Below are 57671 nucleotides of genomic sequence, written 5' to 3' on the forward strand. Positions count from 1 at the left end.
CTTAAGATGAGATATCCCATTCGAAAGAAGTAAACCCCCTTGAAGACGACGAGGTAGATAGGGCAGAGGTGGAAGTGTGGCAACACATGGAGCTGACTGTTACTAATCGGGTGAGGGCTTGACCAAGAATCGCAGGAAGAATGAATCTCAAGGAAATGTCAACATGTATGTAGTTTTGAAGGTGCAAAAACCTTTATTCCTCCTTAGCTCAGTCGGTAGAGCATGCGGCTGTTAACCGCAGTGTCGTTGGTTCGAGTCCAACAGGGGGAGTTTTGGCTCCATGGTCAAGCGGTTAAGACACCGCCCTTTCACGGCGGTAACAGGGGTTCAAATCCCCTTGGAGTCATTTAAATAATGGAAATGTGATTTTTGAGGCTTGATTCTGTTACAACATGCCGATGTGGCTCAATTGGCAGAGCAGCTGATTTGTAATCAGCAGGTTATCGGTTCGAGTCCGATCATCGGCTTTTTGGACCTTTAGCTCAGTTGGTTAGAGCAACCGGCTCATAACCGGTCGGTCCTGGGTTCGAGTCCCCGAAGGTCCATTTTTAAATTATTTTGGCCCAGTGGCTCAGTTGGTTAGAGCGTCGCCCTGTCACGGCGAAGGTCGAGAGTTCGAGTCTCTTCTGGGTCGTTAGCATTTGCTGACGAAGTAATTGCATAAGTAGTATGGAATCTTAGCTCAGCTGGGAGAGCATCTGCCTTACAAGCAGAGGGTCATAGGTTCGAGCCCTATAGGTTCCATATGCCGCAGTGGCGGAACTGGCAGACGCCCGGGACTTAAAATCCCGTGGGTAGTGATACCCGTACCGGTTCGATTCCGGTCTGCGGCATGATTTTAAGTGAGAGAAACGTTGATTTTACAGCGTTTCTCTTATTTTTTTGCTTATAGGTTTAAACGCACTTGAACACAATGTTTACAGTTGTATACCTTATTTGCGCCTCTTTCTTCTTGTAATTCAGAGAACAATTATTAAGCCGGAGAACTGATGCCTGATAGAACAGAGATAAGAATAAGCCGGATAAATGCTGAATGTTACAGCATTTATCCGGCCTTTGTCTTGTAAATTTCGCCACATTTAAATATAAAGCACTATACCTGTATTCTGTCTGCAACTTCATTTCCAAGAACGATCTTTCGGTTTGCAGAAGAAATTATAAGAGAATCGTGGAATTTGCGGAGAACACGAATCGTGCTGCCTTCATGAATATCCATATCGTGCATGGATTTCATAACTTCTGGCAGTCCGAACATCCATTTAATGGTGTAAGTGTATCCCTGAGTAGAATCTGATAATGAATGCATAAAAAAACCTCCCTGTATAAAGTAATATGGTAAATAATGTCAGATAATTTATTGCTGTTATTGAAGTAATTGTATATCTATGAGTATTAGTTCGTCAATTATAACATTATTTCATACAATACTTAAATAATCATTCATTTATTCAGATATTTTCAGGGACTTTTTTCCGCATATACATATAATTTATTCGATAAATTTCAGATTATCAAGTGCATAGCGGAGTGCCATGCACATTAATTCATTTCTTGAGCGTCCGCTTTTGGCAGACAAGTCATCATATTGTTCTTGCAGTTCACGTTCAAGGCGAATGGTCATGGTGATTGATCTGTCTTCTTTTTTATCTGTACATTTTGGCCGGACAATAAAGTCGTTTGGCATGATTATCCCTCCTGTATAAACATTTATTAGTGAATGGTTATCATAATTGATATTGCTTATTCTATAGCAATCCTCTGAAATAATGCATCTTAATCCAGCCCATCAGAGTGTGAAATCCTGCGTCAGATATCTTTGCCGTGCATCAGCACGCCTGCAGATATCTTCCTTGTCTTTCGCACTCTGCTGAACTGTCTTAAATGCATTATTTACGAGGATTGCTATAATTTTGATCTCCGTAATCACTGTTATGATATAAAGTATAGTTACACAGGATTGACATTGATATAACACAAATTTATAATACACATTAGTATTACTTTTCTCCGCTTTGAAATAGAAAGGTTATCCTGCGAGACTGTTGTAAGAATCAATTTGATGCGATAGTATGAGTGAGTTATGAATATGTGGGGAATACTTGTAACATTAGAGTGTGTCTGAAAAATCATTCCCGCAATCTGCACGCCCCACTTTGCGGGATATTTCACCCGAATTCAGTTGCCGTAGCCCGCTACGGCGCCCTCATCCGGGCAAAATATCCCACAAATTGTGACGCACATCTTGCAGAAAGCCTTTTTCAGACACGCTCTAGAATGCAGTAAATAAATATTTTCAGAGAGACTGGGTAAATATATGGAAAATGTGATTCGGAAATTGTATGGTATGTATATGGATAATGACAATAGAGAAAAAAATGAAATGTCAGTAATGCATGATGATTTATGTAAAGAGAAAAAAGAGAAGGCATACCAGTGCTATCAGAAATTGAGAGTTCAACTGACAGATGAGCTTGCTGAAGAACTGGATGAACTGATGAATAAACATATGGAAATATATCCACAAGAGCTGGAAGAAAGTTTTGCCATGGGATTTAAAACAGGGGCAAGGCTGATGTGCGAGATTTTCAGTGAAGAAACAGAATGATTGTAAAGCAGATATGGCAATTCTCCAGATAAAGTATGATTTTAGAGGATTGCCATAGGTTTGATAAGTGGGTCTGACATATAATTTTTGATAACATGATCAGGGTAATTTATGGTTGTTGAACGTTATCAGAAATTGTGAGGTTGTCAGACGTAATTTCATTCAGGAGATATTCTATAGTATGCATATGTTCGTTCATAACTTTTTCTGCAAGAGGTGAATCATTATTGGTTATTGCCTGAACAAGCCGAGTGTGCTGGGAATCAATCTCCGGTGCATCGTTATTTTTCTGCATAAGATAGGAACGTATTCCAACGATCATATTTTCAGTAATCTGTGCAGAGGCATTTAAGACACTCAGTATTAATGGATTGGCAGAAATCTGAGCAATTTTCAGATGTAGATCACGATCCAGATCACCGCGGATTTTTTCATCCTGAGTGCTGTCCAGTCTGGCAATGATAAGCTGGAGTTCAGCAGCATCCAGCGGTGTACAGTTTTGGGCGGCGAGAAAAGCAGCTTTGCTTTCCAGTGCGCCTCGAAGTTGCAATGCATCCTGAATTTTGCTGTTGTACATTTGAAATATGATAGACAGAGGTTCAGTAAGACAGCTGTGAAGATCAGTTGCAATATAATTGGCACCGCCATGTACGCTGACAGTAATCCCGAGCAGGGAAAGAGCCTTTAGGACTTCTCGTAATGCTGGTCTGGAGATTCCGAATTCTTCTGCCAGAATACGTTCAGCAGGAAGTGCATCGCCGGGTTGTAATTCTCCGTTTTGGATATTTTCGATAATTTGTTTCAGAACATCGTTGAATGTACTGGTTTTATCTATTTTTCTAAACATTTATTTTCCTCTTTCCTGGTACATCGTTTCGTAAATAACTATACCTATCGCGTAAGATGCGGATTCGAGTGTGCAGGTATAAAAACGCAGGCGTACGGGCTACGCTGAGGCTTTTATACCTGTGCAATCGGATTCGCAGACAAGTGAGTGGTATAGTTATTTCGAAAACGGTGTACTAACCTTTGTTGTGTTATGCAGCTCTATATCAGATAACTGTTCTGCAGAGATTTCTTTGATTATTAAATAGTTACATACATCTAATATTATAACGGATTGAAAGGGAGATGCAACTGATTCCTGCAAAATTTCTAAAAGTGTAAAATTTTTGTGTTGCTGAGAACGGAGTGAACAGTAACAAATTTTTGCAGTTTTTTTATAAATTTTATAATTATATTAGAAATTAGACAAATTTCTCTCACATTTATAGGTTATGATATTTACATCTTAAGGAAATGACGTACCTTAAGAGAAAATCTTTCCTTTCCCTAAAAAGTGTAAAATGAACGTGAATCACCGCTTAGCCGACAAGATCGACGGAGAAGCGGTGATTTTATTATGTCACTGAAGCAGGATTCTTTCTTATAAACCTCTGTAACGATTAAGACAGGCATAAATTTCCTGAATACGGGGAGTAGCGTAACCACAGGAAATTTTTTGATTCTCCGTAAAGAAGGACAGACCATGTAAAGAGAGATTTTTCCAGAGAAACTGCACAATCTCAGGCAGGGTACGTCTGCCGTCTGCCAGATGTTCAACTGCATATTTCAGCAGGAGACCTAAGGCAGCGGTCTGTTCTGCGTCAATAAGCTGTTCTGTATAGCGGAGATCAATCTCCTGTCTGCCGAGAGAGAAGCCATCTGTTCCGGAGATTCTGGTTTTCAGGCGCTCAGGTTTTGCGGCACCGGAATCGGAATGATTTCCACGACTGTTATGTATGAGGCGCTTAGAAGATTCGGCAGGTCTGCTCATAATGCGATGGCTGTGCGGAAGCTGAAAATTAGTAACTGAAACAGCAGGCAGAGGATATTGGCTGCATAATTTTTTGACAGAAGCTGTAATATCTTTTGGAACGTAATTGTCCATCTGGATAATTGTATCTGCAATATGAAAGAATGCCCCGGAACTTCCGGCAACAAGAATTGTAGAAATCTCTGCTTTTTTATAAAGATCCTCTGCACGCTCCAGAAACGGAGTGATCGGCTCTTTCTCACGCTGAATAACCTGCTGCATGAAAGCATCGCGAACCATGAAGTTAGTTGCGGAGGTGTCTTCGTCAAGAAGAAAAAGGTGGCTTCCGGCTTCCATGCTTTCTACGATACCGGCTGCCTGGGAAGTGCTTCCACTGGCATCCAGTGTAGAGAAACAGCGGGTATCTTTCTTGTTTGGAAGATCATTTATAAACATGGAAATATCCACATCCTTGATAAAACGGCCATCTTCTGAACGCAGTTTGACAGCAGTTGCATCTGTGATCACGTATTCACGTCCATCTCCGGGGATATGATTGTATACACCAAGTTCAAGTGCATTCAGAAGCGTGGATTTGCCATGATATCCACCGCCTACGATCAGAGTGATTCCCTTTGGAATCCCCATGCCTGTGATTTTTCCTTTATGGGGAAGATTTATGGAAATGCGCAGACTGTCCGGAGAAGTAAAGGGAACGGAAGCTTTCATAGGGCGGGAGGAAATACCGCTTTCTCTTGGGAGGATGGAGCCGTCGGCTATGAATGCGCAGAGATTTTTTGCGGGCAGCGTCTGACGGATAAATTCCTGATCCTCTGCAAGCTCTATATAATTCTGTAATTCCTTTGCATTAAGGCTGGAATAGAAAAAGGATTTTTGAATGCATACAGGCAGAAAATCAAAAAGGATTTTCTCCAGTTCAGTGGCATTGATCGTGCGGCCATTAGCAGGGAAGCCCACAAAAAAGCGGGCGGTTATGCCTTTTTCTGTTATTTCACAGGCTGTCCGGGAAAGAATCTCCTGACCACAATGACTGACAGTGAGCAGGCCGCTTTTGCCGGAGCCTTTTGCACGAAAGCTGTACTGACTGACCTGTTTTTCAAACTGACGTGTAAGATAGTCGCAAAGAGTAGTCCCGGTAAGTGTATCTTTATAATATTCGACGGGAAATCCGGCATCTCTGTGTGAAATCTGAATGCTGACATGAGAGGGAGAAGCAAAAGGATCTCCCTGCACATGGTCGATGGACAGAATATAATTTCCAAAATGATACAGACCTTTCAGCCCTTTATATGCCGGATAACTTTTTCGGTTTATGGAACGAAGCTGCTGACGCAGTTCCTCTGAATTTTTCATGACAGAACCTCCTGGTATTGCAGATATTTTTATAATAATCCTCGCAAATAATGAATTTGAGAGGAGAAACATTAACCTGCCATCAACTATAGCGGAAATGAATCATAATGTCCACTGACAAATAAATATTAATCATATGGAAAATTTTCAGAGGATGTTTTATAATGAAAAACAGGTAATTGTTCAATACCATTACATAATAGCGAACTGATGAATAGTTACCGTTATCAAAGCAATACTATGAATGACAGTCATAAAGAAAGGCGGAACAGTAAATGGAACGTAGAAATGCATGGCTTTCTTATACAGAAGCAGAAGAAAAAGAACTGGAGCAGGTTGCAAAAGCGTATCGCAATTTTCTTAATGTGGGAAAAACAGAGCGTGAATGTGTGACGCAGATCATCAGAGAAGCACGGGCAGCAGGTTATGAATCTCTGGAAGAGAAGACTGCGAAGGGTGAGAAACTGAAAGCAGGAGATAAAGTTTATACAGTCGGAATGAAGAAGATCATTGCACTGTTTCATATCGGACAGGATGATATTTCTGAGGGAATGAATATTCTGGGAGCACACATTGATTCTCCACGTCTTGATGTCAAACAGAATCCATTATATGAGGATACGGATCTTGCATATCTGGATACCCATTATTATGGCGGTGTTAAGAAATACCAGTGGGTGACTCTTCCCCTGGCAATCCATGGCGTAGTGGTAAAGAAAGACGGAAGTACAGCAGAAGTAAATATCGGTGAGGATGAGGATGATCCGATCGTATATATCACAGACCTTCTGATCCATCTTGCAGGAAAGCAGATGCAAAAAAAAGCGACAGAAGTGATCGAGGGAGAGAATCTGGACATCCTGATCGGCAGCAGACCACTGAAAGACATGGAAGATGATAAGAAGAAAGAGGCAGTAAAACAGAATGTATTGAATATCCTTAAAGAGAAGTATGATATGGAAGAGGAAGATTTTCTTTCTGCAGAGCTGGAGATCGTACCGGCAGGAAAAGCAAGAGAGTGTGGTCTGGACAGAAGTATGATCGCTGCTTATGGACAGGATGACAGAGTGTGCGCATATACTTCTCTGCTTGCAATGCTTGGGATGGACACCCCGAAACACACTTCCTGCTGTCTGTTTACTGATAAAGAAGAGATTGGAAGCGTAGGTGCAACCGGTATGCAGTCACGTTTCTTTGAGAACGCAGTGGCTGAACTTCTGGATGTAATGGGATGCTACAGTGATCTGAGATTGAGAAGAACTCTGAAGAATTCCAGTATGCTTTCCTCTGATGTAAGTGCTGGTTATGATCCGGCTTATGGGGAGGCATTTGAGAAAAAGAATGCAGCTTATCTTGGAAGAGGTATCGTATTAAATAAATTTACCGGAGCAAGAGGTAAATCCGGCTCGAATGATGCAAATGCAGAATACGTGGCAAGAGTCAGAAATATTTTTGACAGCCATGAAGTTGCGTTCCAGACAGCTGAACTTGGTAAAGTTGATGTAGGCGGAGGCGGAACAATCGCTTATATCGCAGCGCTTTATGGAATGGAAGTCATTGACAGCGGTGTGGCAGTGCTCAGTATGCATGCACCATGGGAAGTGACAAGTAAGGCAGATATTTACGAAGCTAAGAAAGCATATAAGGCATTTCTGCTGGAAGCATAAAAAGTCAGGCAGATGCGGAATAAAAATATGAAGAAATCGTGGAAGCTGTATCGTTTCTGATAACAGAGACTTGCAGATTCCGCAGATAAGGGCAGAGCTTTTGGAAAACTGAAGCGCTGCCCTTTTAACATATAAGTGAGGTTATGATTGTAAAAGGTATTTCTGATATCTTACGAAAGACAGGTTGCGATTCTGTAAGATCTGGATTGGAGCAGGATATTTAATAGACAGGAGGGAAAGATGGAGGAAGCGCTGATCAGAGTAAAAGATTTGTGTAAAATATATAATCCCGGCGAGAATGAAGTACGGGCGCTGGATCATATTAATCTGGAAATTAATAAGGGTGAGTTTGTTGCTATTATCGGACAGTCAGGTTCGGGAAAGTCTACATTTATGAATATGCTGGGTTGTCTGGATGTGCCTACATCCGGCGAATATTTTCTGAATGGAACTGATGTGTCCACAATGGAAGATAATGAACTCTCAGAAGTCAGAAACCGGGAGATCGGATTTATTTTTCAGGGATTTAATCTGATCTCAAATCTGACTGCAATTGAAAATGTGGAATTACCGCTGGTTTACAGAGGGGTAGACAGAAAAACGCGACATAAGCTGGCAGTAGAGTCACTGACCATGGTAGGGCTTGAGAAACGTATGGATCACAGACCAAATGAAATGTCAGGAGGACAGCAGCAGAGGGTGGCTATTGCAAGAGCAATCGCGGCCCAGCCACCGGTGATCCTGGCAGATGAACCTACAGGAAATCTGGATTCTGCATCCAGTAAGGAGATTCTTCAGATTCTTAAAAGTATGCACGAGCAGGGAAAAACGGTCATATTGATCACACATGATAATGGGATTGCTGCTCAGGCAAGGCGTGTAGTCAGAATTATGGATGGAAAGATAGAATCAGATTTTATCAATAAAAACTATGGGAAAGAAGAATATATAAAAAACCAGCTGGATGCATAAATCCGGTTACAGGGAGACAGATATTATGAAAAAAAAGAAAAGTAAAAAGAAAATTATTATTGGAGCAGCGGCTGTTCTCGTTGTTGCCGGCGGAGTTACAGTAGCAGGTCAGAGGAATTCCACAGAAAATCAGATCCCGCAGGTTCAGGTGGTAATTGCAGAGAAGGGTGATGTTGAGGAAATTGTAGATGCTACAGGAACAGTGGGAAGTGAAGAGGAGAAGACCTATTATTCTCCTGTAAATGCAGAGCTGAAAACGGTTTCTTTTGACCAAGGAGATGTGGTGAAAAAGGGAACAAAACTGATCGAGTTTAATACAGAGGATCTGGAGAAAGATAATCGGAAAGCAGAACTGAATCTGAAATCAACAAAGTACGATACAAAAGATACAAGAAATAAATCTGACAAAGCAGAGAAGAAGCAGAAGGATGCCAAAAAGAATGTTCAGGAGCTTGAGAAGAAAATAAAGGATAAAAAGGCTTATGTCTCGTCTCTGAAATCACAGATCTCAGCGGCTGCAGCAGCGGCACAGCGTGAAGCGGCAGCTCAGGCGTCCGCACAGGCAGCAGCCCAGGCTCAGGCACAGCAGCAGGAAGCTCAGGCAAAAGCCCAGGCAGAGGCAAAGAAACAGGAGGAAATCCAGAGTAAATATCAGGCCGCACTTTATACATACAAGACGGAGACTCTTCCGCAGTACCAGCAGCAGCTCTCAGATCTGAATGCACAGTATAATCAGGCACAAAGCGATTATAATCAGGCAGACACCACATATCAGATGGCATTTGCAACATGGCAGGCAGACCCTTCAGATGAGAATACACAGGCTCTGGATAATGCGGAGGCTGCAAGAACACAGGCACAGCTCGCAATGCAGCAGGCACAGCAGACTTATAATGATCTTAAGCAGCAGACACCGAAAATGCCGGTACTTTCTGATTTCACAGAAAGCAGTGCAGATTACTCATGGGGAATTTCAGACGGTTCAGATGCAGATGACAGCGATGGGGAAGATTCTTCCTCCTACGGATATGATTACAGTGGAAGTGATGGCGGGACAGTAACTGCGGATACTTCTGCTCTGGAAAGTGCACTTGAGACAGCAAGCGATGAACTTGCAGAGCTTCAGTCAGATCTGGCTTCTGAGAAAGCTATCGCAGAGGCAGATTCCACAAGCCTGACAAAAGAAGAAAAAGAGAAACTGAAAGTAACAGATAATCTTTCCGAACTGGACGCAAAATCAGTCGAGGAGCTGGTGAAGGAAGGAAAGAAAGGAATCACCGCGGAATTTAACGGAATCATATCCAAGGCAGATATTAAGCAGGGAGCAGCAGTTACTCAGGGGATGGAACTGTTTACTATTGAGAATACAGACAAGGCAAGTGTGGATGTGACTCTCTCTAAATATGATTACAATACAGTGAAAGAGGGGCAGTCTGTTGAGATTACCTTGGGGGATAATACTTATCAGGGTACTGTAACAAAAATGAGTCATATTGCGGTGCAGAATGAAAAAGGAACGCCGATCATTTCAGCGACAGTAAGCATTGATGATCCGGATGAAGATATTTTCCTGGGAGTAGATGCAAAGGTTAAGATTTATGCGGCTTCTGCGAAAAATGTGGTGACTCTTCCTGTGGAAGTGGTCAATATCGGAAAAGAAGGCTCCTTCTGCTATGTGATAGAAGATGGACTGGTGACAAAGAGAAATATTACCACAGGAATCAGTTCAGAGGATTATGTGGAAATTACGGATGGAATCAAAGAAGGCGAAGAAGTAATCGCAGACCTGGGTGATTACACAGAGGGAATGGAAGTACAGGCAGTTCCTGAGCAGACAGGAGAGGATGCCGATGAGTAATCTGTATGAATATATCAAGATGGCAGTCCATAACATTATGGCAAATAAGGGACGTTCTTTTCTGACTATGCTTGGCATTATCATTGGTATTGCTTCTGTAATTGCCATTGTATCTGTGGGTGAAGGAACCAAGAACCAGATGAACAGTGAAATTGATGATATCGGCGGCGGGCAGATTGCCATCAGTGTCAGCGATGAGGCACAGACAGATGAGGAGTGGATCACTGCGGATGATGTGGAAGCAATCCGGGCGGTAGACGGTATAGAAGGAGTAAATGTTTCGGATTCATTCAGTGGAGAAACTACCACAGGTAAGGGAAATTTTTCTCTTATGCTGACGGGTGAGGGACCGGATGCAAAGCTGTTAAATAATGCCACCATGAAGCATGGAGTATATTTCGGGGAAAATGAAGTTCAGGAAGCAAAAAATGTCTGTGTGCTTTCCGATGCAGATGCAAAAAGACTCTTTGGCACAGATGATGTGGTTGGAATGACTGTAGATGTCAATTGTTATGGACTGACCAAAAGTCTTCGTATCTGCGGGGTGACAACCCAGAAAGAAAATGGAACCTTTGTCAGTTATACTTATGAGGGAATGCCGGTGACTATTAATGTTCCCTATACTACAATGAATGAATTCACCGGTGTATCCGATTACTTTTTCTCAGTAACAATGCAGGCAGATAAGAGCTTAAACAGTCAGGATGTTGCTGACAAAGTGGTAAAACTGATGGAAAAAAGACATCAGTGTGCAGGAAAAGATTACTTTCAGGTACAGAGCTTTCAGGATATTATGAGCTCTATGAATCAGATGCTGGATATGGTGACTGCTTTTATCTCCTTTGTGGCGGGAATTTCCCTTCTGGTTGGCGGTATCGGCGTTATGAATATTATGCTGGTTTCCGTAACAGAACGTACCAGAGAGATTGGTATCCGTAAGTCACTGGGAGCGAAAACCTCTTCTATTATGATGCAGTTTCTGGCAGAGGCGGCAATTTTGACGGTGATTGGAGGGGTGATAGGAATTGTTCTGGGTGTGATTGGCGGATATGTGATCTGTTCAATCATAAGCAGCAGTATGGGAATGTCCATCACTCCGGGAATCAGCCTGAGTACAATTATGGCGGCGACTTTGTTTTCCTGTGCAGTAGGAGTATTCTTTGGAATTTATCCTGCGAAGAAAGCAGCAAAACTGAGCCCGATCGAGGCTTTGCGGCGGAATTAATGAAAACAGGACTGCGATGGTATTTTGGTGTACCTGTGTACTGATATCATTACAGAATAGTTGTAAATTGTTATAATTTTGCGAATCAAAAGAAAAAAATAAAAAATTCAAAAAAAGTGTTGACAAATGCTCCAGTATAGAGTACAATACTCATTGTTGTGAGGGACACGAGATAAGAACTTCACAAGGATGTGCGTTTAGCTCAGCTGGATAGAGCGTTTGGCTACGGACCAAAAGGCCGGGGGTTCGAATCCTCTAACGCACGCTAATAAAAAATAAGACAGTGTATATGCACTGTCTTATTTTTTATTCGAGTCCGGGTCGGACTCGAACGGGTTCGATCTACGCTTCGCTCCGGTCGTTGCTAAACGCGTGCCACTGGCACGCAGCAACCTCTAACGCACGTAGAACCGCTAGAAATCAAGGCTTCTAGCGGTTATTTTTTTGATTGGCCAGTCCTGAAATTACTTCCATGAGAAGCGTTGGAAAATGTTCTGAAAGGAATTTTATAAAGGTTAGGCATGGACGTGGAAAAGGGCTATACAATAAATAAATAAATGAAAAAGAAACGCTGGTTCCGGTAAATACCGGTTCCGGCGTTTCTTTTTATAATTTTCGGATCATTGCGCTTCCATGCAGATCGCATACAGGATCTGCAAACAGATGGTTTTTCAGACAGAATTCCCCGACCGCTTTTCGACATCCGGAAAACTGTGTACTGTACACATCGTGGATCAGGAGAACTCCTCCGGTGGCCAGGCGTTCATAGAACAGAGGAAGTGCGGCTGCAGTTGGAGCATAGAGATCTGCGTCCAGAGATACAAAACAAAAAGTTTCATCTGTGACATCGGAAAAGGTATCCGGAAACCATCCTTTGTGGATCACAGTACGTGTAGGATCAGGCATAACATGAAGAACAGAGTCAATATCAGTAGAAGAAAAATCACCTGTTTTGGCACGGGACAGATTACCGGAGGCTTCTATTGTGATATCCTTTTCTGAAAAGCCCTCAAAAGTATCAAAAAGATGGATTTTTCGGTCTGGAAAGGCTGCACTGATCAGGGAAGAAAATTCACCTCGAAAAACACCTAGTTCTGCAACATTTCCCGGAATATCCAATTGATAGATCTGCTCAGATAAAAGACGCATAACAGCAACCCGTGCGTCAAACATGCGAAGGACGGAGGGATCACGAAAAGGTCCGTGATAACCTAAGTTTTCCATCTGCTTTATCATAGAATTGCGCCGTTCTTCATCCAGAACTCCCAGGATGACCAGATCCGGGAGAAGTGCTGCTGCAGTATCCGGAGAACAGACTGGAATATTTCCAATATATGATCCGTGTTTATGGGGGTCATTATCAGCAAAGCACAGGAGCTGACAGGGACTGCTGAGAAGTCTTGCGGTCATTTGTCCAATTTGTCCGGCACCAAATATTACAGTTTTATATACTGATTTTGCCATCATTTTGATGTAGCCTTTCTGTCAGCGCGAACCTGGATCATCTGTCCTGTGATGGAGATGGCGATTTCAGCCGGTGTTTCTGCTTTGATCTCCAGTCCTATAGGTGAGATGATATGGTTTAAATCTTGTTCATTAATGTTGTATTCTTCAATCAGACGGTGAAATACAGCAGCTTTTTTTGCACGGCTTCCAATGACGCCTATATAACATGCAGGTGTAGCGAGAAGCTGTGCCTGTACAATGGTATCATAGGAATGTCCACGTGTCATGACGCAGCAATAATCAGCAGCTGTAATAGAAACATACTGGTCCAGATGGTTGAAATCACAAAGTATTGTTTCAACTGCTCCTGGGAAAAGAGCAGGATTTGTAAATTCCGGCCGGTCATCCAGGACAACACAGCGAAAATCAACGCTTGCAAGGATTGGGACAAGCTTTTGTGAGACATGTCCGCCGCCGAATACATAGACAGTTCCTGAGGTTCCAATCTGTTCAGAAAACAGATCATAATCTTCACTGTGATATCGGTGTGGCTTTGTAGACAAAGAAGATAATACAGAAGAAGGAACATTGGCAGTTCCGATGAGACCGCATGCAGGACTGTAGAGGCTCACACCGGAGGTGGTGAGAAGATCGCAGATCAGCCAGAAATCTTTTCGCTCTTCATAGAATTTTTCAGCAGTTTCCGTGATTTCCATAATAATCGGATCGTTATGATCAAGATACTGGAAAAAGGCCGTAACATCACCACCACAGATCATACCAATATTTTCAACATCTTTATGATTCAGCCGGAATTCATGCTCGCAGGATTCCTTTTTTTCAAGAATATCCAATGCCATACATTCAGCACGATATTCTACAGCTCCACCTCCGATGGTTCCGGAAATTCTGCCGTTTTTTCCGACCAGCATGCGGGAACCGGCACCTCTTGGTGTAGACCCTGAGGATGCTGTAACGGAAACAAGTACAAGATCGTTTCCCTCCAGGAATTGTTGTTTTATTGTCTGAAATAATGTTCTCATATAATAAAATACCTCCTAACTAAATTAAGTGATTTTTCTGCTCCAGTTGTGTACGTCTGCCCGCCTGAACTAAAGCGTGATATGGCAGAGTGATTGTATCATGTCCTGCAGTTTGCGGGCTTGTTCTAACTGCTGCTCATGAGCTTTGCGAGCTTCCGGACTTTTGCATTTACTCATGCTGTCGGCAAATCTTTTTTCTATGGTTACACGCTGTGTTTCCTGAATCAGTTTATCAGCCAGAAATACAATAGCTGCTTCATCCAGCGTGGCTTCCAACAGACCATGGTGCTGTGAAATGATCTGGCTGATCTCAGGATAACCTAACTGTAAGAAAAGTTCACCGCCTGTTTTCGCGTGATGCCTCTGAAGTCTGGCAATATCATGCAGAAGTGCACCGGAGCGAACAAGCTTCTGGTCAAAGATATAACCATTGGATTCCAGCATATTGCATAAACAACAGGCAAGTTCAGTAACAGCATCACTGTGAGCTTGTACATGACGGGGCAGAGAAACAGCATTGCGAAGCCTGAGACATAGTCCGTCATTTAATTCAGGATGAGGCAGTATATAACTGGGATCAGAGAAAGAAATATTATTTTTTTCATTCACTTCCAGATGATAGTAAGAGCCGCAGGGCAGACGAAACCGCTGCCTGCTGTACATATCAGAATGTAATGCATGTAAATAAGAAGAGATTACATCTGTATGAGTTACCACTGCAATATCACCTTCAGAAGCGCAAAGAATCTTATGAACTGCCTGCGAAAAGCGAAAACCAGATGCAGCAGGAGTTTCTGCTCCCGGGATCGGATGATCAGGGTTATTCCCACGCGCTTTATAAATGTCCGGCCATCTCTGGCGTATTTCATCAAAAGAAAGGCCATCCCATTCTCCCAGATTTCGTTCTGACAGATCAGAAACAATGATATGTGGAAGCTCAGGTGCCATATGGCCTGCTGTCTCAACTGCTCTTAACAAAGGACTGCAGTATACCCCTGATATTTTATCGGACAATTCTTCGTTAAGAAGGACTGCCTGCAGATGTCCAAGCATGGATAGAGAGAAATCTGTCTGTCCTACACAGTAAGAATGTTCATCCGGATACTGTGGTTTTCCATGCCGGACCAGATAAAGGTTACGCATTTAAAAACCCTCCGAAACATTCTTCAAATATTTTTTTTGAACAGGAACGTGTTTCTTCTGAAAAACGGGCATATCGTTTCAGAAATTCTTCGCCGTATGGTGTCAGTTCGCTATGGCTTCCCCTTGTACCGCCTTGGCTTCTGATGATCAGAGGTTCATGAAGCTGTGATTCCAGGGTATGGATCAGGTTCCAGCTGGTAGAATAGGAAATGTGCATGCGCTCACAGGCATCGCGGACAGATCCTGTTTCATGGATCAGTGTAAGCAGCGAATAGAGTTTTTCATCAAAAAAAACTTTTTCCCGGGCTAGCTGAATATGGATTTCAGAACGGATCAGACTCTGGTTGTGTATGCGGAGAAGTTCAGCATAATCCTCTGGTGTATCAGCATCATGAATAATACCGGGATCCTTTACATTAAGATAATACATGGGTTCCCCGCAGTTATCCACAGCACCTTTAAGTCCTGATTTTCCGTCATCACTTAGGATGGAATCAATCAGTGTGGAACGGATCAGAATGGGATGACCGGGATTGCCATTACAGACCGGAGTTACAAGGGGACGCCCCAGAGAGAGCATTTGAGTGACTGTCTGGGCTGTGAACAGCGGAACATCAACAGGTGTAAAGAGTACCGTATCCACTTTGTCTTTCAGATACTCAAGTCCGATTCGGACAGAATCAAACATATGAGTGTTTGCATAGTTCTCATTTCGAAGAAAGACTACATTATTGGAAGCCAGGTGGCATTCCAGAACATCTGCATGATATCCGGTTACCACTACTACTTTGGAGATTCCGGCCTGCCGGAAATTATTGATCACGCGCTGTGCGATGGAAATGGAGCCAAGCTGAAGCATGGGTTTAAAGTCTCCCATTCGTGATGATTTCCCCGCAGCCACGATGAGGGCGCCTGTCTGCATTTAGATACCTCCTTCTTTCAATGATATTATACAAATTTGATATTATTATAACATATAAAAGAATAAAAATAGTTAAAATTTTAAATAAAACAAAATAAAATTGTCTGCAATATATAAAATAGCCAACTATTAATTATTTGTAATTTGTATAATTGTGCAAAATTATGGTAGTATGGATATATAAAATAACATGGACAGGAGAACTTTTTTATGGATAAGATTTTTGAGATTACCGCAAAAGAAGTTACTGTACAGGTAAAAGATGAGCGTACAGGGGTTGTATATAGCCGGACGCTTCCCATCGATTATTATGAGAATGCAAATGTTTTAAAGCTCAGCGGTGAGAATCTGGACGGGAGCAGCTCTTCCATTGTTTTCTATTCCGCCAGAGGAATAGAGAGACTGAAAGATCTGACAGGCAGGGGAGCTGACCATGATTCGTGCGGAACACATAAGCCTGAAGATCAGTAAGATTGAAATGAATTTTTTTAAAAGGAGGAATGGGACATGATTAAAAAGACATTGAAGATTAATGGTGTTGAGAGAATACTTATTCTTGATAAGGATGAGACACTGGCGCAGGTGCTCCGTGATCACCTTCTTCTTACAGGATGTAAGATTGGCTGCGGTGAAGGTCACTGTGGAGCCTGTAATGTTATTATGAACGGAAAAGTCACAAGATCCTGTATCTACAAGATGAGCCGTGTTCCCGATCATGCAGAGATCACAACCATTGAAGGTGTGGGAACACTTTCTGATATGCATCCAATCCAGGTTGCATGGATGGCATATGGATGCGCACAGTGCGGTTTCTGTTCACCGGGATTTATTATTTCAGCAAAAGTGCTTCTGGACAATAATCCAAGTCCTACCCGTGAGGAGGTAAGAGACTGGTTTAACAAACAGCGTAATCTCTGCCGTTGTACAGGCTATAAGCCGCTGATCGATGCTACTATGGCTGCAGCAGCAGTTATGCGCGGCGAGATGACAAAGGAAGACCTTGTGTTCAAACAGACAGGTGATTCTATTGTTGGAACAAATTATATCCGTCCGTCAGCAGCACAGAAGGTAACAGGTACCTGGGATTTTGGTGCAGATGATGCATTAAAGATGCCATCAGGAACACTTCGCCTTGCTCTTACACAGGCAAAGGTTTCTCATGCAAATATTCTCAATATTGACACAGCAGAAGCAGAGAGTATGCCTGGTGTTGTTCGTGTTATCACAGCAAAAGATATTAAGGCAGCAGGCGGAACCAATAAGATCAATGGTCTTGTAATGCTTCCAAAACACAACAAGACAGACGGTTTCGAACGTCCTGTACTTTGCGATGAAAAAATCTTCCAGTTTGGTGATGCGATTGCCATCGTAGCTGCTGATACAGAAGAGCATGCAAGGGCAGCAGCAGAAGCAGTTAAAGTTGAGATCGAAGAGCTTCCTGCATATATGAATGCAATGGATGCCATCGCACCGGATGCGGCAGAGATTCATCCCGGTATTCCGAACGCATTCTTTGAGACAAACTGTATCAAGGGTCCTGATTTTGACTGGGACAGCATTCCGGATTCACAGCAGGTTGAGATCGAATCTTACTGTTCACGTCAGCCTCATCTTCATCTTGAGCCGGACTGCGGTTATGGTTACATTGACGAAGACGGTATGATAACTGTTCATTCCAAATCCATTGGTATCCATCTGCATATGCCTATGATCGCTGATGGTATCGGTGTGCCAATGGAGAACTTACGAATTGTTCAGAACCATGCAGGAGGAACCTTTGGTTACAAGTTCTCTCCTACAAATGAGGCTCTGATCGGCGCTGCTGTTAAGATCCTTGAACGTCCTGTGTCTCTGGTATTTAATCAGTTCCAGAATATTACTTATACAGGAAAGAGATCCCCTGCATTTATGAATATCAAGCTTGCAGCAGATGAACATGGTAAGCTTCTTGCACTCTGGGGCAATAACTATGTGGATCATGGTCCATACTCAGAATTCGGTGATCTGCTTACAATGAGACTTTCCCAGTTTACAGGTGCAGGCTATGGAATCAATTCTATCCGTAACAAATCTACAACAGTGTTTACAAACCATGCATGGGGTTCAGCATTCCGTGCTTACGGATCTCCTCAGTCTTATATGGGATCTGAGATTGCGATAGATGTTCTGGCTGCAAAGATGGGAATCGACCCCTTCGATATCCGTGAAATGAACTGTTACAAAGAATCAGAAGGCAGTACGATCCCTACAGGTTATCCGCCTGAAGTATACTGTGAAGAAGAACTGTTCAAGACAGCTCGTCCACTGTATGAAGCAGCTAAGAAACGTGTGGCTGAAAAGAATGCAGCTTCTGATGGCAAGATCAAATATGGTATCGGTGTATCTCTCGGTGTATATGGCTGTGGTCTTGATGGTGTTGATACATCAAACGCATTTGCAGAGCTGAATCCGGATGGAACAGTTACAATGTATGCTGCATGGGAAGATCACGGACAGGGCGCTGATATGGGGGTTCTTGTATCATCACATGAAACACTTCGTCAGGCAGGAATCAGACCGGAACAGATCAAACTTGTTATGAATGATACCAAGACATGTCCTAATGCAGGTCCTGCAGGTGGATCACGTTCACAGGTTATGTCAGGTAATGCATGTCGTCTGGCAGCAGAAAACCTTGTGGCAGCCATGAAGAAAGAAGACGGAACCTTCCGTACTTATGATGAGATGGTGGCTGAGGGTCTTGCAACAAAATATGAAGGTAACTGGGTGACAACCTTCTGTGCAGATCATCCGATCGATCAGGATACAGCACAGGGTGATCCGTTTGCAACCTACATGTATACGATCTTCCTTCCGGAAGTTGCTGTTAATACAGAAACAGGTAAAGTTAAAGTTGAAAAATTCACCTGTGTGGCTGACGTAGGTACCATCATGAACAGACTTCTTGTAGAAGGCAACTTCTACGGCGGCCTTGTACAGGGTATTGGTCTTGCTCTTACAGAAGATTTCGAGGATCTGAACCATGATACTTCTCTGAAGAACTGTGGCATTCCGTATCCAAATGATGCGCCGGATGATATTGAACTTCATTTCAATGAAACATATCGCCCAAGCGGTCCTTACGGTGCTGCCGGCTGTGGGGAGGCTCCGCTGGATGCTCCTCATCCTGCAATCCTGAATGCGATCTACAATGCTACAGGCGCACGTATCACACGTGTTCCTGCCCGTCCTGAAAAGGTTCTTGCAGCATTAAAGGAACTTGAGAAATAACTGTCAGTATAATTTTATCATGTGATATAATAAGGGGAGACGGGAGACTGTCTCCCCTTTGGAAATGAAAGGAGTATCGGGTTATGACATATATACAGGAAAGAGGTTCCACTCATGTTTATCACGTAAATCGAATGTCAAAGGAAGAGATGGATCATATGATCAGCCTCTGTGTTCATGAACAGCCGGCGTACTGTGTTGCAGCCTGTCCTTTCAAAGCAGATACAAAAGAAATGCTGTTTTATGCTGCAAAAGGAAACTTTAAGAAAGCTCTGGCTATCTATGAAAAGATCACACCATTTCCCATGATCCTCTGTAACGGATGTACTGCACCATGTGAGGAAAAATGCAGACTCTGTGAGCTGGGTGATGGCATATCCATACGTGAAGTAGAGCGTGCCATTGTACGATATGGGGAACCTGGAAAACGGAGCAGTGTATTTCGTATCAGAAAGAAAAAAAAGGCTGTGATCTTTGGCTCAGGATTGTTCCCGCTGTTTCTTGCAGGGGAACTGGAAAAGAAGATGTATCCTGCAACCATTTACTGTCAGGAGAAAGATTATGAAGCCTATATTGCAGCAGCAGCTCCGGAGCTTTTGGAATCAGATCGCAAAAATGAGGTAAAACGTCTCAGTTCCATGGACCTTTCCTTTGAATTCGGATGCAGTCTTGACCTTCCGTTTATCAGAGCGAAAATGAAGGAGGCAGATGTGGTCTGTGCTTCAGAGGAGGTGGCCAAAAAGCTGGCTCCAGAGGAAACAGCAGACGCAGAGATCATGCTGAGAGAACAGGCGGGAATTGTCAGCGGTCCGGTCCGGTCTGTGATGGATGCAGCTTTTGCTGCAAAGAGAGCTGCCCTGACTGTAGACCTCCTTGTACAGAATCTTTCGCCCCACAGCAACAGAGGCAGTGAAGGAGCAGTTACCACCAGGCTCTATACAAATATGGACGGGATGAAAGGCTCCAAAAAGATTCCCTGCAGCACAGATGGATATTCAAAAGAAGAAGCTGTTGAGGAAGCAAAGCGATGCATTCAGTGTCACTGTGATGAGTGTATGAAAAGCTGTGTCTATTTAAGGGAATATAAAAAGCATCCGGGTCTTCTTGCACGTGAGATTTATAATAATACCCAGATCATTATGGGAGATCACCAGATGAATAAACCGATGAATTCCTGTTCACTCTGCGGACAGTGTACTGTAACCTGTCCAAATGGGTTTGATATGAGCCAGGTCTGCAAATCTGCAAGAGAAAACATGGTATCTACAGACAAAATGCCTCTGGCACCTCATGAATTTGCACTGATGGATATGCTGTTCTCCAATTCGGAGGCTTTCTTATGCAGACCTCAGCCGGGATATGAAACCTGCAGATATGTATTTTTCCCAGGATGTCAGGCAGGAGCTATAGCGCCGGATGTTGTCACAGAGGCATATGAGGATCTGTGCAGGAGGACAGAGGGCGGTGTTGCTCTGATGCTGGGATGCTGTGGTGCTATCAGTGAATGGGCAGGACGCTATGAAATGACAGAAAAGGTAAATGAACAGCTGAAGCAGGAGCTTGCAAAACTGGGAGATCCTATGATTATAGCAGGCTGTCCAAGCTGTATGAAACAGTTAAAAGAGAGTCTTGGCGCCAAAGTCACAGGAATCTGGGAGATCTTAAAGGAAATCGGACTTCCCGGACAGGCAAAAGGACTGGAGATACCTGTTGCAATACATGATGCCTGCGGTGCCAGGGGAGATACACAGACACAGGATACAATAAGAGAGCTTCTTGCAGATATGGGGTGCACTGTTGTAAATACAGAATATTCCAGAGATCTGTCTCCCTGCTGCGGATACGGCGGACTGACTGCCTACGCTAATAAAGAGATGGCAGATAAAATGACAGAAAAGTGTCTGGAACGATCCGATTCCCCATATATAACGTACTGCATGGCATGCAGGGACCGATTTGTCAGGGAAGGCAGGGAATCCAGACATATCCTGGAACTTCTGTATGGTATAAATGCCGCCAATATGCCGGATATCAGTGAGAAACGCTACAACCGGCTTGAGCTAAAAGAGAAGCTTTTAAAAAATATATGGAATGAGGAACTGATGATGGAGAAAAAAGATTATACCGTTGCATATACAGAAGATGCCATCAGTATGATGGATGAACGTATGATCCTGAAAAGCGATGTGGAGCGTGTATTATCAGATTACAGAGAAAATCAGGAAGCGATCTTTGATGAAGAGACAAAAGAACTGGTGACAAGGAGCAGACTTGGAAATGTTACATTCTGGGTGAGATTTGTGGAAACAGAAGAAGGGTATCTGGTACGCAGAGCATACAGTCATAGAATGAATATTATGAAAAGGGTGGGACAGTAATGGCAGTAGAGAGAACATATTATACCATTGATCCTGAGGGAAAGCTGACCTGCATGAAATGCAAGGTTCCTCTTGTAAAGGGAAAAGCAAAATTTATGTATCTGGAGAACGGTTTTCCTGTTGAGATGCCGGTCTGTCCCAAATGTGGCTTTGTCTATGTTCCGGAAGAGCTGGCTCTTGGAAAGGTTTTGGCAGTGGAACGTGCACTGGAGGATAAATAGATGAACAGACATCCCGGCAGGGAAGAGCAGACAATTCATCTTCTGAAAAGCATAGAACTGAAAAAAGGAATGAAAGCTCTGGATCTGGGAGCAGGAGAGGGAGAGACCGTGCGGATCATGAAAGCATTTGGTCTGAATGTGCAGGGTGTGGATCTTGCTCCGCGAAGCAGTGAGGTGCAGCAGGGAGATTTTCTGACCCTTCAGTATGCAGCAGACAGTATGGATCTCTGTATCAGCCAGTGTGCATTTTTTGTCAGCAGAGATCAGAAAAAGGCAGTCTCTGAATGCTGGCGTGTACTGAAAAAGGGAGGATTTCTTTTGCTGTCAGATCTGGATCCGGGCAATCTTCTGGAAATTGTGAAAGAAACAGGGTTTACGATTCTCTGTCAGGAGGATCAGACTGCTCTCTGGAGAGAATATTATCTGGAAGCAATCTGGAATGATTCATTCTGCTGCGAGGATCATAAGCTTCTGCAGAAAGAATACAAAGGCAGAAAAATAGGCTATACCATGGTGGTTGGCAGAAAGGAGTAATGTATGGATCTTTACGAAAGAATAATGGAATTAGGTAGCATGGGATATCATTGTTCACAGATCATTATGATCATGACTCTGGAAACCATAGGAGAGGAAAATCCACAGCTTGTAAAGGCAATGGGAGGCCTTGGCGGAGGAATCGGTTACTGTGGAGATACCTGCGGATGTCTGACAGGAAGTGCCTGTGCCATCGGATATTTTCTCGGAAATCTGGCTCCTGAGGAGAAGGAAGATGCACAGATGAAACCGGCTGTACAGGAATTATATCAGTGGTTCCGCCAGAAGACAGAGGAAGAATTCGGAGCTTTTTACTGTAAGGATATCACTCATCTGGACTGGGGTGTGATCATGGAGAAATGTCCTGGACTTATTGCAGATACTTATACAAAAGTTATGGAAATTCTGACAGAGCGGGAGGTACTGAAGCTTTGATCACCATCGGCAAAACAAAGAGTGTCTGTCCGGAATGTATGAAGGTAGTTCCTGCCATAAAAGGTATCGGTGAAGACGGGATCTATCTGGTAAAGGAATGCAATGCTCATGGAAAATTTCAGACCCTGATCTGGGAAGGAAATGCAGCAGATTATCTTTCCTGGGGAAGAGAAAATCTCTCAGCAGAAACGCCTGTAAATCCGAAGGTTAAAGAAAAATCCTGTCCGGATAATTGCGGACTCTGTGAGGAACATGAAAGAAAAGGCTGCTGTATGATCCTGGAAGTTACAAAACGCTGTAATATGCATTGTCCTGTCTGCTTTGCTTCAGCAGGAGAAGACAGGGAAAAGGGAGATATTCCCATCTGTGAAATAGAAAAACAGTATGATTTTCTGATGGCTCACGGAGGTCCCTTTAATATACAGCTTTCAGGAGGAGAACCAACCATGAGGGACGATCTGCCTGAAATCATACATATGGGAAGAGAAAAAGGATTTACATTTTTTCAGTTAAATACCAATGGGATCCGGCTTGCCAGGGAGGAGGGGTATGCCGGAAAGCTGAAAAAAGCAGGACTGAATACAGTATTTCTTCAGTTTGACGGTGTGACAGATCAGGTTTATGAGACTTTACGTGGACAGGCTATGATGGAACTGAAGAAAAAGGCGGTCTTAAACTGCTCAGAAGCAGAGCTTGGTATTGCTCTTGTGCCGGTCATTGCGCCGGGAGTAAATGATATGCAGGTAGGGGATATCCTGAAATTTGGTCTGGATCATATGCCCTTTGTTCGTGGCGTACATTTTCAGCCTATCAGTTATTTTGGCAGATGTTCCCAGAAGCGCCCCCAAAATCCCATCACCATACCAAAGATGCTGAGGCTTATTGAAGAACAGACAGAGGGACTGATGAAAATTGAGGATTTTGCAGGCGGCGGCGCAGAGAATCCCTACTGCTCCTTTCATGCAAGTTATCTGAGAAAAGGAGAGCAGGAACTGAAGCTTCTTGAAAAAAAATCAGGAAAAGGATGCTGCTGTACTACCAGTGATGATTCCAGGCAGTATGTGGAAAATCAGTGGAGCTACAGTACAAAAACCTATGATGAGGGAGAAATGACACAGACAGATGCGCTAGATGAGTTTCTGATCCGGATACATAATGAAACCTTTGCAGTATCAGGTATGATCTTTCAGGATGCCTGGAATCTGGATCTTGACCGTCTGAAACGCTGTTATATCTGTGAAGTGGATCCTGATCACGGAATGGTACCGTTCTGTGCATATAATCTGACTAATCTGAAAGGAACATATTTATACAGAAAGTGAAACGATCCAATATAGATGCAATGATCTGTAGGCAGGAAAAAATTACAGATATTACAAGGGAAACAATAAACAAAATACAGCTGGATAAACTGAATGCTGTTCTGAAAAGAGAAAAAGAAAGGCAGGGATTTTATAGAGATCTGCCGGAAAGGCTGGAAAGCCTTGATGATCTGAAAACCCTTCCCTTTACAACGGAATCCGACCTTGCTCAGAAAGGGGGCAGGATGTTACTGTGCTCTCAGGGAGAAATACAGAGGATCATTTCAGAACAGACAAGCGGAACAACAGGTGCAGGTAAACGTGTATTTTATACAGAAGGAGATTGTGAACATACCATAGAACTTTTTATGGCCGGACTTGGTGAGTTTATTTATCCGGGAAGCAGGACTATGGTTGCCATGCCGTTTTCAGGTCCTTCTGGACTGGGAGAACTGATCGCAGACGCAATCAGACGTATAGGAGCACATCCCCTTTTAACCGGGAACAATAAAACCTATGGTGAGTTAAAAACAATTCTGGAAGAGGAGCGGCCGGATACTTATGTAGGTATGCCGACAGCACTGCTTTCCATGCTCAGAATGTGTGGAAAAGGCAGTATAAAGAGAGCACTGATATCAGGGGATGCCTGTCCGGAAACAGTAATGAAAGCAATAGAAAAAATTTTGGGAACACCACTCTGGCCTCATTATGGTTCCAGAGAGATGGGACTTGGGGGTGCGATTTGCTGTCAGGCTCATGAGGGCATGCACATGAGGGAGAATCATTGTATCACAGAGATCATAGATAAAGAGGGAAATGTTCTGCCTGACGGTCAATGGGGAGAACTGGTGATCACAACCATTGGGATGGAGGCACAGCCTCTGATCAGATACAGGACCGGCGATCATACACGTATCATCCCCGGAAAATGTATCTGCGGAAGTGAGGTAAGGCGTCTGGATTTTGTAAGGCGCATCGACCAGTCCAAAAGTATGAGAGAAATGGATGAATTACTGTTTCAGTTTCCGAAACTGGTAGATTACTGTGTAAGGAGTGTTGGAGGGAAAAAAGAAATCACAGCACTTTTTATATCAGATAACGGAGAAGAACTGATCAGAAATGTCTGCACAGAGAAGAATATTATTTCTTTGGACTGCAGAAAAGCAGAATGGAGCGATAGGGCATTGTATCCTGCGAAACGTATTATTTTATAGAGAAACTATTAGAAAACAGAACGAAACCCATTGACTATCAGTCGGATTTCGTTCTGTTTTTTATTTTATGAATAGTTATTTGTTCACAGGATAATACGGACAGTCCTCTCTGATACATTCTTTATTATCTTCAAAATATTTACATAGTACAGAAGACAGCGGAATCTTTACAGAGCTGAACTGCCTGTAAAACCTGATCGCTTCTTCAATAGCAATTCTGCTGGTGCGTTTACAGCAGCGCGGACCACCAACATCAGCCAGTTTGGATAAAATAACAGAGACAAGCTTCTGAGGAAAGGGCCATGCATCCTTATGGAGGGGACCGGATCCGGTCATAACAGACATAAAGATTCCGGCACCTGCTGCTGCACCACACACTCCCCAGTAACCGCAGGTACCACCGGGAACCTGCCTCGCTCTTTTACAGATTTCAGATAATGCGGTATCGTAATTCATACGCTCTCCATTATTGCGAAGTGCAGTCAGAAGAACACTGGGAACAATGGCATGATGTTCAGGTCCATGCATGTGGACAGAAGGAAGGTCCATGATCTCTTCCAGAAGCAGCAGGGGATCCTTCTCTGTGCTGCTTCTGAGGGCTATGATCACCGGTATATAAGTACCATAGCTGTGACAGGCATCACAGACAAAATGGCCATTTTCACAGACAGCATTTGTCAGCTGCTCTTTGTGGCAGATGCTGCAGGTTTTCACAGAACTTTCGACGCTATATGTGACCGGTGCTCCACAGATCAGGCAGCCTGAAAAATGTTCTGTCTCTCCACAACAGCAGGAATTATTTGTATTATCCATAAAAATCAGCATTTCTCAGCAATATCATAGATAAGCCGTTCTGTATCTTCCCATCCGAGGCAAGGATCTGTGATGGAACAGCCAGGAGTCATATGATCACTGATATCCTGGCGGCCTTCGAGAAGGTAACTTTCGATCATAACACCTTTAACCAGCTTTCTGAGGTCTGGATTATAGTTGCGGCTGTGAAGTACTTCTGAAACAATACGGATCTGTTCCTTGTATTGTTTGTTGGAGTTTGAGTGGTTGGCATCTATGATGATGGCAGGGTTCTTAAGATCTTTTTTTGCATACAGAGCAGACAGACTCATCAGATCTTCATAGTGGTAGTTAGGAATAGTCTGTCCGTACTGGTTTACACCACCTCTGAGAATAGTGTGTGCCAGATCATTTCCTGAAGTTTCCACATCATTTCCTCTGTAGATGAAGTGGTGTGGATGCTGTGCAGCAGTGACGGAATTCAGCATAACAGAGAGATCACCGCTGGTAGGATTCTTCATACCGACAGGAATATCCATGCCACTGGCAGTGAGACGATGCTGCTGGTTCTCCACAGAACGTGCACCTACAGCTTCATAGGAGAGAATATCATCCAGATAGCTGCGGTTTTCAGGATAAAGCATCTCATCTGCAGAAGAGAGTCCTGTCTCCTGCATAACTCTCATGTGCATCTTGCGGATAGCAATAATTCCGGCAAGAAGGTCAGGAGCCTTATCAGGATCTGGCTGATGAAGCATTCCTTTGTAACCGTCACCTGTGGTACGGGGCTTATTTGTATAGACTCGCGGGATGATCATCAGTTTGTCAGAGACTTTATCTGCCACTGTTTTCAGTTTGCGTACATATTCGCAGACTGTATCTTCGTTATCAGCGGAACAAGGTCCTACAAGGACGATAAATTTATCTGATTCACCGGTGAAGATACGGCGTATTTCTTCATCGCGCTGTTTTTTTACTTCTTTGAGTTCCTGGCTGAGAGGGTACTGAGATTTCAGAACCTCCGGTAAAGGGAGCTCGTGATTAATTTTCATAGACATGATTTATTTCCTCCATATAAGTACATGCAGATCTTTCATAATGCCGGAAGTCAGAAATATTTTGTACCTGACCGGACTGCCTGCATATTTTCCTTCACAAGTATAACATGGTGTTATCTAAAATTCCAGTACTTTAGCACTTTAAATCGACATATTTTGAGAAAATGTAATCAGACCGTTTTTTATGCCTGTTTCTTAGCTTCACAAAAATGCTTTCAGATGTTACAATCAAATAAAAGGTATTAGGAAAGAAATATCAAAAGAATACCAAAGAAAGCCGGGGTGAATGTTATGGAGATTAAGAGTATTCTGATAAAGGATACAACCAGAGAGGAAAGAAAACAGATTGTGGAAGAATCTTTTGGGAATATTTCTGCAAGCTGTGATGGCTGTATGGCGGGACTGGCAGAGATGTATCAGGAATATATTGATGGTACGAAGGAAATCCGCGACATTAACATGGAGTTTAATGCACACTACGTACGGGAAGATCTGGATGAGAAATCAAAGAGAAGCTGCCCGATGTAGATAAAACAACTATATGGGAAACTGGCAGATTGCGAATATGCAGGAAATAACAAGATAACAGGAGAAGGATATAAAAATGAGTACAAACAATATGGATAGATTTGAATTCAGATGTATCAGACCGGAGGAGACACAGCAGGCGATAGAGATCGAGCAGATCTGTTTCCCGCCAAATGAGGCATGTTCCCCGAAAAGTCTGACAGAGAGAATAAAAGCAACAGCAGAAACATTTCTGGTAGCTGAGGATAAGGAAACCGGAAAGCTGGCTGCATTTCTTAATGGAGTTCCTACAGATGAGGAGGCTTTCAGAGACGAATTCTTCACAGATATTTCCCTGAGTAATCCTGAAGGCAAAAATATCATGCTTCTGGGTCTGGATGTCCGTCCGGAATATCGTATGCAGGGACTGGGACGTGAACTGGTATCCCGATACTGCCAGAAGGAAGCACAAAAAGGACGAAAGAAACTTTTCCTCACCTGTCTGGATGAAAAAGTGAAGATGTATGAGAAATTCGGCTTTACAGATCTGGGTCAGGCAAACTCCACCTGGGGCGGAGAAGCCTGGCATGCCATGAGCATCGAGATTGGAAGATAATTAACGAGCAGAACAGACAGGAGAGTGTACAATGAGCCTATATGCAATCGGTGATTTTCATCTTTCGTTTACAGTCAATAAACCTATGGATGTATTTGATAAAAGATGGAAGAATCATGTGGTTAAGATCGAGAAATACTGGAAGAGAAAAGTAACAGAGAATGATACAGTAGTAATTACAGGAGATCATTCCTGGGGGAGAGATCTTGCAGAGTGTCAGGCGGATCTGGATTTTATTATGGCTCTGCCGGGCAGGAAGATCCTGCTTCGGGGAAATCACGATATGTTCTGGGATGCGAAGAAAACAGAAAATCTGAATGAGATGTTCAGAGGAAAGCTGGAATTTTTGCAGAATAATTTTTATACATATGAGGATTATGCACTGGTGGGAACCAAAGGCTACTGTTATGAAGGAAAAGACAGCTATGAGCATTTTCTGAAGATCCGAGAGCGGGAGTTGGGGCGGCTGCGTTGCTCTTTTGAAGCGGCGAAGGCAGCAGGATATGAGAAGTTTATCATGTTTCTTCATTATCCACCTACAAGTATTGGAGAGATGGAGAGTCCGTTTACCCTGATGGCACAGGAATTTGGCGCCGAGAAGGTGATCTATTCTCACTGTCATGGAGAGAAGCGGTATGATGACAGCTTTAAAGGCTATGTGGATGGAATAGAGTACAAGCTGGTGTCAGGAGATTATCTGAACTTTAAACCGGAGCCAGTATTACGCTAATGGTAATCTTTATATCGGTATTCGATTATAGGTGGGTAGTGGAGTGCGAATATCTGTTTAATATTAAGCATCAGTAGTATAGAAAAAATCCCTGGGAAGTATTATACTTTTCAGGGATGATTTTATGTGCTTTGAGAGAAAATATCTTCGGGGAGAAATGAGAAAATGAAGATTTACTACAGAGAGAAATCTGGCGGGATTGAAATTCTGCGGTGTTTTGGAATAGAGGGCAGAGTTGAGATTCCGGGAATGATAGATGGCAAATTGGTGATCAGTGCGGCACCGTATGCATTCTCCAGTCATATGGATGAGAAAGAAGAACTGAAAAATGCCAGCCTGTGGGAAGTGTCAGAGGGTCTTGGGTTTGGCAGAGAAGAGCATGTTCTGGCAGGAAATGACGTGGAGGAGATTGTTTTTCCTTACACTTTAAAAGAGATTGGACGATATATTTTTTATGGCTGCGGGAATCTGAAAAAGCTGGAGTTTTCTGACAGCCTGATGCAGATAGGCTGTGGTGCATTTACAGGCTGCCATGCATTGGAGAAGCTGACTGTTCATATGAGACAGGGAAAGAAGTCAGGCGTTAAGGAAATGCTGGGCGAGATGTGGCAGAGGATAGATGTAAACTTTCTTTATGAGTATGAAGAAGCCAGACTTGTATTTCCGGAGCATTATGATGAGGCGGTTGAGAACACTCCGGCGCGTATTTTGTATACGGAATATCATGGATCAGGCAGTAATTACAGGCAGTGTTTTTATGATAAGGAGCTGAATTATCAGGAATATGACAGGCTTTTTGAAATGGCGGTAGCCATGGATAAGCTGGAAGTTCTGGTTGATATGTCATTTGGCAGACTGGAGTTTCCTTATGAACTGACCGGGAAAGCCAGGGAGAATTACAGGGAATATATCCGTAAGAATCTGGGAGATATTGCAGAATATCTGGTAAAACAGGAGGATATGCACAGATTGGAAGTGATATCCTCGCAAAAACTCTGGACACTGGAAGGAATGGATTCTGCGTTAGATTGTGCATCTAAGAGAAAAGAAACGGAAGTATCCGCATTTTTGATGAATGAAAGAGCAAATCTGGTGGATAATACGGCAGGAAGTGAACGTATAGATGTGGATAAGCTGCAAAATAGTCAGGAAGCTGACAGGACAGAGCAGGGGAAAAATGAACAATCACAAACTACAGAAAAATCTTTGAATAGAAGAACTATACTAAGAAAAAAGAGGTTTGAACTGTGATAGATATAGAGGAAAATAATGATGCAGCCAGAGGATAAAATACAGGAAATAGCAGAAAGAGCAGAGCGTTTGCAGGAAATCGGCAGCAGTATTCTCAGGGCTGCGCGGGATGAATTATATCTGGGAATGCGGTTTTTGGATGTGGCGCTGAGCAGTTTTTCTTATCAGATGGATGGTCAGGTCCATGGATTTGGAACGGATGGAAGAGTGATGTATTTCCAGCCGCAGATGCTGGGAGGCTTATATAGAGAGAACAGGATTCTGGTGAACAGAGGGTATCTGCATATGGTATTCCACTGTATTTTCCGGCATTTTGCATGGAGCGGTACAGAAGGTAAGAAGAGGGCAGACGATGGAATCACAATCCAGGAACGTATGCGTGATCTGAGTTGTGACATTTCAGTGGAGCATATGATAGATGGGATGAACTATCGGAGTATCCGTTTCTCACGCAGTCTTTTGCGAAGGGAAACCTACCGTCTCCTTGAAAAAGAGGGAAAAACCCTCAACGCACAGAGAGTATATAAAATATTGTCAGAATGGAATCTGAACGAAAAGGATCTTACAAATCTGGAACAGGAATTTCGCACAGATGACCACAGATACTGGGAAAGTAAGAAACCGGATCAGAAACCGAATCCCATGCTCAGCCGCAAATGGGGGGAGATCAATGATGGAATCGAGACGGATCTGGAAACCTTTTCCCAGGAGGCAGGTGAGCGGGACGGAGATTTCCTGGAGCAGATAAAAACAGAGAACAGAAGCCGGTATGATTACAGAGAATTCCTGCGGAAATTTGCAGTTTTTCATGAAGAACTGGCAGTGGATGATGACAGTTTTGATTACAATTTCTACACCTATGGTCTGCGTCTCTATGGAAACATGCCGCTGATCGAACCACTGGAATCCAAAGATGTTAAGAAGATAGAGGAATTTGTGATCGTCATCGATACTTCCATGTCCTGTTCAGGAGAACTGGTGAGAAAGTTTCTGGAGGAAACCTACAGTGTACTTAGTGAGAGTGAGAGCTTTTTTACAAAAATAAATGTGCACATCATTCAGTGTGATGAGAAAGTCCACACAGATAAAAAGATTACTTCTCAGAAAGAAATGAAAGACTATATGGAACATCTGGAACTGTATGGAGATGGCGGAACAGATTTCAGGCCTGCATTTGAATGGGTGGATAAACTGTTGGAACAGCATGAATTTCATAACCTGAAAGGGATGATCTATTTTACAGACGGATTCGGAATTTACCCGAAGAAAATGCCGTCATATAAGACTGTGTTTGTGTTTATGCAGGATAATTACAGAGATGTGGATGTACCGGTATGGGCCATGAAACTGATTTTGGATGAGGATGATTTTGAGAAGCCAGACAGGTAATGAAGAGAGAAAATTATAATTGCGGGAGCTGCAAATCGCGGAGCAATTTGTGGATATCAAGGAAATGAGAAAACTGAGTAAAAGTAAGAAGTGTTCAGCAGGAAAGGATTTATATTATGGATATAAAGCGAGCAAAACAGGAGATAAAGGACTCAATAGAAGCATACCTTGCGAAGGATGAATTTGGAGAATATCTGATCCCGGCCATACGCCAGAGACCAATTCTCCTTATGGGGGCACCGGGTATTGGAAAGACGCAGATTATGGAACAGATCGCCAGGGAATGTAAGGTAGGTCTGGTATCTTATACTATCACACATCACACCCGTCAGAGTGCAGTAGGACTGCCGTTTATCAAAGAGAAAACCTTTGGTCAGGAGACTTTTTCTGTCACAGAATATACTATGAGTGAGATTATTGCCTCTGTCTATGAAAAGATGGAAAAAACAGGTCTCAGAGAAGGAATTCTTTTTATTGATGAGATTAACTGCGTATCAGAGACCTTGGCGCCTATGATGCTGCAGTTTCTTCAGGGAAAGACATTTGGCAATCAGAAAGTACCGGAAGGATGGGTGATCGTGACAGCAGGAAACCCGCCGGAATACAATAAATCTGTCCGCGAATTTGACGTAGTAACCCTTGACAGAATCAAGAGGATTGATGTGCAGCCGGATTTTGAAGTGTGGAAAGAATATGCCTATGAGCAGGGAATCCATCCGGCTGTTATCTCTTATCTGGAGCTTCGCAGAAAGAATTTCTACAGAATGGAGAACACAGTAGACGGACGGATTTTTGCCACTGCCAGAGGCTGGGAAGATCTTTCCAGGCTGATACAGGTATATGAAACACTGGATAAAGAAGTGGATAGAGAGGTGGTATATCAGTATATCCAGCATCCAATGATCGCAAAAGATTTTGCCGCATATCTGGCATTATACAATAAGTATAAGACAGACTATGCAGTGGAGGATCTGCTTCAGGGTAAATGGACACCCATCACTCTGGGTAAGATCCGCAATGCTTCACTGGATGAGCATCTGAGTATTGTTGGTCTGCTGAACGGAAAGCTCAGCCAGTTATTTGCAGACTGTTATTTTATGGATGCCTATGTGACAAAGCTCTATGGTTACATGACAGAATACAGAGATAACCTTCCGGAAATGACGCTGGAATCCATTTATAAAAAGGCAGAAAATGATTTTCAGACTGCAAAAAAATCTGAGCTTCTCACTAAAAATGAAGAAAAAGTATTTATCCGTACAGTGGATTTTCTTGAGAAATTATGGATAGAACTGAGGGGAGAAACTGGTTCTGAAGATAAAACAGAGAATAATAAAGCTGTTGAAATTTCAGAAAAAGATACCTATGAGCGGGCAAAAACAGCTTTTGCAACGGAGGCTGACAGTCTGGAAACTCAGACAGAATATATCTCTCAGACGCTTCAGAATGTTTTTGATTTTATGGAAGCAGCCTTTGGTGACAGCCAGGAAATGGTAGCATTTATTACGGAACTGAATGCAAACTTTTACAGTATCTGGTTTATCCGGGAAAATGGTTCTGACCAGTATTACCGTCACAACAAGGGACTACTGTTTGATGACAGACAGAAACTGATCTTGGGACAAATGGAGGAACTGGAGAACACGATGAAGCGGGGACTAAAAAATTAATTTTTATGCCAATTAGCATTGGATTTTCAGATAAATCGTGGTATGCTGATGAATAGAATTATGATTTGAGTGAAAAATATCAGGAATGCAGGCGCATTTGACTGTGCAGCAGTAGAACGATATGGAATCACTAGAAAAAACGAGGAGGAATATAAAATGGAATTAGAAGTATTAAGAAAAGATATGGTTGCAGCTATGAAAGCCAAAGATAAAGTAACAAAAGAAGCAGTCTCCTCTCTGATCTCTGCGGTAAAGAAGGTAGCGATTGATGAGGGATGCCGTGATGAGATTAAGAGTGATCTGGTGGACAGAGTTATTTTGAAGGAGTTGAAAACTGTAAAAGAACAGCTGGATACCTGTCCGGAAAGCCGTGAGGATCTGAAGGCTGAATATCAGGCAAGGTATGATGTGATTGCCAAATATGCGCCAAAACAGATGGATGCAGCAGAGGTAAAAGCATATCTGGAAGAAAAATTTGCAGATGTGATTGCGACGAAAAATAAGGGTCAGATCATGAAGGCTGTTATGGCTGATATGAAGGGAAAAGCAGACGGAAAGGTGATTAATCAGGTTGTGGCAGAGCTCTGCAAATAATGTGTTATCTTAACCGAATCAAGTAAGTCCCCTGCTTCAATTGCGAAAAGCAATAAGCAGTGGGTGGGACTATGTGAAGAATAGGATCATCCAGCAGATTTGGTATGCAGAAAGCTGGATAGTTATCAAAATAGCCGCAGTATGCTGGAATGTCCGGATACTGCGGTATTTTATTAGGAGGTGAATATATATATGGAGTTTCAGCATGAACTGATCATTCCTAATGAGGGATTTCCGTTTAAGGTTTTTCTTTTTGAAGGAGGAAATGGCAATTATGTGCGTGAGAAGCACTGGCATACGTCTGTAGAGATTTTTGCTGTGATGGAGGGGCGCCTGGATTTTTTTGTAAATAAGGATGAATATCCGCTGAAAGCTGGAGAGCAGATAATCATTAATTCCAATGAGACCCACTCTATCCATGCTGTGGAGAAAAATAAAACAGTAGTTCTGCAGATTCCTCTGAAACAGTTTGAGAATTATTTTACTGCCCAGAGATATATCCGTTTTCGGGGGCAGGAGGAGCTGGTGGATAAGAAACTGGCTTCTTTGCTTCGTAAATTATATCATGTGTATTCCGAGCGGAAAATTGGATATGAGTTCCGGACAATTTCTATTTTTTACGAGATTATGTATATCCTGGTGAAGGATTACCGTGTGACAGAGACCAGGGAGAAGGATATCCGACACAGCCGCCGTCTGGATGCATTGTCAAAAATCACCACATATATGCGTGAGCATTACAGGGAGGAACTGAAGCTTTCTGATGTGGCGGCTACTTTTGGATACTCGGATGCATATTTGTCGCGAATGTTCCAAAAATATGCAAAAATCAACTATAAAACTTATCTGCAGGATATCCGTATGGCATATGCGTACAGGGATTTGCTGAATACAGACCATACAATTAGTCAGATTGCACTAGATAATGGATTTTGCAGCAGCAGGGGTTTTTCCGGGGAATTTCAGAAAAGATATGGGGTACTTCCAAGTGAGATGCGAAAACAGATAAATGAAAAAGGTCAAAAAAACGCTATAGATTAGACAAGAAAACTGGCGAAAAGTACCCTTTATTCTGATATATTCTAAGCACAGTCAAGAAAACGTAATATCTACAGAATATAAGGAGGTTTTTGAAGTGAAAATTCAGAATGTAACAGATGCTTCCTTCCGTAAATATGGAAAGGTGCTTGAAGGGTATGACTTCAGTGCTCTTCTCAAAGAAATGAAACATACACCGGTTCCGGATGATGTGGTTTATGTACCATCTGTTGAGGAGCTGGAAGCTCTGGATGTAGCAAAAGCACTGCAGAATAAAGGATTTGGCGGAATCCCGATCGAAATTGGATACTGCAACGGACATAATAAGAAATTAAATGCAGTAGAATATCACCGCAGTTCAGAGATCAATGTAGCGGTAACAGATCTGGTGCTGCTTATCGGAAGTCAGCAGGATATCACAGATGATTTTACATATGATACTTCTAAGATCGAAGCATTCCTGGTACCTGCAGGAACAGGTATTGAAGTATATGCAACTACACTTCATTATGCGCCATGCAATGTACAGGATGGCGGTTTCCAGTGTGTAGTCGTACTTCCGGCAGGAACCAATACAGATCTTACATTTGAGACAGCTAAGACAGGCGAGGACAGCCTGCTGACAGCTAAGAACAAATGGCTCATTGCACATGAAGATGCGGCAATCGAGGGTGCAGTAAACGGACTTCGTGGAGAGAATATCACCATTGACTGAGTTGCTCGGAATCTGTGGCAGTAGAGTATCAGAATATAGTAAATGAATAACAAAATCATATAAATACATATCAAATATGGAGGAATTTATATTATGAACAATATACCAGTAGTAAAACTTGGATTAATCGCAGTAAGCCGTGACTGTTTTCCGATTCAGCTTTCTGAAAAGAGACGTGCAGCAATCAAGGAAACTTATAAAGGTGAACTTTATGAATGTCCTGTAACTGTTGAGAACGAGAAGGATATGGAGAAAGCTCTTGAAGATGTAAACAAAGCAGAGTGTAATGCGCTGGTTGTTTTCCTTGGAAACTTCGGACCTGAAACTCCTGAAACTCTGATCGCAGAGAGATTTGACGGACCTTGTATGTATGTAGCAGCAGCAGAAGGTGACGGTGATATGATCAACGGCAGAGGTGATGCTTACTGTGGTATGCTTAACTGCTCCTACAACTTAAAAATGCGTCATCTGAAAGCATATATTCCGGAATATCCTGTTGGAACAGCAGATGATATTGCAAAGATGATCGCTGATTTCGTACCGGTTGCACGTGCAGTCATCGGTGTCAGCAATCTTAAGATCATTACTTTCGGACCACGTCCACAGGACTTCTTCGCATGCAACGCACCTATTAAAGGCCTCTATGAGCTGGGTGTTGAGATTGAAGAGAACTCAGAGCTTGATCTTCTTGTTTCTTTCAAAGAGCATGAAAATGATCCTCGTATCCCGGAAGTTTGTGCAGATATGGCAAAAGAGATGGGCGAAGGCAAATATTATGCTGACCTTAATGTGAAAATGGCACAGTTTGAGCTTACACTTCTTGACTGGGCAGAGGCTCATAAGGGAGCAAGAAAATACGTTGCATTTGCTGACAAATGTTGGCCTGCATTCCCGTCACAGTTTGGATTTGAACCTTGCTATGTAAATAGCCGTCTGGTTTCCAGAGGAATTCCGGTATCCTGTGAGGTTGATATCTACGGAGCACTCAGCGAGTACATCGGACTTTGCATTTCCAATGATGCAGTTACACTGCTTGATATCAACAACTCTGTTCCACAGTATATCTATGATGAAGATATTAAAGGAAAATACGATTATAAGCTTACTGATACATTTATGGGATTCCATTGTGGAAATACTCCTGCATGCAAGATGTGTGATTCCAGAGCTGTTAAATATCAGCTGATCCAGCACAGACTTCTTGAGCCGGCAGGATCTGAACCAGACTTCACAAGAGGAACTCTTGAAGGTGATATCGCTGCATCTGACATTACATTCTATCGTTTACAGTGCAATTCCGAGGGCGAGCTGGTTTCTTATGTTGCAGAAGGTGAAGTACTGGATGTACCTACAAGATCATTCGGTGGTATCGGTATTTTCGCAATCAAAGAAATGGGAAGATTCTACCGTCACGTACTGATCGAGGGCAACTATCCGCATCATGGAGCAGTTATGTTTGGACATTACGGAAAAGCATTCTATGAGGTAGTGAAATTCCTTGGACTGGATGTTAAGAAGATTGGCTATAACCAGCCGGCAGGCGTAAGATACCCGACAGAAAATCCATGGGGTTAATGAGAAATCAGTAAAACGGATGATTAATGTTCATGTGAAGTGAATGAATCTGAATACAGAATAAATAAACTGACACTATATTAAAGGCATCCCGGGGCTTTGCTCTGGGATGTATTAGATTAGAAATAGAAAAGGAGAGCACTTATGTATTATATCGGTATTGATCTTGGTACTTCCGCTGTAAAACTTCTTCTTATGGAAGAATCAGGAAAAATCTGTAACATCGTATCCAGAGAATATCCTTTATTCTTCCCACATCCGGGCTGGTCTGAGCAGAAACCGGAAGACTGGTTTGCGCAGAGTATGGAAGGTATGAAAGAGCTGACAAAGGATATCGACAGAGCGCAGGTAGCAGGAATTGGTTTTGGCGGCCAGATGCATGGTCTGGTAACACTTGACAAGGATGATAATGTGATCCGTCCTGCAATCCTCTGGAATGACGGACGTACAGGCGAAGAGACAGAATATCTGAATACAGTGATCGGAAAAGACAAACTTTCACAGTATACAGCAAATATTGCTTTCGCAGGCTTCACAGCACCGAAGATCCTCTGGATGCAGAAAAATGAGCCTGAGAACTTTAAGAAGGTAGTAAAGATTATGCTTCCTAAGGATTATCTGGCATATCGTCTGTCCGGTTCTTTTTGTACAGATGTTTCTGATGCTTCCGGTATGCTTCTTCTTGATGTGAAGAACCGCTGCTGGTCAAAAGAAATGCTGGAGATCTGTGGAATCACAGAAGAGCAGCTTCCGAAACTGTATGAGAGTTGGGAAGTAGTAGGAACTCTGAAACCTGAGATTGCGAAAGAACTTGGATTCAGTGAGAATGTAAAAGTTGTTGCAGGTGCAGGTGACAATGCGGCAGCTGCTGTAGGAACAGGTACAGTTGGTGACGGTCAGTGTAATATTTCTCTTGGAACATCCGGAACTGTGTTTATTTCCAGTAAAAACTTTGGTGTGGACGAAAATAACGCACTTCATTCTTTCTGTCATGCAGATGGAAGCTATCATCTGATGGGATGCATGCTCAGCGCAGCTTCCTGTAACAAATGGTGGGCAGAGGAGATTCTTCAGACAAAGGATTTCGCAGCAGAGCAGGCTCCAATTCAGAAGCTGGGAGAGAATCATGTATTCTTCCTTCCATATTTGATGGGAGAACGTTCACCTCATAATAATCCTGATGCAAGAGGTGTATTCTTCGGAATGTCCATGGACAGCACAAGAGCAGACATGACACAGGCTGTTCTGGAAGGTGTTGCCTTTGGTCTTCGTGATTCCCTGGAAGTTGCAAGAAACCTTGGAATCAAGATTGAGAGAACCAAGATCTGCGGTGGTGGAGCTAAGAGCCCACTGTGGAAGAAGATCATTGCAAACGTTATGAACCTGAAGGTTGATGTTCTGGAGAACGAAGAAGGACCGTCCATGGGTGGAGCTATGCTGGCAGCAGTAGGCTGTGGTGCTTACCCGGATGTAGAAACCATCGGTAAGAAATTTGCCAAAGTTGTTGATACGGTAGAACCGGATCCTGAACTGGTTGCAAAATATGAAGAGAGATATCAGAAGTTCAGAACTCTGTATCCGGCGATGAAGCCATTGTTCTAATCGAATATCTGCCTGACATACTGGGGTTGTTGTGCTTATTTAGCACAACAACCCCATTTTGACGTACATCTGATGATAACCAATCACCATAACCTATTTGATTATGACATATCAGGAAAAGGGCAGCTTCAGGAATTCTTCCATGGCTCTGCTGATATAGCGGCCTTTCTTCCAGTAAAAAAACACAGTGCGTTTACTGCTCTGACCGGGCAGCTTATAAAAAACAAGTTCTGAATTTGTTGGAACTCTGGAGAGCAGAAGATCCCCGATGAAAGTGATACCCATTCCCAAACATGCAATATTATAGGCAGTCATCTGCTGATCCAGGCGAAATACTACAGAAGGCGAAAAGTGATTTTCCTGACAAATGGTAAGTGCACGCTTACCGGTATCATTATCTGAACGAAGAATAATAAATGGTTCGTTCTCGAATTTGTTTAATGGAACAGAAGGAATATGAGAAGAACGGAACTGCCCGTTCCGGATTTCCTCAATAGGAATCTGATATTCCTGCAGTCTGGTATTTACTGAATAATTTTTGGGAACCGCTAGAAGAAGTTGTTCTTTCTGGTAGATATAATGTTCAAAAATCTGGTTATCCAGAATACAGTTATCAATCACCAGATCTAACTTTCCGGCCTGGAGAAACTGGGATAGCTTTGCTGTACTTTCTTCTACAAGAGAAATTTGAACATGGGGGAATTTTTGGGAAAAATCAGCAATAAGGGGAGGCAGAATCCACGAAGAAAAAAAGTTACTGCCACCTACATTAAGAGTTCCTGTTTTGAGATTTCCCAGATCCAGTAGGTAGTTTTCGAGATTATTTTCAATATCCATGACTTTTTCAATAGCCTGTATATAATGTTTTCCGACTTCAGTTAACTGTAAAGGTTTGGTACTTCGATCAAAAATAGGATAACCAATGCGGTTTTCCACACGTTTTACATTTGCACTTAAAGAAGGCTGCGAAATGAAAAGAGCAGCAGCAGCTTTGGAAAAGCTTTTTTCCTTGTATACCTCATAGATGTATTCCATTCCCTGAAACATATAAACTCCTCCGATATATAACTTAAACACTATATATTTTATAAAAATATATGTATTTGATTATATTATAGCAGAGATATATAATGAGGGCAAATACATGGGAGGGCGAATAACTATGAAAAAAACAGACTATCGTGTAGAAAGGGATTCTATTGGTGTAAAGGATATTCCGGAAGATGTATATTATGGAGTACAATCCTTACGTGCGGCTGAAAATTTCCACATTACGGGGCTGAATATGCATCCGGAAATTATTAACAGTCTTGCATACATAAAAAAAGCAGCAGCGATAACCAATTGTGAGGTGGGGCTTCTTGAGAAGAAAAAAGCACAGGCGATTGTCCAGGCATGTGATGAAATTGTTTCAGGAAAATTCCATAATGAATTTATTGTGGATCCTGTTCAGGGAGGAGCTGGCACATCTTTAAATATGAATGCCAATGAAGTAATTGCAAATCGCGCGATTGAGATACTGGGAGGAAAAAAGGGCGATTATACAATTATAAATCCTAACGATGATGTGAATTGTGGACAGTCTACCAATGACGTTATTCCTACTGCCGGTAAAATGACTTCTCTTCGTTTGTTGCAGAATCTGAAAAAACAGCTTCTTCGCCTCTATGATGCTCTTAATGAAAAAGCTACAGAGTTTGATCACATAATAAAAATGGGGCGTACACAGATGCAGGATGCAGTACCAATTCGTCTGGGACAGGAATTTAAGGCATATTCGGTAGCGATCATGCGTGATATCCACAGAATGGATAAAGCAATGGATGAAATGCGGACTCTTAATATGGGAGGTACTGCTATTGGAACAGGAATTAATGCAGATGAGGGCTATCTGAGAAGAATTGTTCCAAATCTCACTGAAATATCGGGAATGGACTTTATACAGGCTTTTGATCTGATTGATTCCACTCAGAATCTGGATCCATTTGTAGCTGTTTCCGGTGCTGTGAAAGCATGTGCGGTAACTCTTTCCAAAATGTCAAATGATCTCCGCCTTATGTCCTCTGGTCCTCGTACTGGATTTGGAGAAATCAATCTTCCGGCAAAACAGAATGGCTCTTCTATTATGCCGGGTAAAGTCAATCCGGTTATTCCTGAAGTAGTTAATCAGGTGGCTTTTAATATTATTGGTAATGATGTTACGATTACTATGGCTGCAGAGGCTGGTCAGCTGGAATTAAATGCCTTTGAGCCGATTATTTTCTATTGCATGTTCCAGTCTATCGATACTCTTGGCTATGCAGTCCAGACATTGGTGGATAATTGTATTGTAGGAATTACGGCAAATGAAGAAAGATGCCGTTATCTGGTAGAAAACAGTGTAGGTATTATCACTGCAATCAGCCCCCATCTTGGATATCAGAAGGCTGCGGATATTGCAAAAAAGGCAATTAAGACAGGCGAATCTGTAAGAAGTCTGATTCTGAAAGAAAAGCTTATGGACGAGGATGAACTTAATCGCATTCTGGATCCGATCCATATGACGGAACCTGGTATTTCCGGAAAAGATTATCTTATAAAAAAATAAAGAAAAAAACAGGCGGGAAAATCTTCCCGCCTGTAAAATCGTCTGGACACATATCATATATAAATATGATTTTTATATTTTTGAATTATTCGATTGATTTCAACCGGATTAGAACAGACCTGTGATCTTACCTGTCTCGTCTACGTCGATTCTCTCAGCAGCCGGAACTTTAGGAAGACCTGGCATTGTCATGATCTCGCCTGTAAGAGCTACGATGAATCCTGCACCAGCGGAAATCTTCAGGTTACGTACTGTAACTTCGAAGTCAGTAGGAGCACCCAGTTTGGTCTGGTCATCTGTTAAGCTGTACTGAGTCTTAGCTACACAGATCGGGCAGTTGCCGAATCCAAGAGCTTCTAACTGTTTCGCCTGTTTCTGAGCGTTAGCTGTCAGAACTACTTTCTTACCGCCATATACTTTCTGAACGATCTGGTTCAGTTTGTCTTCGATAGAACCTTCCAGTTCATATGCATAGGAGAAGTCGTTTGGTTCTTCAACAAGACGGATAACTTCTTCTGCAAGTTTGATTCCGCCTTCGCCGCCTTTTGCCCATACTTCAGAAAGAGCAACGTTAACGCCCAGTTCTTTACATTTAGCTTCTACAAAGTCAAGCTCTGCTTTTGTATCTGTAGGGAATGCGTTGATAGCAACAACACATGGAAGTTTGTATACGTTTTTGATGTTGGAAACGTGTTTTAACAGGTTCGGGATACCTTTTTCAAGAGCTTCCAGGTTTTCATTGTTAAGGTCAGCTTTAGCAACGCCGCCGTTGTATTTCAGGGCACGTACTGTAGCTACGATTACAACTGCGCTTGGTTTTAAACCAGCCATACGGCATTTGATATCAAGGAATTTCTCAGCACCAAGGTCAGCACCGAAACCAGCTTCTGTGATTGCATAATCAGCAAGCTTCATAGCCATCTTTGTAGCTGTTACAGAGTTACATCCATGAGCGATGTTTGCGAATGGTCCGCCATGTACGATTGCAGGAACGTGTTCCAGAGTCTGTACAAGGTTTGGTTTCAGAGCATCTTTTAACAGGGCTGTCATAGCGCCTTCTGCGTGAAGGTCACCTGCTGTTACAGGTTTCTGCTCGGAAACTTTTCCGTATGTATATCCGATGATGATCTTGGATAATCTTTCTTTCAGGTCTTTGATGTCGCTTGCAAGACAGAGAACTGCCATGATTTCAGATGCAACTGTGATGTCGTATCCGTCTTCACGAGGCATACCGTTTGTCTTTCCGCCAAGACCATCTACTACGTTACGAAGCTGACGGTCGTTCATATCTACACATCTTCTCCATGTGATCTTACGTGGGTCGATGTTTAATGCATTGCCCTGGAAGATATGGTTATCGATCATAGCTGCCAGTAAGTTGTTAGCTGCGCCAATGGCATGGAAGTCACCTGTGAAGTGAAGGTTAATATCTTCCATAGGAACAACCTGTGCATATCCGCCGCCTGCTGCACCACCTTTTACACCGAATACCGGTCCTAAGGATGGCTCACGAAGAGCTACCATAACACTCTTGCCAAGTCTCTGCATACCATCTGCAAGACCTACAGTAGTAGTAGTTTTACCTTCTCCTGCTGGAGTTGGGTTGATAGCTGTAACGAGGATTAATTTTCCATCCTTCTTATCACTTTCTTTCAGAAGATTGTAGTCGATTTTTGCTTTGTATTTTCCGTACTGCTCCAGATATTTGTCGTCAATACCTGCTTTCTCTGCGATCTGAGTAATTGGAAGCATCTCGCATTCCTGTGCAATTTCAATGTCTGATTTGAATCCCATAATTGTTTTTCTCCTTTCGTTTCCGCATAACATGAAAAACTTCTGTTGCTGTTCACTCCGCGATCAGCAACAATTATTAATTGAAAGAAGTATTGGCCGGTCTGCCTGGTATTCCTGATTTCTGCCCTGAAAGTTATAAAAAAAGGCCAGTATCTGAATATTTCAAATACTGCCCAGACGGTCGGCTCCCACAAACCTCCGACTCCACGTGGTTTGCACTCCACTCTTTCCGTCAGTACTCGAAGGTTCTTTCAATTGATGAATACAATATATCATTTTGAGAAAAAAATGTCAAGAAAATTTTGTTGAAACGTCAAAAAATGTGAGTAAACTGGATAAAAGTTGTGCAAATTGATAAGAGAAGAGAATCGTAATCCCTGGTCATGAAAGAAAATACGTTTTCTCAAGGAAAGAAATTGTTAAAAAATAAACACAGTTTTCCCTGATAAATGAAGAAAATATAAAAAGCGGGTAAAGCTAGAGCGTGTCTGAAAAATCATTCCCGCAATCTGTACGCCCCCACTTTGCGGGATATTTCACCCGAATTCAGTTGCCGTAGCCCGCTACGGCGCCCTCATCCGGGCAAAATATCCCACAAATTGTGACGCACATCTTGCAGAAAGCCTTTTTCAGACACGCTCTAGTGCAAAATATGGAAAATGGAATTGACAACAGTTCAGAAGATATGTTATTCTCATCTTTAGTATGAAAAGACACTATCGTTTTCATGCAAATATTTGCTCACATTCAGAGACAGTTTCTGAATGTTAAGCCATACGGACAGGCGGGGCAGTTGCCGGGTGGGAGACACCACATTATTGATTGAGTTAGAAGCTCAAATTTTATAAGTTGATTACTTTATAATAATCAGTGCGTAAGCACACATCATCTTGTGAAACGGTCAATAAGAGCATAGCATATATTTGCCAGCGATTGAAGACGACAGCAGTCATGAATATTTCAGAATACGGGAACAGGCACAGGATACAGACGGATTTATACGGGAAATCCGGTCAGTATATAAAGAGACAGAGCCTGAGAAATTCTATAGATCATGAGAGAAGCAGATGGTGAATGAACTTATCTGCTTCTTTTTTGTGCAGATATAGCAAATATAAAGGATATGGTTGGAGATAAACGCTTTGCGAGGATGTGTCTCACATGCGTTCGACTTGAATATATAGAGAAATAATTGAATCATTGTGCCGGTTTGAGGCAGTATACAATTGCTGAATGATAGAACTGTATTTGCCGGTACATGACGACAGGAAAAGAGGAACATGTCAAATGGATTATGAAAGACAACAGCATGCGCCCATATATGAAGCACTGGAACGTTTCCGAAAGAAGAGAGTCGTTCCCTTTGATGTGCCGGGACATAAAAGAGGAAGAGGAAATCCGGAGCTTGCACAGTTGCTGGGAGAGAAATGTGTGGGGCTGGATGTTAATTCTATGAAGCCGCTGGACAATCTCTGCCACCCGGTTTCGGTGATCAGAGAAGCGGAGGAGCTTGCAGCAGATGCTTTTGGCGCAGCGCATGCATTCCTTATGGTAGGAGGAACCACATCTGCAGTGCAGAGCATGATCCTGTCTGTCTGCAAGGCAGGGGATAAGATCATTCTGCCGCGAAATGTACATAAAAGTGCCATCAATGCCCTGGTACTGTGCGGTGCAATTCCGGTTTATGTAAACCCGGAGGTGAATGCGCAGCTGGGCATTTCCCTTGGCATGGAAGTCAGTCAGGTGGAGAAGGCTATGGATGAGAATCCGGATGCGGTGGCAGTTCTTGTAAATAACCCTACCTATTATGGAATCTGTTCGGATCTGCGGACTATCGTAAAGAAGGCTCATGCAAGAGGAATGAAGGTGCTGGCAGATGAGGCTCATGGAACCCATCTTTATTTCGGCAGAAACCTTCCTGTATCCGGAATGGCGGCAGGTGCTGACATGGCGGCAGTTTCCATGCACAAATCCGGCGGAAGTCTGACACAGAGTTCGCTGCTGCTTTTGAATAAGAGTATGAATGCAGAGAAAGTGCGCCAGATCATCAATCTGACTCAGACCACAAGCGCTTCTTATCTTCTGTTGTCCAGTCTGGATATCTCCAGAAGAAATCTGGCACTCAGGGGAGAGGAAGCCTTTGAAAAGGTTGCAGGGATGGCGCAGTATGCCAGAGAGGAGATCAATGAGATCGGCGGTTATTATGCATATGGTATGGATCTGATCAATGGAACCAGTGTTTTTGATTTTGATGTTACAAAACTCTCCATTTATACACTGGGAAATGGGCTGGCAGGTATTGAAGTTTATGATCTTCTCAGAGATGAATATGATATTCAGATTGAGTTTGGAGATATCTGTAATATTCTGGCTTACATTTCCATCGGAGACAGGCTTCAGGATATTGAGAGACTGGTAGGGGCACTGGCTGATATTGAACGTCTGTATAAGAAGGACAGCACAGGTATGCTTTCCGGGGAATATATCGCACCTGCAGTGGTGGCGTCTCCACAGCAGGCATTTTATGCGGAGAAAGAATCTCTGCCCATGGAACAGGCGGCAGGCAGGATCAGCGGTGAATTTGTTATGTGTTATCCTCCGGGAATCCCGATTCTTGCTCCTGGAGAAATGGTGACACAGGAAATTGTAGAATACATTCTTTATGCAAGAGACAAAGGCTGTTCCATGCAGGGAATGGAGGATCCGAAGGTAGAAAATCTTCAGGTCCTGAAAGGGGGTATCTGATCATGGAATTATGGTATTCCGAGTTCCATACAGGAAATGTAAAGCTTTCTGTCCGGATTAACCGACAGTTATTTTCAGGGGAAAGTGAATTTCAGAGAATCGATGTGTTTGAGTCTGAAGAATTTGGAAGATTTGTGGCTCTGGACGGTGAGATCGTATTTTCTGACAAGGATGAATTTATTTATGATGAAATGGTCACGCATGTGCCAATGACAGTACATCCCAATGTAAAAAATGTTCTGATCATCGGCGGCGGTGACGGTGGAGTTGCCAGAGAACTGATCCATTATCCACAGATTGAGAGCATTGATGTGGTGGAATCCGATAAAATGTTTGTGGATGTATGTGCGGAGATGTTTCCGGATATTGCCCAGGGACTGAAGGATGAGAGAGTCAACATTTATTATGAAGACGGCCTTCGGTTCCTGCGGAATAAAAAGGCCAGATATGACCTGATCATCAATGATTCCACAGATCCGCTGGGACATACAGAGGGACTTTTTACAAAGGAATTCTACGGAAGCTGTTATAAGGCTCTCAGAGATGACGGAATCATGGTTTATCAGCATGGAAGTCCTTTTTATGATGAGGATGAGGTGGAATGCAGAAAGATGCACAGAAAGGTTTTCCGGTCATTTCCGGTGAGCAGGGTTTATCAGGCACATATCCCTACCTGTCCCTCGGGATACTGGCTTTTTGGATTTGCATCAAAGAAATATCATCCACTGGAAGATTTCAGGCCGGAGAGGTTTGATAATCTTAATATAGAAACATGGTATTATACAACAAACCTTCACAGAGGAGCATTTATGCTTCCAAAATATGTAGAAGATTTACTGGAAGAGGAGGAAAACAGTTTATGAGCAGATTATTGGTAATCGGATGTGGTGGGGTAGCTTCAGTGGCAATTCGCAAATGCTGTCAGAACAGCGATGTTTTTACAGAGATTATGATCGCAAGCAGGACAAAGGAAAAATGCGATGCACTCAAAGAGAAGATTGAAAGTACAACGAAGACAAAAATTGAGACAGCAAAGGTAGATGCGGATAATGCAGCAGAGGTCGCAGAATTGATCAGAGCCTATAAGCCGGATGCTGTCCTGAATGTGGCACTTCCATATCAGGATCTTACCATCATGGATGCATGTCTGGAAGCCGGTGCGGATTATATTGATACTGCCAATTATGAAGCAGAGGATACAGAAGATCCCACATGGCGTGCAATCTATGAAAAGAGATGTAAAGAAAAAGGCTTTACTGCATATTTCGATTATTCCTGGCAGTGGGCTTATGATGAGAAATTTAAGGAAGCAGGACTGACTGCTCTTCTGGGAACCGGTTTTGATCCGGGTGTTACCAGTGTATTCAGTGCTTATGCCCTGAAGCATTATTTTGATGAAATCCATACCATTGATATTCTGGACTGTAACGGCGGTGATCATGGATATCCTTTTGCCACAAACTTTAACCCGGAGATCAATCTTCGAGAGGTTTCCGCAAATGGTTCCTACTGGGAAGACGGACATTGGGTAGAAACAGAGCCTATGGAATTTAAATCTGTCTACGATTTCCCTGAGGTAGGAAAGAAGGATATGTATCTTCTTCATCATGAAGAGATTGAATCACTGGCAAAAAATATTCCGGGAGTACAGAGGATCCGTTTCTTTATGACATTCGGACAGAGCTATCTGACACATATGAAATGTCTGGAAAATGTAGGAATGCTTTCCACCGCACCTGTGGAATTTAATGGACAGGAGATCGTGCCGATCCAGTTTTTGAAAGCTCTTCTGCCGGATCCTGCATCTCTGGGTCCGAGAACAGTGGGTAAAACAAATATCGGCTGTATTTTCACAGGTGTTAAGGACGGAAAAGAGAAAAGTATTTATATTTATAATGTATGTGATCATCAGGAATGCTATAAAGAGGTGGAATCCCAGGCAATCTCCTATACAACAGGTGTTCCGGCTATGATCGGTTCCATGATGGTAGTGACCGGACAGTGGAAGAAGCCGGGTGTATTTAATGTGGAAGAATTTGATCCGGATCCATATATGGAAGCACTGAACAAATGGGGACTTCCATGGAAAGTCTGCGAAGATCCTGAACTGGTAAAGGTCTGGAAAGCCAATGAAGATTGATCAACTGCAAACTCCCTGCTATGTGATCGATGAGAAGAAGATGCGGGAGAATCTGGAGATTTTGAAAAAAGTCCAGGAGGATACCGGGTGTAAGATCCTTCTGGCGCAGAAAGCGTTTTCCGGCTTTGCTCTGTATCCCATGATCGGAAAATATCTGGCAGGTACCACTGCCAGCGGTCTGTTTGAGGCAAGGCTTGGATATGAAGAGATGGGGAAAGAGAATCATGTTTTTTCCCCTGCTTACCGTACAGAAGATATAGAGGAACTGGATCGTATCTGTGACCATATTATCTTTAATTCCACAGCACAGCTGAAGAAATTTAAAGAAGTGTGTACCAGAGCCAGTCTGGGACTCCGTATTAATCCGGAATGCTCCACTCAGGGGGATCATGCGATCTATGATCCCTGTGCGCCGGGTTCAAGGCTGGGGGTTACCAGAGAGAACTTTGACGGGGAATGTCTGAAATGGATCGACGGACTGCATTTTCATACGCTCTGCGAACAGAATGCGGATGACCTGGAGAAAACATTGCAGGCGGTAGAGGAGAAGTTTGGAGAATTTCTGTCTGAGGTTTCCTGGCTGAATATGGGCGGCGGACATCATATTACCAGAGAGGATTATGATGTAAAGCTCCTGGAAAAATGTATTCAGCATATGAAGGAAACCTATGATCTGGATATTTATCTGGAGCCCGGGGAGGCTGTTGCCCTGAATGCCGGATATCTGGTGACAGAGGTTATGGACATTGTGGAAAATGAGATCAGAACGCTGATTTTGGATGCTTCTGCAGCCTGCCATATGCCGGATGTGCTGGAGATGCCCTATCGTCCGCCTCTTAAGGACAGCGGGGAAGCAGGGGAGAAGGCATATACCTACCGCTTATCTTCCTGCACCTGCCTGGCAGGAGATGTAATCGGAGATTATTCCTTTGACAGAGAGATCCGGATCGGGGACAAGCTGTATTTTATGGATATGGCGATTTATTCTATGGTGAAGAATAATACATTTAACGGTATGCCGCTGCCGGATATTGCGGTTATGCATGAGGACGGAGAGTGTGAGGTTATCAGACATTTCGGATACGAAGACTTTAAGAGCCGGCTTTCCTGATATCTGCCGGGCTATCAAAGAAAAGGAGACAGACATGGAAGTTACAGAGAAGAACAGAACAAAATATCGTATGCCCGGAGAATTTGAGCCTCATGAGGGATGTGTGATGATCTGGCCGGAACGTCCCGGTTCCTGGAATTATGGGGCAAGGGAAGCACAGAAAGCATTTGTGAAAGTTGCAGAGGCTATTGGAGAGAGCGAAAAGGTGTATATGCTGGTTTCCAAAGCTCAGATGGAGAATGCAAAGAATCAGCTTGGGAATGTTTCCGGTGTGACTTTGCTGGAATGCGAGACAGATGACGCCTGGGCCAGAGATGTGGGAGCAACCATGGTTCTGGATGAGAAAGGGGCGGTCTGTGGAGTTGACTGGCAGTTTAATGCCTGGGGAGGAGACTTTGATGGACTTTACCGGAACTGGGAGAAGGACGACAGGGTGGCTGCCTTTATCTGCAGGACTCTTGGTTGTCCATGTCTGGATGCCAGACCTTTTGTGCTTGAGGGCGGTTCCATCCATTCTGACGGAGAGGGGACTCTGATCGTTACAGAGGCCTGTCTTCTGAGTCAGGGACGCAATCCTCAGATGAGCAGGGAACAGATAGAGGAACAGTTGAAGTACTGGCTCGGTGTCCACAAGATTATCTGGCTTCCATGTGGAATCTATCAGGATGAAACCAATGAGCATGTGGATAACGTGTGCGCTTTTGTAAGGCCCGGAGAGGTTGTGCTTGCATGGACAGAGGATGAGACAGATCCGCAGTATGCCATGTCGCTGGCTGATCTGAAGGTGCTGGAACAGGAAACAGATGCAAAAGGCAGAAAATTTAAGATTCATAAGCTTCCGATTCCTCAGAAACCGGTCTGCCTTACCCAGGAAGATGTGGATGGCTTTGTGTTTGAAGAGGGAGAAGACGAACGGGAAGCAGGAGAACGGATGGCTGCCAGTTACGTGAATTTCTATATTTCCAATGGAGGGATCATCCTTCCACAATTTGGGGATGAAAATGACAAAAGGGCAGTGGAGATTCTGCAGAAGTGTTTTCCTGAAAGAAGGATTTATCCCATTGATGCCAGAGCCATCATTGTCGGCGGTGGAAATATTCACTGTATTACCCAGCAGATTCCCGGAAAAAATATCTGACCTTGATGCAGAAAACTTTGAGAGTCATGTGTTTGAGGGTTATACCTGAAAGTTATGAAAAAACTTACTTATGTAAACAGGAGCAGGAGGAACAGACAGGATGAGAAATGTAACAGTGGCAGCAGTTCAGATGAAATGCAGTAAAAGTGTGGAGAAAAATATTGCCCATGCAGAGGAACTGGTGCGTCAGGCAGCAGCAAAGGGAGCTGAGATTGTTCTTCTTCCGGAGCTTTTTGAACGGCCCTATTTCTGCCAGGAGCGCAGATATGAGTATTATGAATATGCGCAGACTGCAGAGGAAAACCCTGCAGTGCGTCATTTCAGCAGGGTAGCGGCAGAGCTGGGGATTGTGATCCCGGTCAGTTTTTATGAAAAAGAGGTCAATAATACCTATAACAGCGTTGCGGTTCTGGATGCAGATGGGAAGAATCTCGGCGTTTACCGGAAAACACATATTCCGGATGACCATTATTATCAGGAAAAATTCTATTTCACACCGGGAGATACCGGCTTTAAGGTTTTTGATACCAGATTTGGAACCATTGGAGTTGGAATCTGCTGGGATCAGTGGTTCCCGGAAACGGCAAGATGTATGGCACTGCAGGGAGCAGAGCTTCTCTTTTATCCCACTGCCATCGGCAGTGAACCCATCCTGGAATGTGACAGCATGGAACACTGGAGAAGATGTATGCAGGGACACGCTGCCTCCAACCTGATCCCTGTGATCGCTGCCAACAGAATCGGTGAGGAAACAGTGGAGCCATGTCCGGAAAACGGAATGCAGAAATCTGCTCTTAATTTTTACGGCTCTTCTTTTATCACAGACAACACAGGTGCTCTCTGTGCAGAACTGCCCGGAGGGGAAGAGGGGGTGCTTGTAAGCACTTTTGACCTGGATGCATTAAAGGCAGACAGACTGAACTGGGGACTTTTCAGAGACCGCAGACCGGAGATGTATGCAAAAATTGTCGGGAAATGACATACAAGCCAAACTTCCATTGCCGCAGGCAATCTGGAATGAATTTTGGCTCAGTTACTGAGAACGGAGTGAACAGTAACTGAGTTTATAAGAATTTCATAAAAAGTTTATGATTATATTAGTTGCTACCTGCGGTATATATGGTAAAATAAGAGTACGAACGTTACTGATAACGGAGAGAGCAGTAGAGTTTTGATATGTATTTCTGGCAAAATGGAGTGTAGAAGATGAACAGAAAAGAATTTTTGGAAATCCTGAGAAGCCAGCTTGCCGGGCAGATGCAGGAAGGCAAAGCAGCGGCACATATCAGGTATTATGAAGATTATATACAGTCTCAGGTACGTGGCGGACGTTCAGAGCAGGAGGTACTGCAGGAACTGGGAGATCCACATCTGATAGCAAAAACTCTGATCGATACAGATGATGGAAGTACACAGGAAGATTACGGAGAGTATTCTTCTTACGGAAGCAGTTATGGCAATGAGACAGAGCTTCCTCATCAGCAGGAGAAAAGATGGAAAAAAGTAATCGATCTTTCTACCTGGCATGGCAGGGCTGTTGTTATTGCAGCAGCGGCTGTTATAATTGTTTTACTGATACTGATAATCGGAGTTGCGATTCCGTTTTTTATAATTCTTGCAATTATTCTTTATTTTCTTTCATGGCTGAAGAAAAGAAATGATCAATGAAAATCTATGCAGGGTTTCAGAAAAGAAACCCTGCGCAGAATCTTAAAATCTTAAGTGTAAACGTTCTTGTTTCACGATATTAATTCCCCTTGAATATTTATAATCATACATTTCAACTTATTTCTATTCTTTAATCCTGCCTGGTGCAGGGAAAAATCCCACATTTATTTTTATATTTTTTGTTCGGAAAGGAGACGGAAAATGAAACACAATTTCAAACTGAAAGAACGCCTTGGAGCTTTGCTGCTTGCAATACTTTTTATTCTGCAGGCAATTCTGGGGCTTGTGCCTGTCTGCGTAACTCAGGCGGCACCGTTAACTGTAGAAACATGGGACAGTGACAAGGTGGTAGATTATGGTTATCGCTTTAACATGAAGTTTCAGCCCGGAATTACCACATATGAATCTTTTGGGTGTGATAATCTGGACAGGGAAGCTTTTTCAGACAATGGAAAAAGCGAACGTGACACAGAGTGCGTTCGTGTAGGAGCGGACTATAAAGCCGGAAGCGCAGGGATGCGTTATAACAATGTAGGAAAAGATGGAAATGGAAATATTGTTGATGTCAGACTCATTCTTGTGGGAGTAGAGAATGCAGAACCCCGTTATGATCTGCGCACTGCAGAATCGATTGTTCAGAATAAAGGCGGAGCTACGTTTGCATGGAAAGATAATGAAGCTTATCCAATGGTTGGCTTTTCCAAAAACAGTATCGGTGTATTTATTTATTCTGTAGGATACGCAAAGGTTAAGTTTCAGTTTCTGAAGCATGGAACAGAAGAAACACTGCCGATCAGTGGCCATGGAACCATACGTGATATTGATGCGGGACAGGGAGTCCGTATTCCGTCAGACAGCAGTCTGGATAATGCATATGTTCTGAAAAACAATGATTATCTGACGGTAGATGGAAATTCTGTAAGCTCACCCCTTGGTTCCGTTGAGCCGGATGATCCGAGAGGATGGCTGAATCTTTTTTATAATACAGATAATTTTACGGTAGAATTCTGTCATCAGTTCAGACTGGATAAATGGGATAAAAGTCGTGAAGATGCCATTGCAAAAGCCGGTTCTCAGGAAAGATGGGCAGAGATTACAAGAAATAAATATCTGGATCCATCAGGCAACAGTTATTGTCCGAACTTTAAAGGACAGAAATACTGTAAAGCATATGCATATTTTGATTTTACATCCTATTGTTTCGGCGATGTTGAGATGAAAAAAGCACCTGAAAAACGTGTGGGAGAGGCAAACTGTACATGGGAACAGGCAGCTGCCGCATCAAAAGAAAAACCTTTTGGCATTCGTCAGGGACAGGAATTTCAGTATATGATCCGGGCAGAGGTGACACCCAATAGACTGAAATCCTTTGTAGTGCAGGATATACTTGAGGATTGTCTTACTATAGAGGATGCATCAAAAGTCAGTATTGTGAATGATACAGGGCAGACAGTGACAGACTGGTTTGATGTTGCTGTTGAAGGACAGAAAGTGACCTGCAGGGCCAAAGCAGAGAGCCTTCAGGATGAAGCATTTACAGATAATCAGACTTACACATTTACTTTAAAAGTACGCCAGAGACCGGAATCAGAAATTAACATTTCAAAATACCTTGCAGAGGATGGATACAGTATTCTTGTATCAAACCATGCATCCATGAGTTATGAACGTACAAACGGAAGCGGAGATACAATGGATACGGAAACAGTGTGGGTAAAGGGTGTGATTCCACCGGAACTGGAAGTAAAGAAAAATACTTCTCAGTATGAATGGAAAACGGGAGATATCATAGATTATGAGATTCTGGTTTCTCAGACAAAACAGGATGTAAAAGCAGTAAATGTTGTTATTACAGACGAGCTTCCATCATGTCTGCAGCTTCTGGAAGGGCAGTATGCTGTAGAGACAAGTCAGGGAGGTGAGAACTGTACGCTTACCGGACAGGGAGAAAATGGATGGAAAGCAGAGTGTCCGTCCCTGAAGTATGGGGAGACGATCACAATCCGTTTTAAATGTCAGGCATCTGCGGATTCCAATGGACAGGAATGGGAAAATATTGTGACTGCAACAGCGGATAATCTGATCAATCCTGAGACAGGAGAACAGGAATCCAGAAAGGATATGGCAGAAGTATGGCCGAACAGTCCACAGCTTGAAATTGATAAAACAGCAGACAAATATGAATGGCAGGCAGGAGAGCAGGTAGCTTACCGGATCGTGGTGAATAATGTAACGGCAGGAACAATTGCAAAAGATGTAACTATTACTGATATTGGTCTGCCGCAGGGACTGGTTCTGGCAGGTGGTACACAGAGCATGGAAGTACTGGGAGTTCAGCAACAGGTAAACTATCCCGTACCGGATAAGAAAACAGGACAGGCATATGAAGCGAGACCTGTGGATTCTCAGTTGAATGCAGATGAGAACGGATTTTCCTTTTATTGTTCTTATGTGCCATACAGTCAGCCTGTAACGATTATTTTCCATTGTATCGCACAGGAAGAGGCAAATGGACACGAAAGCGTAAATGCAGCAACTGTAAAAGCTGCTAATACAGATGAGAGATCTGATGATGCAGAAGTATATGTAAATTCAGGAGAATTCTGGATTGAGAAATCTGCAGATCATTATGAATGGCAGGTCGGAGAACAGGTACAGTACAATGTGGTGGTGGAGAATAAAAAAGCAGGTACAGTGGCCCGGAACGTAACTGTCTGGGATACCGGTATGCCGGCAGGACTTGCGCTTTCATCGGCAGAGGATGTATCGGTAAGCGGAATCCCGCAGAATATTACGCAGCTGACAGCAGGGACCAAAGATGTTTTGAACCAGCTCAATCCGGAATTTTATAATGAGACATCAGAGAAACCGGTGAATTATGAATTTCTTCAGGAGGGAAGCGGATGGAGACTGAACATTTCAGATCTTCCGGCAAATACTCCGGTTATGATTTCTTTCCTTTGCACAGTTACGGAAGCGGCAAATGGAATGGAAAGCATTAATGTTGCCAATGTGCAGGCGCAGAATGCCCCTGTTTCACAGGATGACGCAGAAGTGTATGTAAATACAGCAGTTCTTTCTATTGAGAAAAGTTTTCAGAATCCATATCTGGCAGCCGGGGACGGACGTGCGGAAAATGAATTTCGGGTAGGAGAACAGGTGAATTATCAGGTTACGGTTAATAATCTTCAGAAGGGATCTATCGCAAGAAATCTTGTGATCAGTGATCTTTCCCTTCCTGAAGGGCTGGCTCTGGACGGAGCTGAAGATGCTGTTACTGTAAGCGGTGTTCCGGCTGTTATTCAGAATCCGGTGGCAGGAACTGATGATGCAGGAAATCAGCTGAATCCGGAAAATTATAAAGAAACAGTGGAAAAACCGGTCAGCTGTCAGGTTACACGTCAGGGAACCGGATGGATCGTGACGATTTCAGATCTTCCGTATCAGACACCTGTGACTGTTAATTTCCGCTGTACTGCGCAGGAAAGCGTAAATGGGATGGAGATTGTAAATACAGCACAGGCGTATGCAGATAATGCACAGAAAGTAAAGGACTCCTCAAAAATCTGGGTGAACTCGCCTGTTCTTAAAGTAGAGAAGACGACGGACAAACCATTTTACAAATATGGTGATATTATTACATATCGCATTGTCCTGACACAGGAGCAGACCGGATGTGTGGCGCGTAATGTTACTTTGCAGGATGTGATCGATACTCAGGGAGTACGTCTTCTGAAGGATTCGGTGATTCTGATGGATGAGAAAGGAAATGTGGCAGATGCTGATGTACAGATCAATGATGATAATACTTTCCTGATGTCAACAGGCAGGACACTGGTCAGGGATAGTAGATATAGTATCTGCGATAATGATAAAGGCGGTCTTTTTGAGCAGGTAATGTATAATCCTCTGGACTGTCAGGAACAGAAAAGTATGATCGTGGAATATCAGGCAGCAGTGATTGATGCAGCCCTGGCAGGACAGAAAGTGCACAATACTGCAGTTGCAGACAGCAGTGAAAAGATACCTGCAACCGGGGAAGCAGAGACAGAGGTACACAGTCCGATTCTGGAAATTGTGAAGGAATCAGATAAGAAAGAGTATGCGTCCGGTGAAAAAGGATATTATAAACTGACAGTAAGACAACTGCGTGAGGATGTCACAGATCAGAATATTGTTATCGAAGATAAACTGGAAACCCAAGGGGCTTCCATTGTAAAAGACAGCATTTTTGTGAAGAAAAACGGTATAGAACTGAAAGATGCCAAAATAGAGGCAGATGATACAGGATTTGTAATTCAGACAGGAGCATCGTTGTCAGATATGGATAAAATTGAAGTCTGCTATGAAATGGTATTTAAAACAGAAAGCACAGAGCCTGAAAAAATTGTAAACACAGCGAAAGCAAGAGGTGATATTTCACCGGAAATTACTGCACAGCAGGAGGCATATGTGAAAGCAAAAGCAGAACCGACTGCCACACCAACACCGTCTGTAACACCGAAACCAACAGAAACACCAAAGCCGACAGAGACACCAAAACCTACAGAAGTACCGAAACCGACAGAGCAGCCAAAAGCCACACCAACACCATCTGTACCGGGAACCTGCCCGAAAATGACTCCTGTACCGACGAAAGCACCGTTGGCATCTTACAATGGTGGAAATAATGGAGGAACGACTTCCGGAAGCGGAGGCAGCAGTTACGCAAATTCGGGTGGATATTCCGGTGGATACGGAAGCTATCAGGGTGGTTCCATGGCAGGAAGTTCTAAAACAGGAGATGTCAGACCGTTTAAAATGATGGCTGTTCTTGGACTTATCGGAATGGGACTGCTGACAGGAGGTGTGGTGATCTACAGAAGAACTGTTTCCGGGAAAAGAAATATAAAGGGTATGCCGCGGAAATGAAAAAACTCAGAACATTTGCAGTAAGTATGATCATAGCAGCAATCGGGCTTCTTATATATTGTGCCGGCTTCTATATAAAAAGTTATGAACAGAATCTTGCAGCAAGGCAGGAATATGCAGAGCTTTCCCAAATGGCAGGGGTGAAGAACAGAGAAGGTGCCGGATTATTGGCAGATGGCAAAAAAACTGATGAAGACAGCAGTACAAAAAACAGTGAAAAAAAACGCAGGAAAAAACAGAGAAGATCTTCTGAATCAAAAAACAAAAACTGTACAGATGAAATCAGGGAATCCTTCGGGATTTCCTGGGAAAATTTAAGAAAGATCAACTCTCAGACAGTTGCTTGGATTACTGTCCCGGGAGCCGATATTTCTTATCCTGTAGTTCAGGCGGCAGATGATGAATATTACCTGAAACATAATTTCAGAGGAGAGGAAGATCTGTTTGGATGTATTTTTCTGGAACATGACATAAAAAAGAATTTTACAGATTCCCACAGTATTCTTTACGGGCATAATATAGAAGGTAATATGATGTTTGCAAATCTGAACCGTTATGAACAGCCTGAATTTCTGAAAAAATGTCCTGAAATTGAGATCACAACACCAAAAAGAAAGTTTCTGTACAAAATTTTTTC

The 57671-nt window shown here is 43.0% G+C and carries 49 protein-coding genes, 8 tRNA genes, 1 rRNA gene, 2 pseudogenes and 1 riboswitch (1 of these 61 running past the window's edge); of the genes and pseudogenes, 45 read left to right on the forward strand and 15 right to left on the reverse strand.

Going from position 1 to position 57671, the window contains the following annotated elements:
* From ACESZG_RS05770 to ACESZG_RS05805, 8 genes are all read left to right on the forward strand, one after another.
* Positions 1-126 (forward strand): 23S ribosomal RNA (locus tag ACESZG_RS05770); the annotation flags it as partial.
* A gap of 71 nt (positions 127-197) precedes the next feature.
* A tRNA-Asn gene (locus tag ACESZG_RS05775) sits at positions 198-270 on the forward strand.
* A gap of 4 nt (positions 271-274) precedes the next feature.
* A tRNA-Glu gene (locus tag ACESZG_RS05780) sits at positions 275-346 on the forward strand.
* Positions 347-394: 48 nt separating this feature from the next.
* Positions 395-467, forward strand: a tRNA-Thr gene (locus ACESZG_RS05785).
* Positions 468-471: 4 nt separating this feature from the next.
* Positions 472-545 (forward strand) — tRNA-Ile (locus ACESZG_RS05790).
* Positions 546-560: 15 nt separating this feature from the next.
* Positions 561-634, forward strand: a tRNA-Asp gene (locus ACESZG_RS05795).
* Between the two features lie 37 nt (positions 635-671).
* Positions 672-744: transfer RNA gene (locus ACESZG_RS05800), tRNA-Val, on the forward strand.
* Between the two features lie 3 nt (positions 745-747).
* A tRNA-Leu gene (locus ACESZG_RS05805) sits at positions 748-833 on the forward strand.
* 260 nt (positions 834-1093) lie between these two features.
* Here the strand turns inward: ACESZG_RS05805 and ACESZG_RS05810 are convergent.
* The 3 genes and pseudogenes from ACESZG_RS05810 to ACESZG_RS05820 form a co-directional block, all read right to left on the reverse strand.
* Positions 1094-1306: a FeoA family protein gene (locus ACESZG_RS05810; RefSeq protein WP_022380784.1), complete on the reverse strand. Its 213-nt coding sequence runs from the start codon at positions 1304-1306 to the stop codon at positions 1094-1096.
* Between the two features lie 183 nt (positions 1307-1489).
* Positions 1490-1684: a hypothetical protein gene (locus ACESZG_RS05815; protein WP_025581347.1), complete on the reverse strand. Its 195-nt coding sequence runs from the start codon at positions 1682-1684 to the stop codon at positions 1490-1492.
* A gap of 263 nt (positions 1685-1947) precedes the next feature.
* Positions 1948-2220: pseudogene (locus ACESZG_RS05820) on the reverse strand (DUF6783 domain-containing protein).
* Between ACESZG_RS05820 and ACESZG_RS05825 the strand changes: the two are divergent.
* Positions 2179-2283, forward strand: a pseudogene (locus ACESZG_RS05825) (DUF6783 domain-containing protein); the annotation flags it as partial. The pseudogenes ACESZG_RS05820 and ACESZG_RS05825 overlap by 42 nt on opposite strands.
* 31 nt (positions 2284-2314) lie before the next feature.
* Positions 2315-2605 (forward strand): DUF6809 family protein, encoded by a 291-nt coding sequence (locus ACESZG_RS05830; RefSeq protein ID WP_008708052.1) that lies wholly within the window; start codon positions 2315-2317, stop codon positions 2603-2605.
* 109 nt (positions 2606-2714) lie between these two features.
* On the opposite strand, the gene ACESZG_RS05835 is transcribed toward ACESZG_RS05830, so the two are convergent.
* Entirely contained in the window at positions 2715-3452 is a 738-nt protein-coding gene (locus tag ACESZG_RS05835; RefSeq protein ID WP_196027757.1) for a FadR/GntR family transcriptional regulator, read from the reverse strand.
* Between the two features lie 579 nt (positions 3453-4031).
* Entirely contained in the window at positions 4032-5774 is a 1743-nt protein-coding gene (locus ACESZG_RS05840; RefSeq protein ID WP_196027651.1) for an ABC-ATPase domain-containing protein, read from the reverse strand.
* Between the two features lie 275 nt (positions 5775-6049).
* Here ACESZG_RS05840 and ACESZG_RS05845 point away from each other — a divergent pair, with 275 nt between their 5' ends.
* From ACESZG_RS05845 to ACESZG_RS05865, 5 genes are all read left to right on the forward strand, one after another.
* The gene (locus tag ACESZG_RS05845; RefSeq protein ID WP_196027652.1) at positions 6050-7441 is read left to right on the forward strand and encodes an aminopeptidase; all 1392 of its coding nucleotides are present in this window, start codon (positions 6050-6052) and stop codon (positions 7439-7441) included.
* 240 nt (positions 7442-7681) lie between these two features.
* Entirely contained in the window at positions 7682-8413 is a 732-nt protein-coding gene (locus ACESZG_RS05850) for an ABC transporter ATP-binding protein (protein WP_008708059.1), read from the forward strand.
* Between the two features lie 25 nt (positions 8414-8438).
* Positions 8439-10271: an efflux RND transporter periplasmic adaptor subunit gene (locus ACESZG_RS05855; protein ID WP_196027653.1), complete on the forward strand. Its 1833-nt coding sequence runs from the start codon at positions 8439-8441 to the stop codon at positions 10269-10271.
* Entirely contained in the window at positions 10264-11496 is a 1233-nt protein-coding gene (locus tag ACESZG_RS05860) for an ABC transporter permease (RefSeq protein ID WP_008708063.1), read from the forward strand. The genes ACESZG_RS05855 and ACESZG_RS05860 overlap by 8 nt, the downstream gene beginning before the upstream one ends.
* Positions 11497-11687: 191 nt before the next feature.
* A tRNA-Arg gene (locus ACESZG_RS05865) sits at positions 11688-11761 on the forward strand.
* A 341-nt stretch (positions 11762-12102) separates the two neighbouring features.
* Here the strand turns inward: ACESZG_RS05865 and ACESZG_RS05870 are convergent.
* From ACESZG_RS05870 to ACESZG_RS05885, 4 genes are all read right to left on the reverse strand, one after another.
* Positions 12103-12963, reverse strand: a complete 861-nt coding sequence (locus ACESZG_RS05870; protein ID WP_008708066.1) for a TylF/MycF/NovP-related O-methyltransferase — start codon at positions 12961-12963, stop codon at positions 12103-12105.
* Complete coding sequence (locus tag ACESZG_RS05875) at positions 12960-13985, reverse strand: XdhC family protein (protein ID WP_008708067.1); 1026 nt, start codon at positions 13983-13985, stop codon at positions 12960-12962. Before ACESZG_RS05875 ends, ACESZG_RS05870 begins: the two co-directional genes overlap by 4 nt.
* A gap of 69 nt (positions 13986-14054) precedes the next feature.
* Positions 14055-15128, reverse strand: coding sequence for a histidine phosphatase family protein (locus tag ACESZG_RS05880; protein ID WP_008708068.1), 1074 nt, complete (start codon positions 15126-15128; stop codon positions 14055-14057).
* Positions 15121-16050 (reverse strand): NTP transferase domain-containing protein, encoded by a 930-nt coding sequence (locus tag ACESZG_RS05885; RefSeq protein WP_008708069.1) that lies wholly within the window; start codon positions 16048-16050, stop codon positions 15121-15123. The genes ACESZG_RS05880 and ACESZG_RS05885 overlap by 8 nt, the downstream gene beginning before the upstream one ends.
* A 210-nt stretch (positions 16051-16260) precedes the next feature.
* Here ACESZG_RS05885 and ACESZG_RS05890 point away from each other — a divergent pair, with 210 nt between their 5' ends.
* The 8 genes from ACESZG_RS05890 (at position 16261) to ACESZG_RS05925 (ending at position 25403) form a co-directional block, all read left to right on the forward strand.
* Positions 16261-16521, forward strand: coding sequence for a hypothetical protein (locus tag ACESZG_RS05890; protein ID WP_008708070.1), 261 nt, complete (start codon positions 16261-16263; stop codon positions 16519-16521).
* Between the two features lie 36 nt (positions 16522-16557).
* Positions 16558-19320: a molybdopterin-dependent aldehyde oxidoreductase gene (locus tag ACESZG_RS05895; protein WP_008708071.1), complete on the forward strand. Its 2763-nt coding sequence runs from the start codon at positions 16558-16560 to the stop codon at positions 19318-19320.
* An 83-nt stretch (positions 19321-19403) separates the two neighbouring features.
* Entirely contained in the window at positions 19404-21698 is a 2295-nt protein-coding gene (locus ACESZG_RS05900) for a pyridine nucleotide-disulfide oxidoreductase/dicluster-binding protein (protein ID WP_008708072.1), read from the forward strand.
* Positions 21698-21919, forward strand: a complete 222-nt coding sequence (locus ACESZG_RS05905) for a DVU_1557 family redox protein (protein ID WP_005427475.1) — start codon at positions 21698-21700, stop codon at positions 21917-21919. The genes ACESZG_RS05900 and ACESZG_RS05905 overlap by 1 nt, the downstream gene beginning before the upstream one ends.
* Positions 21920-22453 (forward strand): class I SAM-dependent methyltransferase, encoded by a 534-nt coding sequence (locus tag ACESZG_RS05910; RefSeq protein WP_373217739.1) that lies wholly within the window; start codon positions 21920-21922, stop codon positions 22451-22453. It begins immediately after the preceding gene.
* Positions 22454-22456: 3 nt separating this feature from the next.
* Positions 22457-22888 carry a DVU_1555 family C-GCAxxG-C-C protein gene (locus ACESZG_RS05915; RefSeq protein WP_008708077.1) on the forward strand — a complete coding sequence of 144 codons (432 nt, stop codon included), beginning with the start codon at positions 22457-22459 and terminating at the stop codon, positions 22886-22888.
* Positions 22885-24210 carry a radical SAM (seleno)protein TrsS gene (gene trsS / locus ACESZG_RS05920; RefSeq protein ID WP_020437246.1) on the forward strand — a complete coding sequence of 442 codons (1326 nt, stop codon included), beginning with the start codon at positions 22885-22887 and terminating at the stop codon, positions 24208-24210. The genes ACESZG_RS05915 and trsS overlap by 4 nt, the downstream gene beginning before the upstream one ends.
* On the forward strand, positions 24207-25403 hold the full coding sequence (locus tag ACESZG_RS05925) for a DVU_1553 family AMP-dependent CoA ligase (RefSeq protein WP_008708079.1): 1197 nt from the start codon (positions 24207-24209) through the stop codon (positions 25401-25403). Before trsS ends, ACESZG_RS05925 begins: the two co-directional genes overlap by 4 nt.
* A 75-nt stretch (positions 25404-25478) precedes the next feature.
* Here ACESZG_RS05925 and ACESZG_RS05930 read toward each other — a convergent pair whose 3' ends face one another.
* A complete protein-coding gene (locus ACESZG_RS05930) occupies positions 25479-26216 on the reverse strand; it encodes a DUF5714 domain-containing protein (protein ID WP_008708080.1) in 738 nt (245 codons plus the stop codon).
* 5 nt (positions 26217-26221) lie between these two features.
* Complete coding sequence (locus ACESZG_RS05935) at positions 26222-27253, reverse strand: 3-deoxy-7-phosphoheptulonate synthase (protein ID WP_025578949.1); 1032 nt, start codon at positions 27251-27253, stop codon at positions 26222-26224.
* Between the two features lie 291 nt (positions 27254-27544).
* On the opposite strand from ACESZG_RS05935, the gene ACESZG_RS05940 reads away from it, so the two are divergent.
* The 11 genes from ACESZG_RS05940 (at position 27545) to xylB (ending at position 38940) form a co-directional block, all read left to right on the forward strand.
* On the forward strand, positions 27545-27781 hold the full coding sequence (locus ACESZG_RS05940; RefSeq protein WP_022380801.1) for a hypothetical protein: 237 nt from the start codon (positions 27545-27547) through the stop codon (positions 27779-27781).
* 76 nt (positions 27782-27857) lie between these two features.
* Positions 27858-28376 (forward strand): GNAT family N-acetyltransferase, encoded by a 519-nt coding sequence (locus ACESZG_RS05945; RefSeq protein ID WP_020437248.1) that lies wholly within the window; start codon positions 27858-27860, stop codon positions 28374-28376.
* Positions 28377-28407: 31 nt separating this feature from the next.
* Entirely contained in the window at positions 28408-29106 is a 699-nt protein-coding gene (locus ACESZG_RS05950) for a metallophosphoesterase (protein ID WP_195303316.1), read from the forward strand.
* Between the two features lie 165 nt (positions 29107-29271).
* Positions 29272-30357 carry a leucine-rich repeat protein gene (locus ACESZG_RS05955; protein WP_347062070.1) on the forward strand — a complete coding sequence of 362 codons (1086 nt, stop codon included), beginning with the start codon at positions 29272-29274 and terminating at the stop codon, positions 30355-30357.
* A gap of 21 nt (positions 30358-30378) precedes the next feature.
* A complete protein-coding gene (locus ACESZG_RS05960; RefSeq protein ID WP_347045914.1) occupies positions 30379-31746 on the forward strand; it encodes a VWA-like domain-containing protein in 1368 nt (455 codons plus the stop codon).
* A 116-nt stretch (positions 31747-31862) separates the two neighbouring features.
* Positions 31863-33416 carry an ATP-binding protein gene (locus tag ACESZG_RS05965; RefSeq protein WP_161276341.1) on the forward strand — a complete coding sequence of 518 codons (1554 nt, stop codon included), beginning with the start codon at positions 31863-31865 and terminating at the stop codon, positions 33414-33416.
* A gap of 156 nt (positions 33417-33572) precedes the next feature.
* Positions 33573-34010, forward strand: coding sequence for a GatB/YqeY domain-containing protein (locus ACESZG_RS05970; RefSeq protein WP_019160637.1), 438 nt, complete (start codon positions 33573-33575; stop codon positions 34008-34010).
* A gap of 192 nt (positions 34011-34202) precedes the next feature.
* Positions 34203-35051 (forward strand): AraC family transcriptional regulator, encoded by an 849-nt coding sequence (locus ACESZG_RS05975; protein ID WP_008708125.1) that lies wholly within the window; start codon positions 34203-34205, stop codon positions 35049-35051.
* 94 nt (positions 35052-35145) lie between these two features.
* On the forward strand, positions 35146-35763 hold the full coding sequence (locus tag ACESZG_RS05980; RefSeq protein WP_008708127.1) for a DUF4867 family protein: 618 nt from the start codon (positions 35146-35148) through the stop codon (positions 35761-35763).
* 93 nt (positions 35764-35856) lie between these two features.
* Positions 35857-37338: an L-fucose/L-arabinose isomerase family protein gene (locus ACESZG_RS05985; RefSeq protein WP_008708129.1), complete on the forward strand. Its 1482-nt coding sequence runs from the start codon at positions 35857-35859 to the stop codon at positions 37336-37338.
* Between the two features lie 144 nt (positions 37339-37482).
* Entirely contained in the window at positions 37483-38940 is a 1458-nt protein-coding gene (xylB, locus tag ACESZG_RS05990) for a xylulokinase (RefSeq protein ID WP_025578933.1), read from the forward strand.
* A gap of 111 nt (positions 38941-39051) precedes the next feature.
* Here xylB and ACESZG_RS05995 read toward each other — a convergent pair whose 3' ends face one another.
* Complete coding sequence (locus ACESZG_RS05995) at positions 39052-39987, reverse strand: LysR family transcriptional regulator (RefSeq protein ID WP_022380824.1); 936 nt, start codon at positions 39985-39987, stop codon at positions 39052-39054.
* Positions 39988-40084: 97 nt separating this feature from the next.
* Here ACESZG_RS05995 and ACESZG_RS06000 point away from each other — a divergent pair, with 97 nt between their 5' ends.
* A complete protein-coding gene (locus ACESZG_RS06000; RefSeq protein ID WP_008708134.1) occupies positions 40085-41527 on the forward strand; it encodes an aspartate ammonia-lyase in 1443 nt (480 codons plus the stop codon).
* 108 nt (positions 41528-41635) lie between these two features.
* Here the strand turns inward: ACESZG_RS06000 and ACESZG_RS06005 are convergent, their stop codons facing one another.
* From ACESZG_RS06005 to ACESZG_RS06015, 3 genes are all read right to left on the reverse strand, one after another.
* Positions 41636-43321, reverse strand: a complete 1686-nt coding sequence (locus ACESZG_RS06005; RefSeq protein WP_008708136.1) for a formate--tetrahydrofolate ligase — start codon at positions 43319-43321, stop codon at positions 41636-41638.
* A 164-nt stretch (positions 43322-43485) separates the two neighbouring features.
* Positions 43486-43571, reverse strand: a riboswitch (ZMP/ZTP riboswitch).
* A gap of 169 nt (positions 43572-43740) precedes the next feature.
* Positions 43741-43821, reverse strand: a complete 81-nt coding sequence (locus ACESZG_RS06010) for a hypothetical protein (RefSeq protein ID WP_306505412.1) — start codon at positions 43819-43821, stop codon at positions 43741-43743.
* Positions 43822-43867: 46 nt separating this feature from the next.
* Positions 43868-43921 carry a DUF6783 domain-containing protein gene (locus ACESZG_RS06015; protein WP_319792444.1) on the reverse strand — a complete coding sequence of 18 codons (54 nt, stop codon included), beginning with the start codon at positions 43919-43921 and terminating at the stop codon, positions 43868-43870.
* On the opposite strand from ACESZG_RS06015, the gene ACESZG_RS06020 reads away from it, so the two are divergent.
* The 10 genes from ACESZG_RS06020 to srtB form a co-directional block, all read left to right on the forward strand.
* A complete protein-coding gene (locus ACESZG_RS06020; protein ID WP_319792445.1) occupies positions 43898-43990 on the forward strand; it encodes a DUF6783 domain-containing protein in 93 nt (30 codons plus the stop codon). The two genes, ACESZG_RS06015 and ACESZG_RS06020, sit on opposite strands and share 24 nt — an antisense overlap.
* 618 nt (positions 43991-44608) lie before the next feature.
* Positions 44609-46066 (forward strand): aminotransferase class I/II-fold pyridoxal phosphate-dependent enzyme, encoded by a 1458-nt coding sequence (locus ACESZG_RS06025; protein WP_118592794.1) that lies wholly within the window; start codon positions 44609-44611, stop codon positions 46064-46066.
* A gap of 2 nt (positions 46067-46068) precedes the next feature.
* Positions 46069-46929 (forward strand): polyamine aminopropyltransferase, encoded by an 861-nt coding sequence (speE, locus tag ACESZG_RS06030; RefSeq protein ID WP_008708139.1) that lies wholly within the window; start codon positions 46069-46071, stop codon positions 46927-46929.
* Positions 46926-48206: a saccharopine dehydrogenase family protein gene (locus tag ACESZG_RS06035; RefSeq protein ID WP_020435602.1), complete on the forward strand. Its 1281-nt coding sequence runs from the start codon at positions 46926-46928 to the stop codon at positions 48204-48206. Before speE ends, ACESZG_RS06035 begins: the two co-directional genes overlap by 4 nt.
* Positions 48196-49317 carry a carboxynorspermidine decarboxylase gene (gene nspC, locus ACESZG_RS06040; protein ID WP_118592795.1) on the forward strand — a complete coding sequence of 374 codons (1122 nt, stop codon included), beginning with the start codon at positions 48196-48198 and terminating at the stop codon, positions 49315-49317. The genes ACESZG_RS06035 and nspC overlap by 11 nt, the downstream gene beginning before the upstream one ends.
* A gap of 34 nt (positions 49318-49351) precedes the next feature.
* Positions 49352-50455, forward strand: coding sequence for an agmatine deiminase (gene aguA, locus ACESZG_RS06045; protein WP_020435604.1), 1104 nt, complete (start codon positions 49352-49354; stop codon positions 50453-50455).
* Positions 50456-50555: 100 nt separating this feature from the next.
* On the forward strand, positions 50556-51434 hold the full coding sequence (aguB, locus tag ACESZG_RS06050) for an N-carbamoylputrescine amidase (protein WP_055059926.1): 879 nt from the start codon (positions 50556-50558) through the stop codon (positions 51432-51434).
* Between the two features lie 227 nt (positions 51435-51661).
* On the forward strand, positions 51662-52123 hold the full coding sequence (locus ACESZG_RS06055) for a DUF1700 domain-containing protein (protein ID WP_020437299.1): 462 nt from the start codon (positions 51662-51664) through the stop codon (positions 52121-52123).
* Between the two features lie 201 nt (positions 52124-52324).
* On the forward strand, positions 52325-57034 hold the full coding sequence (locus ACESZG_RS06060; protein WP_373217747.1) for an isopeptide-forming domain-containing fimbrial protein: 4710 nt from the start codon (positions 52325-52327) through the stop codon (positions 57032-57034).
* Positions 57031-57671: the 5' portion of a class B sortase gene (srtB, locus tag ACESZG_RS06065; protein ID WP_055059928.1), read on the forward strand. Its footprint extends 247 nt past the window's final position; only the first 641 of its 888 coding nucleotides appear in the window; the start codon lies at positions 57031-57033; the stop codon falls past the right edge of the window. Before ACESZG_RS06060 ends, srtB begins: the two co-directional genes overlap by 4 nt.

This window comes from Blautia sp. Marseille-P2398, assembly GCF_964240315.1.
GTDB lineage: Bacteria > Bacillota > Clostridia > Lachnospirales > Lachnospiraceae > Blautia_A > Blautia_A wexlerae.

Coding starts and splice junctions, on each gene's coding strand:
- ACESZG_RS05810 (WP_022380784.1), bottom strand. CDS start 1,306: ATGCATTCATTATCAGATTCTACTCAGGGATACACTTACACCATTAAA.
- ACESZG_RS05815 (WP_025581347.1), bottom strand. CDS start 1,684: ATGCCAAACGACTTTATTGTCCGGCCAAAATGTACAGATAAAAAAGAA.
- ACESZG_RS05830 (WP_008708052.1), top strand. CDS start 2,315: ATGGAAAATGTGATTCGGAAATTGTATGGTATGTATATGGATAATGAC.
- ACESZG_RS05835 (WP_196027757.1), bottom strand. CDS start 3,452: ATGTTTAGAAAAATAGATAAAACCAGTACATTCAACGATGTTCTGAAA.
- ACESZG_RS05840 (WP_196027651.1), bottom strand. CDS start 5,774: ATGAAAAATTCAGAGGAACTGCGTCAGCAGCTTCGTTCCATAAACCGA.
- ACESZG_RS05845 (WP_196027652.1), top strand. CDS start 6,050: ATGGAACGTAGAAATGCATGGCTTTCTTATACAGAAGCAGAAGAAAAA.
- ACESZG_RS05850 (WP_008708059.1), top strand. CDS start 7,682: ATGGAGGAAGCGCTGATCAGAGTAAAAGATTTGTGTAAAATATATAAT.
- ACESZG_RS05855 (WP_196027653.1), top strand. CDS start 8,439: ATGAAAAAAAAGAAAAGTAAAAAGAAAATTATTATTGGAGCAGCGGCT.
- ACESZG_RS05860 (WP_008708063.1), top strand. CDS start 10,264: ATGAGTAATCTGTATGAATATATCAAGATGGCAGTCCATAACATTATG.
- ACESZG_RS05870 (WP_008708066.1), bottom strand. CDS start 12,963: ATGATGGCAAAATCAGTATATAAAACTGTAATATTTGGTGCCGGACAA.
- ACESZG_RS05875 (WP_008708067.1), bottom strand. CDS start 13,985: ATGAGAACATTATTTCAGACAATAAAACAACAATTCCTGGAGGGAAAC.
- ACESZG_RS05880 (WP_008708068.1), bottom strand. CDS start 15,128: ATGCGTAACCTTTATCTGGTCCGGCATGGAAAACCACAGTATCCGGAT.
- ACESZG_RS05885 (WP_008708069.1), bottom strand. CDS start 16,050: ATGCAGACAGGCGCCCTCATCGTGGCTGCGGGGAAATCATCACGAATG.
- ACESZG_RS05890 (WP_008708070.1), top strand. CDS start 16,261: ATGGATAAGATTTTTGAGATTACCGCAAAAGAAGTTACTGTACAGGTA.
- ACESZG_RS05895 (WP_008708071.1), top strand. CDS start 16,558: ATGATTAAAAAGACATTGAAGATTAATGGTGTTGAGAGAATACTTATT.
- ACESZG_RS05900 (WP_008708072.1), top strand. CDS start 19,404: ATGACATATATACAGGAAAGAGGTTCCACTCATGTTTATCACGTAAAT.
- ACESZG_RS05905 (WP_005427475.1), top strand. CDS start 21,698: ATGGCAGTAGAGAGAACATATTATACCATTGATCCTGAGGGAAAGCTG.
- ACESZG_RS05910 (WP_373217739.1), top strand. CDS start 21,920: ATGAACAGACATCCCGGCAGGGAAGAGCAGACAATTCATCTTCTGAAA.
- ACESZG_RS05915 (WP_008708077.1), top strand. CDS start 22,457: ATGGATCTTTACGAAAGAATAATGGAATTAGGTAGCATGGGATATCAT.
- ACESZG_RS05930 (WP_008708080.1), bottom strand. CDS start 26,216: ATGGATAATACAAATAATTCCTGCTGTTGTGGAGAGACAGAACATTTT.
- ACESZG_RS05935 (WP_025578949.1), bottom strand. CDS start 27,253: ATGTCTATGAAAATTAATCACGAGCTCCCTTTACCGGAGGTTCTGAAA.
- ACESZG_RS05940 (WP_022380801.1), top strand. CDS start 27,545: ATGGAGATTAAGAGTATTCTGATAAAGGATACAACCAGAGAGGAAAGA.
- ACESZG_RS05945 (WP_020437248.1), top strand. CDS start 27,858: ATGAGTACAAACAATATGGATAGATTTGAATTCAGATGTATCAGACCG.
- ACESZG_RS05950 (WP_195303316.1), top strand. CDS start 28,408: ATGAGCCTATATGCAATCGGTGATTTTCATCTTTCGTTTACAGTCAAT.
- ACESZG_RS05955 (WP_347062070.1), top strand. CDS start 29,272: ATGAAGATTTACTACAGAGAGAAATCTGGCGGGATTGAAATTCTGCGG.
- ACESZG_RS05960 (WP_347045914.1), top strand. CDS start 30,379: ATGCAGCCAGAGGATAAAATACAGGAAATAGCAGAAAGAGCAGAGCGT.
- ACESZG_RS05965 (WP_161276341.1), top strand. CDS start 31,863: ATGGATATAAAGCGAGCAAAACAGGAGATAAAGGACTCAATAGAAGCA.
- ACESZG_RS05970 (WP_019160637.1), top strand. CDS start 33,573: ATGGAATTAGAAGTATTAAGAAAAGATATGGTTGCAGCTATGAAAGCC.
- ACESZG_RS05975 (WP_008708125.1), top strand. CDS start 34,203: ATGGAGTTTCAGCATGAACTGATCATTCCTAATGAGGGATTTCCGTTT.
- ACESZG_RS05985 (WP_008708129.1), top strand. CDS start 35,857: ATGAACAATATACCAGTAGTAAAACTTGGATTAATCGCAGTAAGCCGT.
- xylB (WP_025578933.1), top strand. CDS start 37,483: ATGTATTATATCGGTATTGATCTTGGTACTTCCGCTGTAAAACTTCTT.
- ACESZG_RS05995 (WP_022380824.1), bottom strand. CDS start 39,987: ATGTTTCAGGGAATGGAATACATCTATGAGGTATACAAGGAAAAAAGC.
- ACESZG_RS06000 (WP_008708134.1), top strand. CDS start 40,085: ATGGGAGGGCGAATAACTATGAAAAAAACAGACTATCGTGTAGAAAGG.
- ACESZG_RS06005 (WP_008708136.1), bottom strand. CDS start 43,321: ATGGGATTCAAATCAGACATTGAAATTGCACAGGAATGCGAGATGCTT.
- ACESZG_RS06010 (WP_306505412.1), bottom strand. CDS start 43,821: ATGATTTTTCAGACACGCTCTAGCTTTACCCGCTTTTTATATTTTCTT.
- ACESZG_RS06025 (WP_118592794.1), top strand. CDS start 44,609: ATGGATTATGAAAGACAACAGCATGCGCCCATATATGAAGCACTGGAA.
- speE (WP_008708139.1), top strand. CDS start 46,069: ATGGAATTATGGTATTCCGAGTTCCATACAGGAAATGTAAAGCTTTCT.
- ACESZG_RS06035 (WP_020435602.1), top strand. CDS start 46,926: ATGAGCAGATTATTGGTAATCGGATGTGGTGGGGTAGCTTCAGTGGCA.
- nspC (WP_118592795.1), top strand. CDS start 48,196: ATGAAGATTGATCAACTGCAAACTCCCTGCTATGTGATCGATGAGAAG.
- aguA (WP_020435604.1), top strand. CDS start 49,352: ATGGAAGTTACAGAGAAGAACAGAACAAAATATCGTATGCCCGGAGAA.
- aguB (WP_055059926.1), top strand. CDS start 50,556: ATGAGAAATGTAACAGTGGCAGCAGTTCAGATGAAATGCAGTAAAAGT.
- ACESZG_RS06055 (WP_020437299.1), top strand. CDS start 51,662: ATGAACAGAAAAGAATTTTTGGAAATCCTGAGAAGCCAGCTTGCCGGG.
- ACESZG_RS06060 (WP_373217747.1), top strand. CDS start 52,325: ATGAAACACAATTTCAAACTGAAAGAACGCCTTGGAGCTTTGCTGCTT.